The sequence below is a fragment of the Gracilibacillus suaedae genome, from assembly GCF_017599345.1.
Classification (GTDB): domain Bacteria; phylum Bacillota; class Bacilli; order Bacillales; family Amphibacillaceae; genus Gracilibacillus; species Gracilibacillus suaedae.
In genome coordinates, this window is the sequence record NZ_JAGFVL010000039.1 from 115,343 (window position 1) to 169,479 (window position 54,137).

Annotated in this window: 51 protein-coding genes and 2 pseudogenes (1 of these 53 cut by a window edge); 14 read left to right on the forward strand and 39 right to left on the reverse strand. The window is 35.2% G+C overall.

The genetic code is table 11. The features are described 5' to 3' along the window. The 3 genes from J5J03_RS11440 to J5J03_RS11450 form a co-directional block, all read left to right on the forward strand. On the forward strand, positions 1 to 602 hold the 3' portion of the coding sequence (locus J5J03_RS11440) for a response regulator (RefSeq protein WP_231710704.1). 28 nt of this gene lie to the left of the window's left edge; 602 of the gene's 630 nt are visible here — the last part of the coding sequence; the start codon falls outside the window, past its left edge; its stop codon occupies positions 600 to 602. A gap of 361 nt (positions 603 to 963) precedes the next feature. Continuing rightward, positions 964 to 1,581, forward strand: coding sequence for an FMN-dependent NADH-azoreductase (locus J5J03_RS11445; protein ID WP_208589657.1), 618 nt, complete (start codon positions 964 to 966; stop codon positions 1,579 to 1,581). A 36-nt stretch (positions 1,582 to 1,617) separates the two neighbouring features. Next, a complete protein-coding gene (locus J5J03_RS11450) occupies positions 1,618 to 3,144 on the forward strand; it encodes an MFS transporter (protein ID WP_208589659.1) in 1,527 nt (508 codons plus the stop codon). Positions 3,145 to 3,418: 274 nt separating this feature from the next. Here the strand turns inward: J5J03_RS11450 and J5J03_RS11455 are convergent, their stop codons facing one another. Beyond that, complete coding sequence (locus J5J03_RS11455) at positions 3,419 to 4,357, reverse strand: zinc-dependent alcohol dehydrogenase family protein (RefSeq protein WP_331460480.1); 939 nt, start codon at positions 4,355 to 4,357, stop codon at positions 3,419 to 3,421. Between the two features lie 279 nt (positions 4,358 to 4,636). Continuing rightward, the gene (locus J5J03_RS11460) at positions 4,637 to 5,440 is read right to left on the reverse strand and encodes a peptidoglycan-binding protein (RefSeq protein WP_208589661.1); all 804 of its coding nucleotides are present in this window, start codon (positions 5,438 to 5,440) and stop codon (positions 4,637 to 4,639) included. Positions 5,441 to 5,768: 328 nt separating this feature from the next. On the opposite strand from J5J03_RS11460, the gene J5J03_RS11465 reads away from it, so the two are divergent. Beyond that, a complete protein-coding gene (locus J5J03_RS11465; protein ID WP_208589662.1) occupies positions 5,769 to 6,500 on the forward strand; it encodes a GTP pyrophosphokinase in 732 nt (243 codons plus the stop codon). Positions 6,501 to 6,648: 148 nt separating this feature from the next. Here J5J03_RS11465 and J5J03_RS11470 read toward each other — a convergent pair whose 3' ends face one another. The 6 genes from J5J03_RS11470 to J5J03_RS11495 form a co-directional block, all read right to left on the reverse strand. Continuing rightward, positions 6,649 to 7,902, reverse strand: a complete 1,254-nt coding sequence (locus J5J03_RS11470; RefSeq protein WP_208589663.1) for an erythromycin esterase family protein — start codon at positions 7,900 to 7,902, stop codon at positions 6,649 to 6,651. A gap of 20 nt (positions 7,903 to 7,922) precedes the next feature. Further along, the gene (locus J5J03_RS11475) at positions 7,923 to 8,654 is read right to left on the reverse strand and encodes an ABC transporter permease (RefSeq protein WP_208589664.1); all 732 of its coding nucleotides are present in this window, start codon (positions 8,652 to 8,654) and stop codon (positions 7,923 to 7,925) included. Further along, positions 8,655 to 9,365: an ABC transporter permease gene (locus J5J03_RS11480; protein WP_208589665.1), complete on the reverse strand. Its 711-nt coding sequence runs from the start codon at positions 9,363 to 9,365 to the stop codon at positions 8,655 to 8,657. It lies immediately after the preceding gene. Continuing rightward, positions 9,362 to 10,273 carry an ABC transporter ATP-binding protein gene (locus J5J03_RS11485; RefSeq protein WP_208589667.1) on the reverse strand — a complete coding sequence of 304 codons (912 nt, stop codon included), beginning with the start codon at positions 10,271 to 10,273 and terminating at the stop codon, positions 9,362 to 9,364. The genes J5J03_RS11480 and J5J03_RS11485 overlap by 4 nt, the downstream gene beginning before the upstream one ends. A 127-nt stretch (positions 10,274 to 10,400) precedes the next feature. Beyond that, positions 10,401 to 11,771 (reverse strand): sensor histidine kinase, encoded by a 1,371-nt coding sequence (locus tag J5J03_RS11490; RefSeq protein ID WP_208589668.1) that lies wholly within the window; start codon positions 11,769 to 11,771, stop codon positions 10,401 to 10,403. Continuing rightward, the gene (locus J5J03_RS11495; protein ID WP_208589669.1) at positions 11,768 to 12,436 is read right to left on the reverse strand and encodes a response regulator transcription factor; all 669 of its coding nucleotides are present in this window, start codon (positions 12,434 to 12,436) and stop codon (positions 11,768 to 11,770) included. Before J5J03_RS11495 ends, J5J03_RS11490 begins: the two co-directional genes overlap by 4 nt. Positions 12,437 to 12,680: 244 nt before the next feature. Here J5J03_RS11495 and J5J03_RS11500 point away from each other — a divergent pair, with 244 nt between their 5' ends. Continuing rightward, a complete protein-coding gene (locus tag J5J03_RS11500) occupies positions 12,681 to 13,766 on the forward strand; it encodes a glycoside hydrolase family 11 protein (RefSeq protein WP_208589670.1) in 1,086 nt (361 codons plus the stop codon). 296 nt (positions 13,767 to 14,062) lie between these two features. Here J5J03_RS11500 and J5J03_RS11505 read toward each other — a convergent pair whose 3' ends face one another. The 6 genes from J5J03_RS11505 to J5J03_RS11530 form a co-directional block, all read right to left on the reverse strand. Further along, positions 14,063 to 14,989 carry a bifunctional helix-turn-helix transcriptional regulator/GNAT family N-acetyltransferase gene (locus J5J03_RS11505; RefSeq protein ID WP_208589671.1) on the reverse strand — a complete coding sequence of 309 codons (927 nt, stop codon included), beginning with the start codon at positions 14,987 to 14,989 and terminating at the stop codon, positions 14,063 to 14,065. Between the two features lie 403 nt (positions 14,990 to 15,392). Next, complete coding sequence (locus J5J03_RS11510; RefSeq protein ID WP_208589672.1) at positions 15,393 to 15,899, reverse strand: DNA-deoxyinosine glycosylase; 507 nt, start codon at positions 15,897 to 15,899, stop codon at positions 15,393 to 15,395. Positions 15,900 to 16,338: 439 nt separating this feature from the next. Beyond that, positions 16,339 to 17,184: a carbohydrate ABC transporter permease gene (locus J5J03_RS11515; protein WP_208589674.1), complete on the reverse strand. Its 846-nt coding sequence runs from the start codon at positions 17,182 to 17,184 to the stop codon at positions 16,339 to 16,341. 2 nt (positions 17,185 to 17,186) lie between these two features. After that, the gene (locus tag J5J03_RS11520; RefSeq protein WP_208589675.1) at positions 17,187 to 18,119 is read right to left on the reverse strand and encodes a carbohydrate ABC transporter permease; all 933 of its coding nucleotides are present in this window, start codon (positions 18,117 to 18,119) and stop codon (positions 17,187 to 17,189) included. A gap of 65 nt (positions 18,120 to 18,184) precedes the next feature. Beyond that, a complete protein-coding gene (locus J5J03_RS11525) occupies positions 18,185 to 19,498 on the reverse strand; it encodes an ABC transporter substrate-binding protein (RefSeq protein ID WP_208589676.1) in 1,314 nt (437 codons plus the stop codon). A 35-nt stretch (positions 19,499 to 19,533) separates the two neighbouring features. After that, a complete protein-coding gene (locus J5J03_RS11530) occupies positions 19,534 to 20,166 on the reverse strand; it encodes a YesL family protein (RefSeq protein ID WP_208589677.1) in 633 nt (210 codons plus the stop codon). A gap of 215 nt (positions 20,167 to 20,381) precedes the next feature. On the opposite strand from J5J03_RS11530, the gene J5J03_RS11535 reads away from it, so the two are divergent. Next, complete coding sequence (locus J5J03_RS11535; protein WP_208589678.1) at positions 20,382 to 21,131, forward strand: response regulator transcription factor; 750 nt, start codon at positions 20,382 to 20,384, stop codon at positions 21,129 to 21,131. Then, a complete protein-coding gene (locus J5J03_RS11540; protein WP_208589679.1) occupies positions 21,128 to 22,879 on the forward strand; it encodes a sensor histidine kinase in 1,752 nt (583 codons plus the stop codon). Before J5J03_RS11535 ends, J5J03_RS11540 begins: the two co-directional genes overlap by 4 nt. Positions 22,880 to 23,189: 310 nt before the next feature. Here the strand turns inward: J5J03_RS11540 and J5J03_RS11545 are convergent, their stop codons facing one another. The 4 genes from J5J03_RS11545 to J5J03_RS11560 form a co-directional block, all read right to left on the reverse strand. Further along, positions 23,190 to 23,651 (reverse strand): hypothetical protein, encoded by a 462-nt coding sequence (locus J5J03_RS11545; RefSeq protein ID WP_208589680.1) that lies wholly within the window; start codon positions 23,649 to 23,651, stop codon positions 23,190 to 23,192. Continuing rightward, complete coding sequence (locus J5J03_RS11550) at positions 23,635 to 23,838, reverse strand: SRPBCC family protein (RefSeq protein ID WP_231710706.1); 204 nt, start codon at positions 23,836 to 23,838, stop codon at positions 23,635 to 23,637. Before J5J03_RS11550 ends, J5J03_RS11545 begins: the two co-directional genes overlap by 17 nt. 86 nt (positions 23,839 to 23,924) lie before the next feature. Then, positions 23,925 to 24,518 (reverse strand): YdeI/OmpD-associated family protein, encoded by a 594-nt coding sequence (locus J5J03_RS11555; protein WP_208589681.1) that lies wholly within the window; start codon positions 24,516 to 24,518, stop codon positions 23,925 to 23,927. Positions 24,519 to 24,668: 150 nt separating this feature from the next. Continuing rightward, positions 24,669 to 24,989: an ArsR/SmtB family transcription factor gene (locus tag J5J03_RS11560; protein ID WP_208589683.1), complete on the reverse strand. Its 321-nt coding sequence runs from the start codon at positions 24,987 to 24,989 to the stop codon at positions 24,669 to 24,671. 227 nt (positions 24,990 to 25,216) lie between these two features. Here J5J03_RS11560 and J5J03_RS11565 point away from each other — a divergent pair, with 227 nt between their 5' ends. The 3 genes and pseudogenes from J5J03_RS11565 to J5J03_RS22250 form a co-directional block, all read left to right on the forward strand. Continuing rightward, the gene (locus J5J03_RS11565; RefSeq protein ID WP_208589685.1) at positions 25,217 to 26,521 is read left to right on the forward strand and encodes a voltage-gated chloride channel family protein; all 1,305 of its coding nucleotides are present in this window, start codon (positions 25,217 to 25,219) and stop codon (positions 26,519 to 26,521) included. A 204-nt stretch (positions 26,522 to 26,725) separates the two neighbouring features. Beyond that, positions 26,726 to 27,337, forward strand: a complete 612-nt coding sequence (locus J5J03_RS11570; protein WP_208589687.1) for a DUF421 domain-containing protein — start codon at positions 26,726 to 26,728, stop codon at positions 27,335 to 27,337. 73 nt (positions 27,338 to 27,410) lie between these two features. Beyond that, positions 27,411 to 27,530, forward strand: a pseudogene (locus J5J03_RS22250) (Lin0512 family protein); the annotation flags it as partial. A 68-nt stretch (positions 27,531 to 27,598) separates the two neighbouring features. Here J5J03_RS22250 and J5J03_RS11575 read toward each other — a convergent pair. The 8 genes from J5J03_RS11575 to J5J03_RS11610 form a co-directional block, all read right to left on the reverse strand. Next, the gene (locus J5J03_RS11575; RefSeq protein ID WP_208589688.1) at positions 27,599 to 28,156 is read right to left on the reverse strand and encodes a CBO0543 family protein; all 558 of its coding nucleotides are present in this window, start codon (positions 28,154 to 28,156) and stop codon (positions 27,599 to 27,601) included. A 373-nt stretch (positions 28,157 to 28,529) separates the two neighbouring features. Beyond that, positions 28,530 to 29,873, reverse strand: coding sequence for a NosD domain-containing protein (locus tag J5J03_RS11580; protein ID WP_208589689.1), 1,344 nt, complete (start codon positions 29,871 to 29,873; stop codon positions 28,530 to 28,532). A gap of 119 nt (positions 29,874 to 29,992) precedes the next feature. Then, positions 29,993 to 30,868, reverse strand: a complete 876-nt coding sequence (locus tag J5J03_RS11585; RefSeq protein ID WP_208589690.1) for an ROK family protein — start codon at positions 30,866 to 30,868, stop codon at positions 29,993 to 29,995. A 125-nt stretch (positions 30,869 to 30,993) separates the two neighbouring features. Further along, on the reverse strand, positions 30,994 to 32,466 hold the full coding sequence (locus J5J03_RS11590; protein ID WP_208589691.1) for a glycoside hydrolase family 32 protein: 1,473 nt from the start codon (positions 32,464 to 32,466) through the stop codon (positions 30,994 to 30,996). Between the two features lie 39 nt (positions 32,467 to 32,505). After that, a complete protein-coding gene (locus tag J5J03_RS11595; RefSeq protein WP_208589692.1) occupies positions 32,506 to 33,378 on the reverse strand; it encodes a carbohydrate ABC transporter permease in 873 nt (290 codons plus the stop codon). Between the two features lie 14 nt (positions 33,379 to 33,392). After that, a complete protein-coding gene (locus J5J03_RS11600) occupies positions 33,393 to 34,274 on the reverse strand; it encodes a carbohydrate ABC transporter permease (RefSeq protein WP_208589694.1) in 882 nt (293 codons plus the stop codon). A gap of 76 nt (positions 34,275 to 34,350) precedes the next feature. Next, a complete protein-coding gene (locus J5J03_RS11605) occupies positions 34,351 to 35,670 on the reverse strand; it encodes an extracellular solute-binding protein (protein ID WP_208589696.1) in 1,320 nt (439 codons plus the stop codon). Between the two features lie 192 nt (positions 35,671 to 35,862). Next, positions 35,863 to 36,885: a LacI family DNA-binding transcriptional regulator gene (locus J5J03_RS11610; RefSeq protein ID WP_208589699.1), complete on the reverse strand. Its 1,023-nt coding sequence runs from the start codon at positions 36,883 to 36,885 to the stop codon at positions 35,863 to 35,865. 116 nt (positions 36,886 to 37,001) lie between these two features. On the opposite strand from J5J03_RS11610, the gene J5J03_RS22370 reads away from it, so the two are divergent. Next, positions 37,002 to 37,271, forward strand: a complete 270-nt coding sequence (locus tag J5J03_RS22370) for a helix-turn-helix transcriptional regulator (RefSeq protein ID WP_208589701.1) — start codon at positions 37,002 to 37,004, stop codon at positions 37,269 to 37,271. Between the two features lie 459 nt (positions 37,272 to 37,730). Here J5J03_RS22370 and J5J03_RS11620 read toward each other — a convergent pair. From J5J03_RS11620 to J5J03_RS11660, 9 genes and pseudogenes are all read right to left on the reverse strand, one after another. Further along, a pseudogene (locus J5J03_RS11620) lies at positions 37,731 to 37,853 on the reverse strand (BCCT family transporter); the annotation flags it as partial. Positions 37,854 to 37,894: 41 nt separating this feature from the next. Further along, positions 37,895 to 38,887, reverse strand: coding sequence for a hydroxyacid dehydrogenase (locus J5J03_RS11625; RefSeq protein WP_331460481.1), 993 nt, complete (start codon positions 38,885 to 38,887; stop codon positions 37,895 to 37,897). Between the two features lie 16 nt (positions 38,888 to 38,903). Next, entirely contained in the window at positions 38,904 to 40,043 is a 1,140-nt protein-coding gene (locus J5J03_RS11630; protein WP_208589704.1) for a DUF2264 domain-containing protein, read from the reverse strand. Positions 40,044 to 40,063: 20 nt separating this feature from the next. Continuing rightward, on the reverse strand, positions 40,064 to 40,696 hold the full coding sequence (locus J5J03_RS11635) for a YesL family protein (RefSeq protein WP_208589705.1): 633 nt from the start codon (positions 40,694 to 40,696) through the stop codon (positions 40,064 to 40,066). A gap of 222 nt (positions 40,697 to 40,918) precedes the next feature. After that, complete coding sequence (locus J5J03_RS11640; RefSeq protein WP_208589706.1) at positions 40,919 to 42,340, reverse strand: extracellular solute-binding protein; 1,422 nt, start codon at positions 42,338 to 42,340, stop codon at positions 40,919 to 40,921. A gap of 54 nt (positions 42,341 to 42,394) precedes the next feature. Continuing rightward, positions 42,395 to 43,237 (reverse strand): carbohydrate ABC transporter permease, encoded by an 843-nt coding sequence (locus tag J5J03_RS11645; protein WP_208589707.1) that lies wholly within the window; start codon positions 43,235 to 43,237, stop codon positions 42,395 to 42,397. Positions 43,238 to 43,256: 19 nt separating this feature from the next. Further along, complete coding sequence (locus J5J03_RS11650; RefSeq protein WP_231710707.1) at positions 43,257 to 44,195, reverse strand: carbohydrate ABC transporter permease; 939 nt, start codon at positions 44,193 to 44,195, stop codon at positions 43,257 to 43,259. A gap of 121 nt (positions 44,196 to 44,316) precedes the next feature. After that, a complete protein-coding gene (locus J5J03_RS11655; RefSeq protein WP_208589708.1) occupies positions 44,317 to 45,261 on the reverse strand; it encodes a helix-turn-helix domain-containing protein in 945 nt (314 codons plus the stop codon). A gap of 149 nt (positions 45,262 to 45,410) precedes the next feature. Further along, complete coding sequence (locus J5J03_RS11660; protein WP_208589725.1) at positions 45,411 to 45,674, reverse strand: TIM barrel protein; 264 nt, start codon at positions 45,672 to 45,674, stop codon at positions 45,411 to 45,413. Positions 45,675 to 47,376: 1,702 nt separating this feature from the next. Here J5J03_RS11660 and J5J03_RS11665 point away from each other — a divergent pair. Further along, positions 47,377 to 47,907, forward strand: coding sequence for an SMI1/KNR4 family protein (locus J5J03_RS11665; RefSeq protein WP_208589710.1), 531 nt, complete (start codon positions 47,377 to 47,379; stop codon positions 47,905 to 47,907). Between the two features lie 44 nt (positions 47,908 to 47,951). On the opposite strand, the gene J5J03_RS11670 is transcribed toward J5J03_RS11665, so the two are convergent. Both J5J03_RS11670 and J5J03_RS11675 read right to left on the reverse strand, forming a co-directional pair. Continuing rightward, positions 47,952 to 48,701 (reverse strand): HNH endonuclease signature motif containing protein, encoded by a 750-nt coding sequence (locus tag J5J03_RS11670; protein ID WP_208589712.1) that lies wholly within the window; start codon positions 48,699 to 48,701, stop codon positions 47,952 to 47,954. An 82-nt stretch (positions 48,702 to 48,783) separates the two neighbouring features. After that, a complete protein-coding gene (locus tag J5J03_RS11675) occupies positions 48,784 to 49,107 on the reverse strand; it encodes a hypothetical protein (protein ID WP_208589714.1) in 324 nt (107 codons plus the stop codon). Position 49,108: 1 nt separating this feature from the next. Between J5J03_RS11675 and J5J03_RS11680 the strand changes: the two genes are divergently transcribed. After that, the gene (locus tag J5J03_RS11680; protein ID WP_331460482.1) at positions 49,109 to 49,708 is read left to right on the forward strand and encodes an MFS transporter; all 600 of its coding nucleotides are present in this window, start codon (positions 49,109 to 49,111) and stop codon (positions 49,706 to 49,708) included. A gap of 661 nt (positions 49,709 to 50,369) precedes the next feature. Here the strand turns inward: J5J03_RS11680 and J5J03_RS11685 are convergent. Both J5J03_RS11685 and J5J03_RS11690 read right to left on the reverse strand, forming a co-directional pair. Continuing rightward, the gene (locus J5J03_RS11685) at positions 50,370 to 51,002 is read right to left on the reverse strand and encodes a type 1 glutamine amidotransferase family protein (protein ID WP_208589715.1); all 633 of its coding nucleotides are present in this window, start codon (positions 51,000 to 51,002) and stop codon (positions 50,370 to 50,372) included. A 75-nt stretch (positions 51,003 to 51,077) separates the two neighbouring features. Next, on the reverse strand, positions 51,078 to 52,040 hold the full coding sequence (locus J5J03_RS11690) for a helix-turn-helix transcriptional regulator (RefSeq protein WP_208589716.1): 963 nt from the start codon (positions 52,038 to 52,040) through the stop codon (positions 51,078 to 51,080). Positions 52,041 to 53,332: 1,292 nt separating this feature from the next. Here J5J03_RS11690 and J5J03_RS11695 point away from each other — a divergent pair. Further along, positions 53,333 to 53,668, forward strand: a complete 336-nt coding sequence (locus tag J5J03_RS11695) for a DUF3221 domain-containing protein (RefSeq protein WP_208589717.1) — start codon at positions 53,333 to 53,335, stop codon at positions 53,666 to 53,668. Positions 53,669 to 54,137: the final 469 nt, after the last annotated feature.

Sequence of the window (54,137 nt, forward strand, 5' to 3'; positions counted from 1 at the left end):
ATCACCTAGTCGTGCTGAAAGGGTTACGCTTTTTCTTACAAACACAATCACACATCGAGCTAGTTGGGGAAGCTCAGAACGGAGAAGAAGCCTTACAAAAGATAGAACAAACGCATCCAGATGTCGTTCTTCTCGATGTAATGATGCCTAAAATGGATGGAATCGAGACAACAAAACATATCATTAATAATTCTCCTGAAATAAAAGTGATTATACTAACTAGTTTTTCCGATCAGGATTACGTTTTACCAGCAATTAAGGCCGGAGCACATGGCTATCAATTGAAAGATGTAGATCCTGATATTCTAGTAGAAACAATCGAGGCTGTTATGGACGGCCAAAAAAAACTACATCCAGACGTGACCAATCAACTAATGACGCATATAACAGAAGATGAAAAAAATATCGATATGCTTACGTCCAGAGAAGCAACCGTTTTGAAGCATATCACCTATGGTCAAAGTAACAAAGAAATTGCTGCAGAACTATCCATTACTGAAAAAACTGTCAAAACACACATCACTAACATTTTTGGCAAAATGGAAGTGCAGGATCGTACACAAGCTGCCTTATATGCCATCAAGCATAAATGGTTTAATTAATATGATAAGAAGAAGCTGTCTATTAGTTCTACTAAAGAGCTTAAGACAGCTTTTTCTATTGAAGTTAAGAATTATTGCTTATATATATTTATTAAATCATACATAGATCTTCCATTTGCAAGCCTTTCAATTCCAGTTAAATAAGCCCCATTCTCTTCACACTCCCTTATCATTAACTCCCACACACATAATTCGTTTTTTAACTTCCCAAAAAATCAATTCTATACTACTTATCTACGACTATTTATGTAGATATTTTTTAGACAGTAGCAGGATGTGCAAAGCGTTTGAAATCAATATAATGAACTCAACAAGTCACTAGTTGACTGTTTGATCACTATATTTGATTGGAGAGATAAAAATGACTACTTTATTTATCAAAGCGAATGATCGACCAGCAGAGAAGTCCATCAGTGTAAAAATGTATGAACAGTTTCTTAAAAGGTTCCGAGAATCCCATCCAGAAGAAGAAATACAGGAAGTTCACTTATATCATACACCACTTCCACTTATAGGTACTTCCTTAATTGATAACAACAATCAAGCACCTCTGGGACTGAACCTTGGCTCCAGTAACTTATCAGCAGCTGACATTCAACAACAGCATTTAGAACAATTTATTGCTGCAGACAAAATCGTTATAGCGTTTCCGTTATGGAATTTAACGGTTCCTGCTGCATTGCATATGTATCTCGATTGTTTGCACCATCCTAGAAAAACATTCACATATACAAAAGAGGGTGTTAAAGGGCTATTAACAGATAAAAAGGCCATCATACTAAATGCCAGAGGTGGGATATACAGAAAGGATGATCCATCTGAAATGTCAGTGAGATTTGTACGTAACCATTTGAATTTTTTCGGAATAACCGATATTACAGAATGTGTTATTGAAGGGCATCATCAATATCCAGATCGCAGCGAAAAAATTATTCAACAAGGGCTGGAACAAGTGACTCGAACAGCGGAAACAATTTAGTTATATAGGTTTAAGAGACAGAAAGGTAGGTTTAAAATGAAAAGGAAGGAAAGAAAAACAAATCATATATCGTCTCAAGCAACTTGGCGCGAATGGAGCGGGCTTATCGTATTAATGCTTCCACTGTTTATGTTGGCAACAGATATAAGTGTATTATACTTAGCTATGCCATCGATAAGTGCCGACCTTATCCCGTCCAGTTCCCAAATGCTATGGATTTTGCATATTGGTGAATTTCTATCGATCAGCTTTGTGCTCACAATGGGGCGTCTGGCAGACCGGATTGGACGGCGCAAGTTACTCATTTTCGGTGTAAGTATCTATGGTATTGGCTCCGCATTTGCTGCATTTGCATTAAACCCAGAAATGCTCATTGCTCTTAGGGCATTGTTAGGTATTGCTACGGCAACCGTCATGCCAGCTTCGATGGCGTTACTGCGAAATATGTTCGTTGACCAAAAGCAATTTTCTTTCGCTATCGCCCTCTACATCAGTACTTTTTCTGCCGGTTCAGCACTGGGCCCGCCTCTTGGAGGGTTTTTAGTAGAGTATTTCTGGTGGGGAGCTGCTTTTCTCGCTAATATACCTTTTGCAGCATTGTTCCTTATGTTTAGTTGGTTATTGCCAACATATCGGGATCGACAAGCTAAAAATCCTGACCATGTAAGTGTTGCCTTTTCACTGGTATCCATATTAGGCGTGATTTATGGTTTTCAACAAATTGCTGAAAATGGCATTGCTACCACTTATATCGTATCAATTGCTGTTGGAATGATTTTTGGTTGGCTTTTTATCAAACGACAACAACAACTTACTGATCCATTGCTCGACCTAAATTTATTTAAATTTAAGACGTTGTCTATCTCCCTCCTTGCCATGTTGCTTATAGTGCTCACTTTTACTGCGCCTGATATGCTTTTTGCCCAATACTTGCAAGGAGTTACCGGTTTTTCAACAGCGATAGCAGGACTGCTTTTAATTTTTCCTGCTCTCACTTCCGTAATCGGAACTATGATAGCACCTGTATTAACAAAGTTTTTTCAAGTTTATATAGCAATGACTCTCGGCGTATTAGTAGCTATTGGAGGTGCATGTATCGTGATCATTGGTTCATCGATTTCTAATGTTCCTCTCTTGTTAACCGGCGTTTCACTGATAGGGTTAGGTGGAGGTCCGATCATGACCTTAGGTAGCGACCTAATTGTTTCTTCAGCTCCAATGAAACGAACTAGTTCTGCCTCTGCTTTAACTGATGTTGCAACAGGGTTCGGTAGCGGCATTAGCATTGCATTGCTGGGTAGTATCGCCACTATCATCTACAGATTCTCACTAAACAGAGCAGAGACTGACGGAGTCCCTAGTGAAGCCATGAATATTGCCTCAGAAAATATCGGTTCAGCAATGGGAATTGCAGATAGTCTTCCAACTGAAACAGGAATGCATTTACTTCATTTGGCACAAAATTCTTTTACGCTGGGAATGCAAGTGGTCTATGCCATTACAATAGTTCTAATGATTTTGACAGCTTTCTTTATCTTACGTCCATTAAAAAACAACGCCTAAAATTATACCTTAATAGATTTCTTTTACCAGAGTGGAGACATCCATTATCCTCCACTCTTCCCTTAATCCACAATCAGTTCCAATACCCATTCATATGCATCATAAAGCTTATCCATTTCTTCCTGCTTATGAAACGCCTCCTTATATTAGATGCAAATCCATTTCATAAAGAGCTATAAGAACTTGAAATTTACCTAATCAAGAAGAGAACAAAGGATAAGGCACCTTGTAACTTCTAATAAATTCCTGTGTTTTCAATCATCTTACAAATACTTCAATTTGTTAAGAAAACCTTTCCTTTCTCTTTATTTCTAGATTCGGACATAGAAACAGCTTCTTTTATATCTAACAAATCGTATGGATCGCCACTCGTATTTAATGCAATTTTCTCTTCTGTAATAAGGGTAATCAATTTTTTAAACGTTTGTTGCCAAGTAAGAATAGATATTCGTTGAATCCAATGGCGTAAATGAAATAACTTAACTTTAATCTCCGACTTTTGCGAAATTAATTTCCAATCTACTGGTTTACCCGATAATAGTCCAATTGTTAAGAAAGTACCATTCGGTTGCACACAAAAGGCTAGTTCTGTCCCTTCCGTACCACCTACTGAATCGATAACTGAGGTGACCCCCAAACCATTCGTTAACTCCATAACTGATTTATTTAATGATCTCTCTGTCGTATTTATGACAGTATATGCACCCATCTCCATTAACTTATTGGTATATTTGTCACTTCTCGTTACTGCAATCATACGAAACCCAATTACTTTAGATAATTGAGCAAAAATCCGACCAATAGAAGATCCACTCGCGTTGACAATTAAAGTATCACTTGACTTTAGCTCTAAAACATCCGTACAAACTATCCATGCAGTAACTGGGTTTATATATAATTGAGCAGCCACATAATCATCTATAGAATCAGGGACAGGCACTGCAAAATCAGCAGATGTTTTAACATATTCCTGCCATGTCCCCTCACCTCGTAATGGTAGAACACGCTTACCAATTAGTTCTTTCGATACGCCAACTCCTACATCTTCGACAACCCCAATCCCTTCATAACCAGGGGTAGCCGGTAAAGTAATCCTATGGGAATATGCACCCTTAATAGGAATTAAATCAGATGGATTTATAGGCCGAAGTTTCATATGAACAAGGATTTCCCCATTTAATGGTGGATTGACATTTTTGGATTCGATCTTCAAAACGTTTTGGGGACTCCCAAATTCGTAAAACTTAACACAATTGGCTTCCAAAATAATAATTCTCCTTAATTAAAGTTATACTTATTTAAGTCTATCATTTTTCTGAAGATAGTAGTTCAATTAATATACATGTACAACATCGTAACCCTCTTCTTCAAGTAAAGACACCTAATTTCCAAAATAAAAGGCATCATCCCACAATCACCATGTAAACTTGCCCGAAATCTTCCTCAAGGATGTTGAATCTGAGCCCCGCTAGAACGGAGCAGTTTAAATAAATTATTCAACTATTTTCACTCGTACTTCTTTACGTCCCCATTGGAGAGCATCGTCACGATTCGGAATGAACACATCAATAGCATTGCCATTTATTCCACCGCCAATATCCGCTGCAATGGCAACTCCGTATCCTTCCACTTCTACAATTGATCCAAGTGGAATAACACTAGGATCAACAGCGATCACTTTTGCATCAGGATATTGCTTTAAATCGAGCCCCATCTTTGTTACACCTGAACACCCATCACAATCTGCCGTATATGCTGTACTTTCTACAGTCAATGTTTTTCCAACAGCTGAACTACGCTTACTCAAACTATCTAACGCTGATCTTGTATTCGGTCCTGCAATCCCATCAACGGCTAAACCTTGTTGTTTTTGAAAGTTCTTGACTGCGCTCACTGTGCCGGAACCATAAATTCCATCTATACTTGAATGGTAGTGACCAGTCTCCTTCAGCTGATATTGAATGTGAATAACTTGTTTACCGATATCACCATTTCGTAAAACCTGTATGGCATTGTTTGTTTGCGGACCAGCAATTCCATCAACTTTCAAGTTGCGTTTACGCTGAAAATCCTTGACGGCTTCTTCCGTAATATTACCGTAATATCCTGTTGAGGTATGATACGGGAAAACTCCTTTCGTCATCAAGTAGTCTTGTAATTCAGCTACATCCGCTCCTGATGATCCATTAGCGAGTATACGATCCCCAACCGCAGCTTCTGTAATGATTGGTGCTAAGATCATCATAAGGAAGCTAGCAACCATTCCAATAAGTAGGTTCCTACATCTTTTTATCATAAAAAATCCTCCCCGTTTTCTCTTTCATAAGAGAATTCGAGAAGAAAAAAGATTTCTTGTGTGTAAAAAACAGATTCACAACGTTAGACCCTTTATCATCCATTATTTTGTAATAATGCATCCTATATGGTCTGCCTAAGGATAAGTATATCTCTACTATATCCCTATCTATTACCACTGTATGCAATTCGCCCTTATTCGTTATAATTACCTAGATCCATAGTTTTTCCACACTTTTTTCTCAATCTTTTCTTTGACTTGGGCTCATTACTTTATGATAATAGAAATAGGTAAGTTGTTGAATCAGAAGGGAGATTTCACAACCAACATGGAACATACTTCAATAGAAATGAAAGATATTAAGCATTGGAAAACAGAACTGGTACGATTTATGATGGCATATAAGTTCGCTGTAGAAGAAGTTAGTACAAAAATAAGTATATTACAGCAGGAATTTCAACATATACATGATTACAATCCAATCGAACATGTGAAATCACGCGTTAAATCACCTGAAAGTATTTTTAAAAAAGTGCAAAAGAAAAAGTTGCCTTTAAATCTTCCTGTCATTCAGGAGAACATCCGTGATATTGCTGGAATTAGAATCAATTGTTCATTTGTAAGTGATATTTACCGAGTAGCAGATATGCTTACTGAACAAAAAGATATTACATTAATTGAAAAAAAAGACTATATACAAAATCCAAAGCCAAATGGGTACAAAAGTCTTCACTTAATAGTACAAATACCGATTTTCATGTCAGACCGGGTAGAAAATGTTTATGCTGAAATTCAAATTAGAACGATTGCAATGGATTTCTGGGCAAGTTTGGAACATAAAATCTACTATAAATATAATAAATCTATTCCAAAAGCATTACGAGATGATTTAAGAGATGCTGCAGTTTCTGCTAATGAACTAGATGAACGAATGGAGAGAATCCATAAGGAAGTAAATCAACTCAAAGAAGAAGACCACCTTAATGGTAATGGGGAAAAGCCGGTGATTCTTCCTCCTGAATTTCTATCATTTTTAACGGATGATAGAGAAAAGTCATAATATGATTCTGAGCCTATGATAAGTTATCATAGGCTTTTTCTGACCCCTTACATAAGAAATATACGAAAAGGAGTCGATTTTGCCTACGCTTAGTTTAGGTTGTTCGGATCCTCGTTCTACCTATTTAGTTATGTTCCAGTCTCATTTTTTATTCTTTGACCTCTGTTGGTACTGCCTCTTTAACGATAATAATACCATCATATGCTTCGATTGGCGTCATCTTAATCGTATAAAACCTACTAGCGAATTTATACCAAAAGCTAAATTGGTCACCAATGTTAGCCATTTGTTGCTCATTGGATAAAATAGACTGTAATGCTTCTGATTGACTTGCTTCTTCAAAATCAACATAAAACATGTTTTGATTTATATCACTGAACGCGTCTACTAACTCGTTGTGATTAGTTATCTTATATACGTCCCGCTCTTTAGAGTTACCTTTTTTAGACTGAAATTCACTGGTGATAAAGTCTGTTCCTATCGCATAATATTGTGACCCATACTTCTCATCAAGATAACTCCCCATCGACTCGTATCCTGCTGGTGAAGCAGATGTTTTTTCGATATGACCGTTATGTCCAGACACAAGCACTTTATCATGCCCACGAGCTTGTTCAAACTTAACAATCCACTCTAGATTTTCTGCTAAGTACTGATCACGAAGATCAGCATATTGGTCTTCGTTTAAAAATAATGCTGTTCGTTGCTTGATCACTTGTGCATATTGCAAAGTAAATGCATATTCTTCATCTGACGATAACTGAACATATTCTGACTGTTTTTCCTGTAAGTCCGCTATGATTTGGTCCATATGATTATTTATCTCCGTCAGTTCTTGCGCTGTTAACTCTAGCATTCTATCATTTGTAGCATCCTCTAGTAATGAGCTATACTCCTTTGCCAGATCCGAATCTACTACTTCATAATAGTCGAGTAAGCCTTTTTTGCTATAGTCATATCTTTGCATATCATTTCCGTAAAAATATATCTTCTCATCGTTACTTACAGATGCATTATAATCATGCATCCATTGGACAAGATCAATCATCTGGTTTGTTTTATAAATATCATAATCAAGGGCATAGACTGCTTCTTGTGCTGTGCCAATACTATGTAAGATAAATTGATTGATTTGCTGCCCACCACCAAAATCCGCTTCAAGTACAAAAACCCGAACATTATTATTTTGAATCAGTGTTTCAAACACATCCCGCTTCATTTCTTGAAATTCTATATTTCCATGTGTTGCCTCACCTAATCCAATTATTTGCACATCATTTGGTATGTTTATGTCATTCACAGACTCGACGTATTGTGATGCATTCTCTAATGGCTCACCATTGCTACAAGCTGATAAAGGAATGAGAACAAAGAAAAACAGTATATATTTACATAACTTCATTACTTAACCTCACTTCATGATTAAATCGGTTTTCTCTGAAAATAAATATACCCACAAAGGAAAAAGATGAGAAAACTTCCGCCTACTACCGTTAATAATTGATCCCACGGAATGAAAAAAACATCGTCGGTACTTCCACCAACATACATCATCGAAAATGGTTGTGCCCATGGATAATACGGCCCGAACCGTTCTGAATTAACCGCTAAAATGGTCGGCAAAGTAAAAATAACATTCACAGCAAACGGTGCGGCAAAACTCTTGAATAAAATAGATAGCCATAACTGCAATGCGACTAATGGCATTGTCGCTACCCAGCCACCTATGATACTCTTCCAAACAATTGTTAATGGAAATGGATCTGTAAAACCTTTGATCACCCCTACTGCATAAATCGCTCCTAAGTAGAGTATTTGAATAAACAAAACTAATAGAACAAGTAGTAGATATTTTGTGAGAAAAACTTTTCCTCTTGTCACAGGCAAGGCTAATAATTGCTTCCAACCACCTTCTTGATGCTCATAACGACAGATAACACTTGCTAATACACCACTTATTAAAGGTAAAAACAAGGTCGCATAGGTGAAATTCATCATAAACAAGGGTGAATACCACTGGTTCATTTGTTCTCCAACATCTATTAAATTGCCCGTTAATCCAATAAACAAGCCAATGAGTGGACCAACAAACAAAATCAAGATAATTTTCGATTTGCGTAATTTAAACCATTCTGATTGTAAAATGGCTAACATTTATCTCACATCCCTTCTTTTAAAATCAAACATACCAATAATATATAACATGCTTCCAACACCTAATCCTAACCATACATTGATAGTCGGATCATCCCATTCGTTCATTAATGATGGCCATTTCCAAATCATCCAGTCTGGTAAAGTGAAAGCGGAATAAGCAAAAATTACACCGACTACACCTACCGTAATGGAAATTCCTTGATTTTTGCTGACAGTAGCAACCCATAACTGTAATGCTAGTACTGGCAACGCTGCAAAAAAAGGGAAGAAACTATATTGGAATACTTCAAGAAATGGAATCTCCTGATTAAAGTCTAAGAATAATCCAAATCCCAATGTGAAGACCATCAGTAAACAAGATGAAAGAAAGAACATAATCGAAAGAACTGTAAATTTAGACAAATAAACAGACATTTTGGAGATCGGTAATGCCACTAGCTGTTTCCAAGCATTTGTTTCATTTTCAATACTTGCTATAAAAGACGTGAGTATTGCAATCCCTAATACAATGGCAAGTGGCGTAAAGGCACTAATATTTTTCAGGTAATATCCCCAATAATCACTATTTTGTTGAAGTAAATACTCTTTCCTAACACCATAGTTGACCATCTGTAAAGCAATCACACCGACAGGACCCAATATTGTTAAAAACCACATACCTTTTCGCTTCATTTTCAACATATCTACCTTTAACAACCGCATCATCATCCAGCAAGCTCCTCCTTCGTCATTTGTAGGAAGATATCTTCTAACGACTTTTTGTCCTCTTCCACACGATATATGGAAATGCCTTGTTGCACGAGCAATTGAACTGCTTCTGCTACATGCTGATCGGTTTGATCTGATAAAAGGATATGTCCATCCTCCAACTCTGCTTTCATTCCACTTGCTAATAACGTACGCCATGCATGCTCATGCTGACTTACTTTCAATTTAATATACTGTCGCGCGAACATACGCATTTCCTCGATGGAATCTTGAAAGATCATCTTTCCTTTTGTAATAATCCCTACCGTTGTAGCAATTTGATCGATTTCCGACAAAAGGTGACTAGAAATTAATATAGTCATGCCATATTTCTCTGGTAAACTTTTAATTAATTCTCGAATTTCAATGATTCCTGAAGGGTCTAACCCGTTTGTTGGTTCATCTAAAATCAACAGTTCTGGTTTATTTAACAAGGCAGTTGCAATACCTAACCGTTGCTTCATACCTAATGAAAAACCCTTTACTTTCTTATTTGCCGCATCCTGCAAACGAACAGTTTTTAGAACTTCATCAATTCTCGTTTTCGGAACGCCAACTATTTTCCTAATAGCTTCTAAGTTTTCTTTCGCAGTTAAATGAGGATAATAGGAAGGATTCTCCACTAATGATCCTACTTTTTTTAAAATATTGATTCGCTCGCTCTTCAAGTCTTTTCCGAATATTGCAACCTTACCCGAAGTCGGTTTCATTAACCCTAGCAACATTCGTATCGTTGTTGATTTACCTGCTCCATTCGGTCCAAGAAAACCGTATATCTCTCCTTTAGCGATTCGAATATCAACACCATTAACCGCAAGTTCTTTACCAAATTTCTTTGATAGATTTTTTGTTTGAATAATATATTCCATTCTGATCACCTCACCAACTATCTTAACGAATGAAGGTTAAAGGGAAGTATAGGTAAAGTTTAAATTTTGTTTAAATTGGACAGAAAAAGAGATGACCCCTTTCATTTAGAGATCACCTCTTAAACATTTATTGTTTATCCTGTATGTTTTTCTTAATTTTGATTGTCGTACCATCATTACTAGACTGAATCTCCCAATCTAGTTGCATCCCTTTGATCATCATATCAACAATTGATAAACCTATACCTGCTCCTTTTTGATTAGAGCTGTCTTTCATTCCACTGCCTCGATCTCTTACAACAATTGCATCATAGCTATTCCTCGATTCTATTTTCAATTCTACGTATCGTCCATTTTTTGCATGACGTAATACATTTTGTAATAGATTATCTAATACCCGTCCTAACCATACGGGATCGACATGCCACACATTTTCACGTAAAGGCTCTAGTTCCACATTTATTTCGAAGCCTTCTTTTTCAAACACTGGATACCAAGTCGCTATTCTCTCTCGGGAAAAGCGAACGATATCCACCTCTTGTATATCCAATTTATATTTACTAGCCATCAGCAATGTATAAGACATCAAATTCTCGATTAACTTATCAATATCTTCAACAGATGATTGTAAGGCATGTATCGCTTGTTTTGCATCATTTGACACATCCTGTTTCGCAATTTTATATGTCTGTGCATTTATTTTAGTAAGGGGAGTTCTTAAATCATGGGATAAATTAGCAATAAGTTCGCGTCTTAATTGCTCCTCCTCTTGTTCACGCTTCTTACTCTCTCTTAATTCGTGCACCATTTGATTAAAAGTTTGTTCTAATTGACCTATTTCATCTCGTTTCTTTACATCGATTTGAATCGGTAATTCATCAACATCGCGGATCTCCATCGCTTCTTGTAATTGTAATAAGCGTTTGCGAATCCCTCGGAAGAATAGAAAAGAAATAAAGATAAAAAAGACTACTAAAAAAAGAGTTCCCACAAATAACCAACTAGCATAATTATCAAATGCGATTTGGGTTGATGTTTGAAAAACGTCTCGATTAATTTCAAACACAACAAAGCCGTCTGTATCCTCTTCACCAACAAAAGCAATCACAGTAAAAGGATTTTCCCCATATCGATCTTTTATAAATCTTGCAGTAAAAGAAGATGTCCATTCAGTTGGTAGATCATCTCTCTTTTCAGTTGCATCACGTAATATTCCACTTTGATCAACCCAAAACATCGATGCATCAGGGTATTGATTCTTCCACTTATCAAAATTCCTTGAAATGTCCTCTTCTGTTTCTAAGCTGTTCGCATCTTTGTGCCAATCTTCCTCAATTTGTTCATAATCCATTTCATCTGATGTATAGTCGGTTTCGAAATTATCAGACACTCCCGTTAATAATATAGCAATCATTACATAAGCGATTTGAACAATGGAAAGTGCCAAAACAATAATAAGCATATATTTAGCCAATAAAGATCGAAAGAAGTTTTTCATGCTCTCACCCGATAGCCAATACCACGAATCGTTTCGATAATAGTCGGTTTTGCAGGATTAACTTCTAGTTTCTCACGTAAATAGCGAATATGAACCATTAATGTTTTATCTCCTTCAATATAAGCCTCTCCCCATATACCTTCATATAGTTGTTCTTTTGTTAAAATTTGATTAGCATGTTGAAGAAAATATTGAAACAAATAAAATTGCTTTCCTGTTAATTGAATCTCCTCATTCTTATGCTTATCCATAATCCTCATCTCTTTCGGATAAACCTCTAAATGCTGTATGTGTAATACTTTGTGGTTTTTTTGAAACCTACGAAGCATTACTTCGATACGTGCAACCAATTCTTCAGGATGGAATGGTTTCGTTACATAATCATCAGCAAAACTCAACCCTTCCAGTTTATCTTCAACCGCTGTTCGTGCAGACAGCATAATAACGGGTAGATCTGCATTTTCTCGTTTTATTCGTTTTCCAATCGAAAACCCATCTAAACCTGGTAACATAATATCTAAAATCGCGATGTCCACCGTCGACAAATATTGATTCAATTGATCACCGGAAGTAAGCCATACTACTTCATATCCTTTCTCTCGTAAAACATCTGAAACCCAGCTGCCTATTTCTGACTCATCTTCTATGTATAAGACTCGGAACATTGTTCTCCCCCTTCCTATTTTACTTTAACATATTTTAGAAATTAAATAGGAGAGAATTATGAACCTCTCATCACGAAAGTAACGAGTTTTCTGGCAAACATTCATAAAATTTGGTTACAAGTAAAAGATTAGAATCTTTAATTTCCTAACTTTCCTATATAGTTTTTATGGTTAAAATAATTTGAAATATTTGGTACTATCAAGATGCAACATAGAAAACGCTTACAAAAAAAGGAGGAATTCGATGAAACGAAAGAGTATGAAGCTTCTTTTCGTAATGTTGGTTGGTTTTGCACTTACCATTCCTGCAGTAAATGTAAATGCGGCGGTCACTAGCAATGAAACTGGCACCCATGACGGCTACGATTATGAATTCTGGAAAGATAGTGGCGGATCTGGAAGTATGACACTCAATAGTGGTGGTACATTCAGTGCCGAGTGGAATAATGTCAACAATATTTTATTCCGCAAAGGCAAGAAATTCGATGAAACACAGACACACCAGGAAATTGGAAATATTTCGATAAACTATGGAGCCGACTATCAGCCAAACGGCAATTCATATTTAACAGTCTATGGGTGGACAGTTGACCCGCTCGTCGAATATTACATTGTCGATAGCTGGGGCGACTGGCGTCCACCAGGAGGTACGGCCAAAGGCACCATTACCGTTGACGGTGGCACCTATGACATCTATGAAACTACTCGAACTAACCAGCCTTCGATTATAGGGACGGCAACATTCCAGCAATATTGGAGTGTTAGGAGATCGAAACGTACGAGCGGAACAATATCTGTTAGCGAACACTTTAAAGCATGGGAAAACTTAGGAATGGAAATGGGGAACATGTATGAAGTTGCACTGACGGTAGAAGGCTATCAAAGTAGTGGTTATGCTGATGTGTATAGTAATACACTGACTATCGGTGGAAACTCTGGTGACGATGGAGGATCCGGCGGTGATGGCAGCCCTACAAGAATGGAAGCGGAAGATATGACGAAAAGCGGTCAGTATACCGGCAATATTAGTTCACCATTCAACGGAGTTGCTTTATATGCCAACAATGATTCGGTTAAATATACACAGTATTTTGCCAACGGAAACCATAGTTTCTCACTCCGTGGTGCTTCCAATAATTCGAACATGGCTAGAGTCGATTTAAAAATAGGCGGGGAGACAAAGGGTACGTTCTACTTTGGTGGAAGCAACCCAGCTGTCTATACAATAGATAATGTCAGCCATGGAACTGGAAATCAAGAGATTGAGCTCGTTGTAACATCTGATGACGATACGTGGGATACTTATATTGATTATTTAGAGATACACTAAAACCACTAGGCGACAAACAAAGGTTAGATTAAAATCTGATCTTTTTGCTTATCAAATCCCGGCAGGAAAGTTTCCGCCGGGATTTTTTTCAACTAAGCAAGTATTAATAATTTTTCTATTAAAAGACCCAAAAAGAAAGATTTCAACAATTAAAGTGAGACTACCATCTAGACGGTAAGCTGCGTGACGACTAATACGACAAGAGTTTATGTTAATACTCTCCTTTTTTTCGTGATATATATCGTAAGTTTAATTGTCTAATTTTAAAAACTTATGCTTTTCTCTAAAAATATATATTAAGATTTAGTTTGTAGTTCTAAATCCCAACGTTCTTCTATTAATTGTCTTCCCCACATAAATACTTCTGCTTTTTCTTCCGTTATTTCAAATCCCATTTTTTTATACAGTGGTCTAGCAGTTTCCATATCACTAACTGTCCAAAGAAAAATGCGTTCATAATTAGAGTGTTTACAGTATTGAATTAAAGACTTAATTAGTTGCGTACCCAATCCCTTGTTCTGAAATGATGGATTGACAAAAAACCACCTTAACTGCCCTACCTTTTCAGCGGCATTTACCAATCCAATACTACCCGCAAACTGACCATTACTTTCAGCTATCCAAATCCTCTCGATTTCAGCCTCAAATGTTTCATGGAGATATGCTAAAAAACTTTCATCCCATTTATGTACTCGGTTATAAAATTCCCATTGCTGCTCAATCATGTTCTTTAAATCCTCCGAAGTATAATAACTTCTAACAGAAATGGATTCCTCTGTTCGTTTTAAAGAGCTAAAAAGAATGTCTTGTATTGTATTCATTGAAGCGACAAGTTTTTGTTGCTGTTCTTGACCTAAGTTCTCCATAATATTATCTACTTGCTGGTTAGCCTTCTTCTCTAGTTCTTTGTAAATTTTTTCTCCGTGGCTGGTGACAAACAAATAATGATTACGTGCATCTTCTTTACTTTTTTGCTTGTAAATCATTTTTTCTTTTTCGAATTTTTTGATAATTCTACTTACATATCCACCATCTAAATTTAAGTTTTGCTGAATGTCTTTAGCCATACAACCGGAGGTATTATAAATTTCAAAAAGAATCCGAGTTTCTGTTAGAGAAAAAGGACTGTCGTAAATATGTTCATTTAAAAATCCAAGAACATCTGTATAGAACCTGTTAAATTTACGGAATGCAAGTCTACAATCATTTTCAACGTTTATCAAATTCACACACCTCTTTAATATCCCAATTTTCCTATATGTTATTGATTATTTATTCTACAACCAAATACTTGCCTAAGTCAACTATTTAATTTTGGTATATTTCTAAAAATTTTAAAAACTAAAATGAATATAATTTTAAACCATGTTACATTCACTTTGTACCAAATATGAAGAATAAGGAAAAGAAAGGACGAATGAATTTATGAAACCTGGATTGCCAATCTTTTTGTATATATGTACTGCTATAAATTTATTTTCTAATATAACTAAGCAAACTCAGCCAGATGCTCATAAAATTAGATATGGTTATTCAATTTCATGTTATTTTTTTTAATCCTTCACTCTCCAAACTCCCCCTTCTGTAATATGGAAAAACATAAATCAGACTTTATCACCTGCTCTATCAACCATTAATTTTAAATAGTTCCTGCCATATGTCTAGTTTTTCTTCAAACGTTTTATTATAACGACCAGGGATTGGGCTTGTTGAAGGTAATTTAGTCACTTTAATCTGCTCTTTCAAATCGGAAAAGTATTTACAAAACACTTGATAGGATTTCGTACCATTACAACCGATTCTTTGGATATTAGGGTATGTATCTAGCAATTCTTTTATTGGATTGGGTTGCGATTCTGTTATTTTTGAATCCAAACTACCTTCTCGATAGCAGGAGCCAATAGTATCCCACAGAGCGATTTGTTTATTACGCAAAAATTCAATTCTTTCTTCATAGTCATTAATCCACCCTTGCTCATAAATTTTAAATAATATCGGCCAGAAATGATTTCGTGAATTGCCATAATACTGCCGTTTCATCAAGGACTGCTTCCCAGGAATAGAGCCAAGAATAAGAATATGTGATCGTTGATCAACAATTGGATCTAAAGAATATATTTTCTCATTGGCCATAGTATCCCACCTTCTCTTAAAATTCACACTCTATATGTATATTTTTACGCCAACAATAAGCGCTAAGTTACAATAAACTTCTACCATATTTAACAAGTCTTATGATATCATTACCATAAAAAGACCCTATAGACAACGAAAAGCCAAAGGGTCATGTTCAATCATTTAAATTTTAAAAATCCGTTTAATAACCACGGGACATCATTTCTTGTTTGCGTTTCTCCAAAGTGGAGCCGGATTCTTTCCGATGCCATTCTGCGTAATATTCTTGGAACGATCAGAAAGCCTGCAATCGTCCAAATACCTAACACTCTTCGGGTGGACAAATAACCATGCCGTCTGCTTTATCTAACAACAACCTAAAAGATTGGACTTCTTCAGGATGAGCCTCCTCCTCTAAGCTTAATCTATGCTCCTTCTACAGTTAATCTTCTTACCTTTATCCCTTGACACCACCAGCAGTAATTCCTTCGACTAAATATTTTTGAAAGAATAAAAAGACTAGTAACTGCGGAATAATCGATGCCACAGACATCGCAAACATTGGTCCCCAAGCAGATAAAGATGAAGGATCAGAAAACATCTGCAAACCTAACGCAACAGTATATAGCTTCGTATCATTCAAATAAACTAGAGGTGTCATAAAATCATCCCAAGTCCAGTAGAAAGAAAAGATCGCAACCGTCGCTAAAGCAGGCATCGTTAGAGGTAAGATCACACGCCAAAATATCCCGAATGTACTACAACCATCCATATATGCCGCTTCATCCAATTCACGAGGGATACCACGGATAAACTGAACCATTAAAAAGATAAAAAATGGAATCCCACCAATAAATGCCGGCACAATTAACGGTAAATAAGTATTTACCCAACCAAGTTTATGAAATAAAATATATTGAGGGATTAACGTTACTTGTTGAGGTAACATTAACGTAATAATCATACATACAAATAATGGCATTCGAAATCGGAAGTTCACTCTTGCAAATCCAAAAGCAACTAGTGTCGATGAGAATAAAGTCCCGATCACAACCATTGTAGTTACAAATGTCGAATTAATAAAAAATGTGGCAAAGCTAAGATCACCGAACCCTTCCCACCCTTTTAAAAAATTGCCCCATCTAATTTCTGAAGGAATTAAGGATGCTGCATTGCGAAATATCTCATTTTCAGGTTTTAAAGAACTCGCAATTGTCCACAGTATTGGATAAATCATAAACAGGCCTAATATCCAAATTGATCCGTGATAAATAAGTGTTTTGAGATTTTTTTGTCTTTTCATCCTTATTTACCTCCTTCCGATTCGTAATAGACCCAGCTTTTAGCTGTACGAAAGATAAATGCCGTAAAGATACCACAGATTAATAATAATATCCATGCTAATGCGGATGCATACCCCATATCAAAATGGGCAAAAGCTTTCTCATATAAATACACAGCATAGAATAATGTACGATCCATTGGTCCACCTTCCGTAATCAAGAAGCTTTGCGTAAATGCCATAAACCCTTGAATCGTTTGCATCACTAAATTAAAGAAGATAACTGGTGATAACATAGGAATTGTTATTTTGATAAATTGGTGAAGCGGACTAGCTCCATCTACAGCTGCTGCTTCATACAATTCTGCCGGTATCGCTTTCAAACCAGCTAAAAAAATAAGCATTGGTGAGCCAAATTGCCAAACAACTAATATGATCAGTGTGGAAAGCGCAAAGTCAGGGCTCGTTACCCAACTAACCGAAGGAATCCCAAACAACGATAAAATATCATTAATCGCACCTTCTCGACCAAACAGTTGCTTCCACACTACCGCTATCGCTACACTTCCTCCAAGAATAGAGGGCACATAGTATAACGTTCGATACAACCCTACGCCTCGTCGTTTTGTATTAAATAACATCGCCACAAATAAGGCAAAAGCTAATTTAAGAGGAACACTACCAAAGACAAAGATAAATGTTACTTTTATTGCTTGCCAAAACCTACTATCATTAGTAAACATATTTATGTAATTATCTAATCCAATCCAAGTAGGGGGAGATAATAAATCATAATTAGTAAAAGAAAAATACAAGGATGCGATCATAGGTCCTATAATAAAACCTAAAAAGCCAATTAACCATGGTGCAATAAACGCAAACCCAATCAAATCGACCTTCCATTGTTTTTGCAGCTTACCACTGTTATATTTCGCTACATCAGCCTGCTCTGACATGTTCATACCTCCAACAATTAGGGTAGAAGCCATCTCATAATAAGATGACTTCTTGTTATACTTACCTATTGGTCTTTAGCTAATATTTCAGATGCTTTCGTTCTGAAATTCTCAGCTGCTTCTTCTGGAGTTACTTCACCATAATAAATCGGATCTTGTACTTCATTTGCAAATAATGATTCAATTTCTGTAGAACCTTGTGGATCTGGTGGGTCAATTTCCCGGCTGTACTCTTGTACTAACTCTACGTACTCAAACATTTTCCTACCTGCTTCAGATGCATTTTCCTTTAAGTGTTTACGAACCGCTCCTGCGATTGGCACTCCTCGTTCTGCATTCAATATTTCATTTGCTTCAATACTATTAGTAAAGAAACTAATAAATTTAGCAGCTTCTTCTTGTTGTTCTGAGCTGTCCGCTACAGAAAAGAATTGACCAGGCTTAATATAATGACCAAGTTCGCCACCTTCTAAACTAGGCTGAAGCATTAAATCTAATGGTCTTCCGGCTCCTGACTCAATGGCGGTGATTTGATTACTGTGAATATCCATGACGATAGCTGTTTCTTCATTTACAATCGGAAATTGTTCCACATTTGTACCGGCTGTCATAAACACATCAGGTGGAGCTGCTGCTCCCGATTCCAACATATCTACGGTAATCTGTAAGTAATCTACTAATAATTGATCATCATCATAACCAAGTTCTGTTCCATCTTCACTATATAACCATTGATCATGTTGTCTTAAGTAATGTTTAAATCCCATCACGCCTGCACCTGGATGTACACCATACACATTATCACCTAAGTTATCAGAAAGCTTTTTTGCCTTTTCTTTCAATTCTTCCCATGTATAGCCTGGCTCTAGTGAATCTATGCCTGCTTCTTCAAACATCGCATTATCTACTACAATCGCATGTGCGTTGGCACCAATATTCACTGCGTATAACTTATCATCTATGATTCCACCATCGCTATAAGTATCTTCCACATCACTTAAATCGAGATCAGCACTATCTACGTATGTGTTTAAATTTGCTAGCAGGCCTTTCCCAGCATATTCCGCTAAATATTTATAATCCATTTGGACAATATCTGGTAAGTTGCCACCAGCAGCTTGTGTTGCCATCTTCTCCCAATAACCATCCCACCCAGTAAATTCTGCAGTAATCGTTACATGTGGATTTTCTTCCATATATAAATCAATTACTTCTAATGTGCGATCATGCCTATCTTGTGATCCCCACCAGAGCATTCGTAATTTTACTTTATTACTACTATCTCCATCTGTTTCAGACGCAGAGTCACTCGAACTACATGCGACTAATAAACCACTCATAACCAAAACAAAAAATAGATAATACCCTTTTTTTGTCACGTGAATTCTCCCCTTTTTCATAAATTTTTTATAGTTTAATTACTGAAACCCTCTTTCAATACATGAATATTATTGATAGCATGATTCCCGATAATCATGACAATAAAGAATGTTAAACTTATTCCTATTGAGAATAATAGCTGTGGGAATGCTAAAGACAGATATAACACACCGAAAATCGCTATTGAAAAGCCAATTGTTTTGATAGGATTTAACATACCTACAATAAATGAATATTTAATATAACCGAAAAGACTTAGTTGATAATGTAAATAAGTTGGGAATATATACAATAACGTAATCATGAACCAAACAGAAATAATATAAAAACCTACACTCACTACGTGACTTCCAAAACCTTCTTGATCCATAAAAAACTGTATATCAAAATAAATAATGAAACCAATCGATCCTAGTACAATTGCTAATTGATTTACCTTCAAGAAATGCGATCTGTACGTCTCCCAAAATAGTTTACCTATCGATGGGACATGTTTTTCTGTTAATAGATGATGTTGTACTTTACAAACCGCCAATGTTGCAGGTATTACCCCAAATAGGATCATGCCGAAAATTGTAAAAAGGAACCATAACATATTTAAATAAACTAGTTGCAAGAGGTGAATACAGAAAATCCTTACAATATTCGTTACCTTTTCCATACTCATGGGCTAACCTCCTTTCGACAGTTGTTATTTTTTCTGTTATCTTTTAAAATGAATGAATAATAAATCGTTACGTTAATTATATTATGGCTTCACATATAAAAAAGGGGTTACAATTAATATTTCCACTAAAAAGTTAAGCGTTTACATTAAAGGGTGTCTCTATTTAAGAATTTCGTAGAAATAGATACTTTGAGATCGGGAAGGAGATGGAAAAAGTGTATAAAGTTTTACTAGTGGATGATGAGAAAGAAATTCGTTACGGTCTTAAAAACTATTTTCCATGGAGTCATCTAGGCTTTGAAATTGTTCATGATTGTGAAGATGGTAAAAAAGCGCTTGAATATATAGCCGATAACCCAATTGATGTTTTATTAACAGATATCCGAATGCCTGTGATAGACGGCCTTGGGCTTGCGAAACAGATTTATCAAAAACATAATCAGATTCATACCGTTATCTTAAGTGGTTATCGAGATTTTCAATATGCAAAGGAAGCCATGAAATTTGGGGTGGTCGACTATATTGTTAAACCAGGTAAATATGAGGAGATGCAAGAGGTATTCTCCCATTTGAAGAAGAAATTAGATACGTGCTTAACCATCCACTCGGCAAAAGCGACTGGTAATTATTCGGATAATATTATTGATACCATAAAGAAATATGTAGAGAATAACTATGCTGACATATCACTAGGAGATCTTGCTAATCTATGCAAAATGTCACCAAATTATTTAAGTACTTTTTTCAAAGAAAAGACAGGTACCAATTTTTCCTCTTATTTAACAGAAATCAGAATGAAAAAAGCGTTACAAATGCTAAATGACTTTGACTATAAGACGTATGAAATCAGTAATTTTGTCGGCTATAGTAATCCAAAAAATTTCACCAGAACATTCAAAAAATATTATGGCATAACACCGAGAGAATACCGACAAACAAGCAACCACCAAGCTGAAATACGATGAATAAAATATTAATTAAAAATATAATCCTCTTTTTATTTCCTGTTTTAATACCGGTATTCATACTCGGATCATTTGCTATTATTATTACCGACAAATATATGAAAGAATCAATTACAACCAATAACCTAAATCTACTACAGCAATTAGACCAACAAACAAGTCTCGTTCTAAACGACATGCACTTATTACACTTAGACTACAATTGGAATCCAGAAATAATTCTATCACTTCAAAATATACTAGATTCTGAGTATTTAACACTTCAACAAAAGCGAAACTTAGAATACGGTGAAGGCACATTAAGAAGAAAAGAAATTGCAACCCCTTATATTCATTCCATATATATTTATTATAAGAATGATAAAGATCGTGTACTCACATCTAGAGCTGGTGTTACCTCTATCAGCTCCATGCATGATACGGAATGGTTGGAAGAGTTTGATAGTTCCTCTAAGCGGGAAAAGTTATGGATGAAGACACGAAGCATTTCTGAGTTTTCATTTGAATCACCTGAGCCGGTTATATCGATTTACAAAAATATTTTCAAAACGAGCGCGCAACATGTGGAAGGTATTATTGTATTAAATATATACCAAAGCTATTTTAAAGATTTAATAAATGAATTAAATCATTATCAAGATCAAAATATCTTCGTCTTAGACGAAAACCAGCAGAAACTATATGAGAATACAACAAGCAATAGCATAGATCCAGCTGAATTAGATTTAACTAATCAACAGGATTCCTATTCAATAAAGTTAGATGGAAACACATATATTGTCCATCAACTATTCTCTGAGGAATATCAGCTTCGGTACATATCGGTAATTGAAGACAATATTATCTATTATATCCCTAATCAATTAAGATGGTTTACATTATTATTTGTTCTATTATCATTGATATTAGGAGCAACAACCATTTATTATTTATCACAAAAAAATGCAAAACACGTTCACAAAATTATCTCCACTTTAAATACCACTAGTGAACATGGAGAGTGGACGAAGAAATTGTCCTTTAAAGACAACGAATATCAACTTATTGTTCAAAGGATTTTAAAAAATTATGTAACCCAAAGCAATTTAGAAAAGGAACTGAAAGAAAACAAGTACCAGCTACAATCTGCTGAATTGTTAGCACTTCAAAATCAAATTAATCCGCACTTTTTGTCTAATACATTAACTATCATCTATTGGCGAGCAATGGCATTAACAGGTCAACCAAACAAAGTGACAAAGATGGTAGAAACATTAACAGATATTCTTCACTTTTCTTTACGAATCAAGCAACATACAGTGACATTAGCAGAGGAAATACATCACACACAGAATTATATTGACATTATTAAAATACGTTCAGACCATCCTATTTCTATTATTTGGGATTATGACGAACAGCTTTTGAATAAACAAGTACTAAAATTCATGTTACAACCGATTATTGAAAATAGCTTGTCACATGGGGTAGACAAATCGAATCAAGAACTAACTATTAAAATAAAAATTCGAGCTCTAGAGGAGAATATCCAAGTTACAGTTATTGATAGTGGAAAGGGCATTTCGAAAGAGAATCTGCATGCATTGCGAGAAGGTATTCCATCCGAATCATTGTCTACAAAGCATATCGGCTTAGCGAATATTAATAAGCGACTTGATCTAATATTTAATGGTCACTATACATTTATCATCCGTAGTAAGGAAGGATGGGGAACTTCTATTACTATCATTCATCCTATAAAGGATTGATCGTGTTTCAGAATGGTACTCCCTGAGCGTAAAATTCTCCTCTGGAGGGGCGATTCATCCCCCACTTATCACTGCGCACCTTAAAGTGATGGAAGAGGGGAATGAATCACCTGAAAAAAATGGATATGAAATAAAGTGGATAATAAACCTATTTTAGAAGGATACTTTGGTAATGTGATTTACAAGCCCTACTGTGAGATATGTGTACCTATTCAATAAGTTGGGAGTAAGTTAATCTAATAATTGAGCCAGGAGAACGAATTGCTTGTTTTAGTTAGAATAACTTCTTATTCTTCTTTTATGAATAATGTTAGTTGCATAAGGAATTAACTAAATTTCCAAAATCTTTAATATCTCTTAAATAATCATATCCAGTTGGATTGCCAATCTTATTGTACATACGTACTGCTACAGCTTTATATTCTGGTATAACTAAGCAAGCACAACCAGATGCTCCTAAAATTTGATAAGATTCTGCTGGCAGATTCTCGCCTAATTCGCTTTTAAGATAAGTATTTTCATTCTTAAACCAAAAAAATCCGTTTTGAGGTGTATGAAACATATCTTTTGGTGTTTGTATGGAAGTGGTGAATTCAAATAAATTTTTTGGCAAAACTTGCTTACCATGAATATTACCCTTGTTCAAATGTAAGTAGCCCCAGTGAGCAAACTCTCTCGCACTCACATACAAATTTCTTTCAAATCCAGTATCATTATCTAATCGAACTTTCGGTTCTTCTGATAATTCGAAAACATCAGCAACAAGGTTCATCTACTACTAACACTTCACAATCCACTTCTAAATCAATTTCTTTATTCCAAAACTGACACTTATGTCCCTCGATTGGTTTAAAGTTATTTTCCATTACCCATTGTCCAAGTGTATCGGAATTAGTTATTGCTTTCCAAACTTTGTTAATGGGGCTTTTAAATTGAAAATCTAATGATAAATCTGCCATCCGTTATTCCTCCCCTAATATTTTCTTTAAAGATTCCTTTATTTTTTAGTTTCAGATTAAGTTGATCAACGGCATAGGGATAATCACTAATCGTTTAACCCTTTCCCATCTAGAATTTTCTCTATATATTTTTCAATCCTCTCCACTCGTGTTTGAGATTTTTTTGCTTTAGAAAAGTAAAGCATATAGGCTCTTTGTCTTCCTGGTGTCAATGATTCAAATGCATTTTTCAATGCAGGCATTTCATCAAACTTCTTTTGTAATTCTTCAGGAACTGTCATTTCGGGCTTCTTTACAAAATTTACTTCCACGCCTGCTTTCTCCACTTCAATCGCTTTCTGAAGATATACTTTTAACGTAGATTCCATTGCATGAATATCTTGAATGTTGGTGAATCGAAGCTGTCGTTGTACTTGTGAGTTTTCACCAGGTTTGACCAGAATACCTTTAGGGTCATTTAACAAAACACCTTTGAAAAACATAAGTGCACAGTAATCTTTAAACCCTTGTATGATCACTACATTACTTTTCTCAAACGTGTAACACGGTTTGTTCCACTTTATTTCTTCTTTCAGATCACATTCAAGAATTATTTTCCTTAAAATCTCATATTCCTCTTTCCACTTTTTAGATTTACCTATGTATTCATCAACCTGAGGATTCAGGTTACTACCTTCCATAAAGAACACCCCTCTCAAAAATGTGTTTTGTACAATAAACAAATCAGACCTTTGTTAGCCATTGCTTTTTCTACTAGTAGGTTTTTTCCGTATCTATAAAGCATGCTACACTTTTTCAATTGAACTTTCATACTAAAAATCTAATATCCATTATTCCTCTAAAATATCTTTGAGTATCGCTGCTCGTTCACTCCAGAACTTTTCATAAAAGGACAACCAATCTTTTACCTCTTGTAAAGGTTCTGCATTCAGTCGATACTTTGTTTCCCTGCCTGCTTTACGGTTTGTTACTAAATTAGCTTCTCTGAGAATCATCAAATGTTTTGATACTGCGGTACGCCCCATTTGAAAGTGAGGAGTTAATTCATGCAAAGGTAACTCATCTGAATCTGCCAATAAACGTATTATCTTACGCCTTGTTGGATCAGCAATGGCTACAAAAACATCACGCTTTTCATCTACTTTTTTCAAAACGGTCCCTCCCAATACGATACCATATGGTGTCTTTTTTATTTTACGACACCCAAATAGTGTCATGTCAATTGTTTCTCTATATTTACTTATTTAATTCCTTTTTATCTTTAATCTATCTCTCAATTCTTCGTTCTTATAGCTAAACAACGGGACCTTCCGAGAATATTTTTAAAGTTTCTTAGCAATATAAATATTGATCCTTGGAAAGTGAGGTTAACTTATATATGGTTATAAATCGAAAGTACAAAAACTTTTTTTCAATTCTCGGCAAATGGGTAATTTCAGGCCTTATAATTGGTATAGTTGTCGGTTCTGCAACTACTTTTCTTTTAGAAATAAATGATTACCTAGGGAGTGTGCGAGAAAAAAGTGGATGGCTTATAGGTCTTCTTCCTCTTGGAGGAATTATCTTAGGATATATATATATGAATTATGGCAAGGTATATTTTAACAATACTTTAAATGACACTGCTGAACTAAATAATTTAGTGATAGACAGCGTTCATGGCAACAAGAAGATTCCAATCAGATTGGGTCCTATTGTTTACTTTGGAACGTTTCTAACAGTCTTTTTGGGCGGTTCAACAGGAAGAGAAGGTGCAGCTGTCCAAATGGGGGGAAGTGTAGCTGAAGCAGTCAACAGACTCTTTAAGGTCAACTTACTCGATACAAAAATTTATATCATGAGCGGCATAAGTGCTGGATTTGGGGCTGCCTTTGGGGCACCTATAACAGGTGCTGTTTTTGGAATGGAAATGACTGCTTTAGGGAAAATAAAATTGGAGGCATTCGTCCCTTGTCTTGTGGCTAGCTTTGTTGGTCACTTTATGACAACAGCAGTTTGGGGACATAAACACGAAGAATTCATTATACAAAATGTACCAGAGTTGTCTTTTATTACATTCATAAAAGTTATTATTTTGGCTGTTATTTTTAGTTTACTAAGTGTTTTATACTGCCAGTTGAGGCATGGTATACAAACGTTATCTGAGAAACTCTTTAAGAAAAATCATATGAAAAGGGCCTTTGTTGGAGGAATTATCATAGTTGTATTTACATTAATCATCGGTTCACAAGATTACAATGGCCGAGGCTTACAGATGCTAGAACAATCATTCACAGGAGACGTTCCTCCCTTTGCTTTCCTGGCAAAGCTAGTATTTACGGCAGTAACTCTTGGAACGGGCTTTGTTGGTGGAGAAGCAATACCTTTATTTTTTATGGGAGCAACATTAGGTAATACCTTACACATCTTCTTCGATCTACCTATATCATTTCTGGCTGCCTTAGGATTAATCGCTGTTTTTTGTGGCGGTGCTAATACCCCTATAACAGCGTTCCTATTAGCAATGGAGATGTTTGATGGAAAAGGACTAGAGTACTTTTTTATTGCTTGTTTAGTGAGTTATATCTTTTCAGGTCACCACGGATTATGGCCTTCACAACAAATATATGAACCTAAGAGCAGGTTATATAGCATTACAAATGCTGCAACTATTGAAAACATTGAAAAGAAGAAAAAGCTTTAAAAAATCAAATTATAAAATTTTGAAGTATTCTCCCCATTTTATTTTCAGGTAATCGTTCCTAACCTAGATAATGACTATTTTCAATTATGGAGAATAAGAGGGCGGATATCATTCACCATAATAAATAAGCATTCCATCTACAGAGAAACTGAAAAATTTTGTTAGATAAATACATTATAATTGCTTTTAAAAGGGGGATTTTTGTTGGATTTAAACTTTATATGGAAATCAATTGTGATTGTCATTGGTGGAGTACTTATTTTGCGGTTAGCCGGAAGAAAATCAATCTCACAGCTTACAGTTGCACAGACTGTGATGATGATAGCAGTTGGTTCATTAATCATTCAACCTGTCAGCGACAGGAACATTTGGATTACTATGTTGATTACTTTTTTAATGGTAATTACACTTCTTTTTATTGAGTATATCGTTTTAAAATCCAATGCTCTTGAAACTATTATTTATGGAAAATCACTAATTGTAGTCGAAAATGGCCAAATTAACGAAAGTAATTTAAAAAAGCTACGATTAACAGTTGATATGCTTGAGGTGCGATTAAGACAACAAAATATTAGAAGTATTAGTGATTTACAATGGGCTACAATCGAAGCAAACGGTCAGTTAGGCTATATGCTAAAATCGGATAAACAATATGCTACTAAAGAGGATATTAATATGCTGAAATCACTAATTATATCAAATCAATCTAATCCACCTAATGGGACCACACTAAATGAAGCAAGTAAGTCAGATGATATTTTTAATGAGGTGAAAAATAGAAAACATGTAGAAAAACCTAAAAAGAATTTGGATTAGAAATAAAGTGAGACTATGATCAGCGGGGGTTTTGTTCCCCACTGATCATAAGGAGTGTTAGGCGTCTGTTCGAGCCGTAGAGGATGCGATTCATTCTAATTCGATGCCAGGAATAGAAAATATTCCATCAGAAATGGAAGCACAAGTTAAATCGATAGTACCACTCGACCGTAACCAGATACAAACAGTGTGATAAGAAAGGTATCCCTTTAGTTCGAGTAAAAGAATATATCCTGTTTTTCCACATGGATAACATCTTCTTCATTTTAACTCCTCAAAACTTTTGCTTTTAACAAGTGAGTAGCCAATGAGAAATATTATAAATTGTATCGGGAATGAAAAAAGAGAATTCCAATCAATTGGCCTATATAATCCTAGCCATTGAAAAAATAGTTCGCCAATAAATGAGCTTAAAAAGGCATAAAAGATAGCTTTTAAGATAGGTGATATATTTGGCTTTATTTGTACAAGCACAAGGAAAATAACAGGAAGAAGACTTAAATCCCAAGGGAAGAAAGAAGGTAAAAACGGTATAAGTTCATACCTGTAATCCCAATAACCCAATTCCGCTCCAAAAGAATCCAGGAACATCGAGATAATTATGGTAAAAAAAGCGCCAAGTAATAAACGGTTCGTGGAATCCTTTTTTCTAAATTTCCACCATAACAGCCAAGGAATAATAGATAGTATCAAAAAAAGCCACCATTGCCAAGATAGAAGCACATACTCTATCCAAACTTCATGATCCTTTTGATTAACTACAACTAGACTTCTATAAACATCATCAATTTTTTTTGCAACGTCATCTGGAATAATCATTTTATCATTCCTTTAATGAAATTCTTAAATCATTCAATATTATAAGTTTAAACAAGGGGCTAGATTTTATTCCAATTCTCTCCAACCATTAAAAGATTCTCACCTTCGCATTTGTACTTGCTCACTCTCAATATAAATACGTACTCATAAGAAGTGTAGAAATAATTTCCTACATGAGTATAATGGGAATTAGCTCTAAATTTTTCTCTATACTACCAACGTGAAATCATCTCAATGATTTATTTAACTCCTTAAACATGGAAACAAGGCACTTCCATCGCTAGGAAGCACCTAAAAAATTAAATGATAAACGAAATAATTCAAGTGTACGACTTGCAATTGAAACTTTCGAACAAAAACCACAAAAAATTATTTATGCTCCTGGCGTTGGAGTGGCTCTGAATGCATTTACATGCTTGTCCATCACAACCTGTCCATCACTTCCCGAATCAAGAATCGTATTTTGAATCGATTCTTTTTCTATCAATACGGTTGTTACGGTAAGCCGCTCTGATGCTTCGGTAGTCAACAAAGCGTCTACTTGCGCAGAGAAACAAGAATCACTTATCTTGGCATGAACCTCCGTAGCAACAACATGATTATTAGAAATATAATTTCCATTACCCGAAACAATACGTATGATTACAGGTGTAGCACCTATTGGCTTGATGTTCTGAGTATTAACTACTTTAGAAAAGTGATTAGCAATTACAGAATTATTATTGCCACTGATATAGAGAAGACCATACAAATCATCTAAACCATTGTCTATTCCAAGAAAAGGTGTCCAAGGTTCATGGTCACGTAAAAAGTGATTTGAAGAAACCAAGTTTTCCGAACAATTCCCCTTGAATACCACCATTCCTGGATAAAATGAATGAAGTCTATTATTTGTGATACTGGAACGTGTCACACCATCAAAATAGATACTGCTCGCACCTCGTGGAAAAACATTATTCGCTGTAATTAAAAGCCCACCAAAATTTTGAGCGTAAATTGAATATCCTTTAAAACCGGCTCCTATCAAGTTATCGGTTATTTTTGAAGCCTGTCCCCAACCTCGTAGTTCAATACAGTTACCACATTCCGCTATGAAATTATCATGTATAGTCAGTGCATCTGCATGATAAATAGTAATTCCATGTTCTAAATACACAAACCCCATGCCTGTAATTCGAAATGAGTCACAAGCACTTGCAACATAAATACCCGTTTTCCCATTAGTGTACGTGTTTTCCGGAGTTGTTTTTCCTAAACCATCTTCAATAAAATGCAAACCATCAATACAAAAGTCGGCAAACTCTACCGAACTTATTCGGGGATTTCCACTTCGTTCAATATAAAATGCAGCTCCTTTATATTCCTCGTCATTTATTTCTAGGGGAATATCTACGAGTATGCGACTTCCTCCCGGCCATAATTCATGCAAATCCTCCCATTCATTCTCAGAAGTATTAAAACGGATACTCGAAGATGTAAACCCGTGTCCAGAACCCATAATTTTAAGATAACTGATGTCTATAACTACTTGACTGACAAGATGATAATCTCCCGGTGGAATATAGATAACCGCACCTGGCTTTCCGCCTTTATTCACATCAGTATCCGTTTGCCTGCTTTTAATATCTGCTATAATGCTGTTGATTACCTCACCAATATCCTCATAAGGATTACCGACAGGCCACTCTGTTACGTCGTAATAATTTTTACTAGCCATAAATAAATTCTCCTATCCATTTAGTGTGTTTGTTCATAAACTACTTTTTCCTTGATATAGCTGGAAGTAAAGCCTTACGAATTAGTGAAAAAGCCATTCGGAAGGGAGTCACTATCTTCTTATTCTTTTAACACCTTCAAGGCCAATCCAAAGTTGCCGATGGTTGCGGAACCGTTGTTTTCGATGCTTGGACGAACGATGAGTTCTTCTAAATCTGGCGTGGCAACGTAGTCATTGTTAAATTGTTTGAAATACTCGCGAACCGTTGGCATATCTGATTCTTGGAGGACAGAACCTCCAAAGACAATTTTCTCTGGTGCCATGTTCACGAAGGTATTGAAGGCAATTTGTCCTGCATAATAGGAGATAAAATCGAAGACCTTGTGATCTCGAGGGAGTTTTTCTCCTTTAATCCCCGTGCGACCTTCTAGCGTTGGACCAGCAGCAAGTCCTTCAAAGCAATGATTGCTGTGAAAAGGACAACCTCCCACATACGAATCTTCAGGGTGTGCGATAACCGTCGCATGTCCCATTTCAGCATGGGCAATTCCGCTGATAAACTGCCCATCTTGGAGAGCGCCACCACCGACACCCGTACCAAGCGTGAAATAAACCACCGAATTAGCACCACGCGCAGAACCCTTCGTATACTCTCCGTAAGCCGAAGAATTTACATCCGTGGTGAAATACATCGGGATATCAAAGGCCACTTTCAAGGTTCCTAAGAAATCAAATCCAGACCAATCCGCTTTAGGGGTATTCAGCACATGTCCATAAGTTTTCGATTCTACTTTCACATCGATCGGTCCAAAGGAACCAATGCCAATAGACGCTACCTCAAATTGTTTAAAGAAATTGATCACGTTTGCCAACGTTTCTTCCGGTGTTGTCGTTGGAAACTTTGTTATTTCCTTCACATTGAAATCGAAATCCGCCACGGCAACAACAAACTTCGTCCCTCCTGCCTCAATCGAGCCTAATAATTTCTCGGTCATTTCAACTTTGCTCCTTTTCTTTCACTCATTACTATGAAACGCCTCTAAGAGCATTACTTTTTTCATGGCCGACAGCGAATACAAATTTTGTACCACCAGACCACAATACATTCCATTCTCCTCTATTATTTCCATACTGATCTTAAAGACCATTTATCTGCTTTTAATACTTTTGCTTTCCCTTTTTCAGCAAATAAATCTACTTCGATACTAGAAGTGTGAGGATAAATCCTATTTGTTATAACTTGCTCACCATGATTCACAAATAACTCTATGGATGTAGTATCAAGAAATACTCTTAAGTTCAACTTTCCGTTAGTTTTAGGACTATAAGGCGCCTTATAAATTCCACTTTCTCCTTTACCAGCTGATGTTAGATCCACAATAATCTCCTCATTATTCGTATCTACTTTAATAATTGTTTTTTCTGATCTATCTGTAGAGCATCTTAAATGAAGACCAAAAACAGGTGAATCTGAATTAACTATATCAAAATCAATGCATAACTCAGTTGCAATTCCATCTAACTTAGGAAAGCTGTGCACTCCATTTATTACAATATTCTCAATGTGATGATGATTATGTCTCAAGGCTTTTAATTCTTCAATTGGTTGCTGTATAAAAATCCCGTTATGATTATAGGTTAATTCTCTAGGAATGGTCATAGCTCCAACCCAACCGTCTCCCTCAGATGGTCGTTTTGAAAACCACATGTCCATCCACCCAATCATAATTCGTCTTCCTTTTTCATCTATTAATGTCTGGGGGGCATAGAAATCATGACCATAATCCAAGAGTATACTTCTTTCTTGGGAGAATTTTGCGGTATTGTAATCCATCTCACCAAAAATAATAATAGGTTTTTCATTTTTCTCCCCATACATCGGTGACAATATAAGAACATGTTCTTTTTCTAATGGAAACAGATCTGGACATTCCCACATATCTCCTTGTTTACCATTACTTTCGGCCACTACTCCCCTATATGTCCAATTTATTAAATTGGATGATTGATAAAAGAGAGCCTTTCCTTTCCCGTCTTTTTTAGAACCTACTACCATATAATATTGATTATCATATTGCCAAACCTTAGGATCACGAAAATCTTTTGAACCATCTTTTGGAAAATGATCAATTACAGGATTTTGATTTTCCTTTGTGAAATTTATACCATCCTCACTTTTAGCTATACACTGAACTTGCATAGGATCACGTTCAATAGAATGCCCCGTATAAAATAAGTACAATTCATTATCTTTTTCGATAGCACTTCCTGAGAAACAGCCATGATCATCCATTGTACCAATATCATAATATTCAGAAGGTGCTAATGCCACGGGAAGATGTTCCCAATTGACTAAATCTCTACTTTTTGCATGCCCCCAATGCATCGGCCCCCATTTTGGAGCATAAGGGTAGTGTTGATAAAACAAATGATATTCACCATTATATTGGACAAATCCATTCGGATCGTTCATCCAACCTACAGGTGGCATCATGTGATAGTTTAATCGATATTTAGAGTTTTTTACCTTTTCTTGTTGTTGATTTATATAAATATTTGCTTTAATAGCTTGTTCACTATGATTATATGTCATAAATTTGTCCCCTCTACTTTGAAGTAATAATTAATCTTTCTATCCTTTAACAGATCCTAAGGTCATTCCACTTACAATATATCTTTGAACTAGTATTGAAAATATCATTACAGGTAAGCTAAAACTAACTGCAGCAGCTGTCATAGGACCAAGATCTAAGTTATATGCAGTTAAAAATTCAGAAATTCCGACTGTAGCTGTTTTAGCATTTGTACTAGTTAATAATAAAGCAAATAAAAAATCGTTCCATGCTAGCATAAAACAAAATATTGATGTAGTGGCCAAACCAGGTAATGACACTGGTAATATTACTTTTAAAAAAGATGTAAAGATATTACATCCATCTATTCTTGCCGCTTCATCAAATTCTTTCGGAATATTATTAAAAAACCCCATCATTAGCCATATTGCAAAAGGAACATTTATGCTTGTATAGGTTATAATTAAGGCCGCATGAGTATCAATTAATCCCATTGAATTAATAATGATATACATAGGAATAGCAATGCTTATCATAGGAATCATGCGAATACATAATGTGATTAAAAGAAATACATTTCCTAACTTCGATGAAAATCTCGCTAACCCATATGCTGCCAATGCGCCTAAGAAAACAGACAAAGCCGTACTAATAAAGGCTGTAATAAAACTATTAAAAAAGTAACTTAAGAATGGCATCTGATTAAACATAGAAATGTAATTCTCTATAGAAAATTCTCTTGGAAAAAAAGTTGGAGCATTACTTATTGCTTCTGAAGACGGTTTAATAGATGTAAAAATAATATATATATACGGACTTATAAATAACAGTGCTAGTATGGTTGTGATTAAACCTATAAACTGTTTATTATATTTCCTAATCAACTGAAACAGTGATTTTTTTTCTTGAGTTGTATTACTTAAAGATTCCATTTTACATCTCCTCTCTATTTTTTGTTTGCTTTAAACATACTTATAAGGAAGTAAGAGCTAAGTAATAATAGAAGAATGATAAATAGCACTGCCATTGCGCTAGATTCACCAACCTCACCATACCTAGTTAATGTTTTATACATATAGGTACTCAACACTTCTGAAGAATTAGCAGGTCCACCTTGTGTTAAAACCCAAACAATGTCAAATGTTCTTGCTGCATCTACCGTTCTTATTAAAATCGCTACAACCATTACTGGAAGTAAAGATGGTAATGTAATATAAAAAAATGTTTTGATTTTATTTGCGCCATCAATTCTTGCTGACTCATACAATGTAACTGGAATTCCTTGTAAACCAGCAAGCAATACCAGCATCATAAAAGGTGTAGTCAACCAAATATCAGCAATAATGGTCGATAATAGTGCTGTCCTATCATCTGATAACCATTGAATAGCATGCCTACTCGAAGTGATGTTAAAGTCATACAATAATTGATTCACAATACCAAATTGACTGTTCAACATAAATTTCCATATTAAACCAGACACTAATGGCGCAATCATTAACGGACTCAGTAAAATTGTTCTAACTAATCCATGCCCTTTAAAACCTGTATTTAATAGCATAGCGAAAAATAACCCCAAAAGTAGTTCAGCACTAACTGCAACAACAACATAAATCAGCGTGTTAGTTGTTGCTCCCAAGAAACGATCTGATTTAATAGATTCTATATAATTATTTATACCTACAAATGTTCCTGAATCTTGTGAGATCATATCTACTTGAAAGAAACTATCTTTTATCAAAAGCATCACAGGAAAAAGTAGAAATATAAGCATAAAAATCCCTGCTGGTGCGAAAAATAAAAAGGATATTTTCGATTCTTTTGTCATATAATCATTCTCCTTCTAAAATGATTTGATTGAGAAAAGGATAGGAAGTTAACCTACCCTTTTTTCACCTTTATGCTTAATTTACAATACCTTCGATTATTTCTTTTGCTTCATCTAAGGCCTCTTGAGCCGTGACCTCTCCACCAAGTACTTCTTGTACTGCCGGAATTAACGCTTCACTTTCAATTTCTTGCCATTGATCAGTTGAGGGGCGATTTTGAGTTTGTTCAGCGTTCAATGTGGTAGCCAATGGTGTTAAATGAGAATATGTTTCTTCTTGTCCATACTCTTCAAACACAGATTGTCTTGCTGCTACGCCTAAAGCATCTGCATATAATTCATTTTTATCATACATAAACTCTAAATACTTTTTAGCCGTATCCTTTTTGTTAGATGAAGATGGAATTACTTGATACCAAGGTCCCGGTACAACACCAATTCCTCCTTCACCCGCAATCATTGGAGCAGCTCCGACTTTTCCAGCTACATCAGACGTATTGGGATCATTTGCTGGTACATAGAAATGTCCCCACGCTAACATCATTGCTAAGTTTCCGTTATAAAATAATTCTGCTGTTTCAGCTGAAGCCGTTTCCAAAGTATTTTCTGGAACAAGACCCTCTGTTGAAACTAAATCATTCAACATATTTAATGCTGCTACATGATATTGATCATTAACAACCACTTCTCCATTATCATTCAATATCAAATTATCTGCTCCAGCCTGTGTTACGTGGTCTAACCAACTTGCTACTGAATCACCTGAACTCGCACCAAAAACAGTTGTTCCGTAAAGCTCTGGAAAATCTTCATTATTGCCAAAAAAGCTTGCTATATCTTTGTATTGTTCCCAGTCATCTGGTGGTGCTAATTCATACCCAAACTCATCTTCAAATGTACTTTTATTGTTTTCGTCTGCAAATAGATCTTTCCTATATAATAAGATTTTTGAATTTGTCCATGTCGGTAATCCGTAAACATTGTCTTCAATCGTTGCACCATCAATTAAACCTGGAAATAGATCTTCACTTATTTCCTCCGTTACGATGTCTTGAATAGGTTCTAATCCTTCATAAAGTGCTGGAAGCCAAATTGTATCAATGGTTGCAACATCAAAAGCGCCTGCACCTGTTGTTAATTCTGTTCTCATTCGATCATACACACCTGTATATGGTACAGATTCGATTACCACTTCATAACCAGTCTCTTCTTTAAAAGAATCACGTGTTTCTTCGGCAACTGTCTCTGCAGGACTTCCACCTTCAACTAGTACTGTCAATGTATTATCTTCGTTATTTTCCTCTACAACTTCATTATCGTCGTTATCATCTCCACATGCGGATAAAAATAATCCAACAAATAATAGAGTTATTAAAAATAATAATTTCTTATTCATATAATAAACCTCCCGCAAAATATTTTTAGACTTCCTATCTTTTATTTATCCCAAAGCACATGTACAGGCCGTTCCATTCCATTTCCTCCTAAAATTTTAATATAATATTTATATAAAAAAGCAAAAAGCTTTTTATGCTCGGTCATTTAATCGATTACGTAATCGATTAAATAATTAAAGTAAAAAAATCTTTTAAATAGATTTCCTTACTTTAAGTTGAGCTTTCAATTTGATATGATTCGCTTTTTTTTGATTTTTATTATTGATACGATTTAAAATACATTCAGCAGCCTTAAATCCGATATCAAAGGCTGGTTGGTTTACCACTGATAATGGTGGTGTAGTTATTTTAGTCCAATCATAATTATCATATCCAACCACTGCAATATCTTCTGGCATTTGCAAACCATTATCTTGTATACATTTAACTGCCCCCATCGTCATAATGTTATTTGCAATAAATAATGAGTCAATATTGTTACCAATAAGCTTGTCTGTTAATTCATAACCAGATTGAAAAGAAGAAAGTCCTAATTCAATAAACTTGTCGTTAAACTGGATATGATTATCTTTCAGTGCTTGTTTGTATCCTTCAAATCTTTCATTAGTTGTTGTAATACCTAATTCAGAACTGATAAAACCGATTTTCTTATACCCTGAAGTCACTAATTTCGTCACACCGTCATATGTTCCTTGGAAATTATCAACCAATACATAATCACCTTTATAATTAATCGGTAACCTATCTATCATTACTATTGGGAAGTGATTGTCCAATACTTCCTGGATATGGACAAAATCATCATTTGTTGGTGCTAATATTAATCCATCTACTAATTGGGTGTTAAACATTTTTATTCTATTTATTTCTTCTTGCATATCTTCTTTAGAGTTACTTAATATCAAGTTATATCCTTTTCTGTTTAAATTTGCTTCAATCCCTTCAGCAATTGACATAAAAAATGATTTAGATGTATCATCTTTTTTTACAGGAATTAAAAAACCTATTGTATTGGTCTTCGTACTTCTTAAGCTTCTAGCAGCAGAATTAGGACGATAATCTAGTTCCTCCATTACATGTACAACTCTTTCGGTAACTTCTGGAGAAACATATCTTGTTCCATTAATCACATGTGATACCGTTGCTGTAGAAACATTTGCTCTTTCAGCGACATCCTTAATTCTAATGTTTTTCTTTGAGTTATTGCCTGCCATTTCCCTCACCAATCCAACATCTTATATTGTAATCGTTTACGTAATCGATTAACCAAATTGTAATATTTCTTGATTTATAAGTCAATACTTTTTTCAAAATAATCCATCATTCTTTAATGTTTCTATATCCAGTAGCAGGTAATAGTATTGCAGAAGAAATAAATCTCAATGCATCGTATATTGGTTCAATTTTCAAAAGAGCGACCAACACAAACATTCCAAAATATATTACGAAAATCAGAATGGAGCGAGCAAAAGAATTACTAGAAAATCCACAACTTAAAATAAAAGATATTAGTGAACTAGTGGGTTATGCTAATCAATATTACTTTAGTGCAAGTTTTAAAAAATATTATGGTAAAACTCCCTCAGAATTTCGATCATAAATTTTATAATATACTGGTGCAGATAGTGGGTCAAAGCGGAGCAAAACTGACCTCTTTTAATAATCAATAGAATGATAATATATTGCCGAGGTTATGCAAAGTTCCTTTTTATTAATATTGTATAAGATGCATTAAACTTTTTATCATCTGCACAATTAAGGAAAATTTAAGTATCGCGGACTTTTGAGCAACTGAATAAGGATGTAAACCTGAGGATAGTTCCTCTAGAAATCTCGTCAGCAATTCCTTCCTCTAGACCATCCAAATAACAATTACCCAAAACCACTCTCCTAGGTATGTAGGAACGCTATCCACATAGATGAAGGTGAGGAAAGTGTGCCAATAAACAAAAATGATAGAAGGATAGTTACAGATAGGAGTCCCAAAATGATGATCCTTTTCCTTTATACACGGACTATTTAAAGTTCATAAAACAAATATCAGAACAGATAACCGGTGTTCACCCTTTCGGAATTTATAATATGCTAAGGCTAAGGCAACGATAGCGTATATAGCCCATACATGAATTCCTCCGTAAAAAAATACATATCTCATTGCTTCCTTCTGAGCAGCATTTGTGCCCCTTCAGCAAGAGGAGACTGGTCCCGAACCGTCCCCCTGTTTCACGCTAAGGTTGAAAAGCGTTCTTGGTCAATCTGCCATTTGAGAGGTTTTTGCTTTAAAAATCTTCTGAGTTCTTCCAACATATATTGTCCCATCCGGCCACATTCTGCTCCTTCGCTTCCTGCCAGGTGTGGGGTTAGCACAACATTTTTCATTGCGTATAAAACAGAGTTTGCCGGAGGTGGTTCTGGATTGGTTACATCCAATACGGCTGTTAAGTCTGGCCGGTTATGGAGGACTTCGATCATTTCTTGCTGATTAACGATGGCACCGCGTGCAGTATTAATGAAACTGGCATTCTCCTTCATCCTTCGAAAATGTTTACCTTCGATAAGATTTCTTGTCTCTTCTAACAACGGGGCATGGAGAGAAACAATATCACAATGTTCAAATATAGTGTCTATCGTAGTCGGTGTTACTTGATAATGTTCTGCCTCCTCCTTCGTCATAAAAGGATCATAAGCATAGACATCAAGATCAAAGTGCTTTAATAATTCGCACACACCCCTTCCAACCGTACTCATCGATATAATCCCGACCTTACTGCGAAAACCTCCACTTAAGTGATATGGTTTTGAAGGATAAGCACGATTCTCCTCGATCATCCTTACAAAATGCCAGCCACGTTTCAGGCAAAATAATATTTGCGATAATGTAAATTCTACTACAGGAACAGAATTCGCATAAACAGCGTTTGTGATCGTTATATTTCTTTTCCAAACAGCATCTGTGATAATCGCCTTTAAGGAACCTGCCGCATAAAAGAAAGCTTGAAGATTTGGCGCTGCCCTAAGAAAAGTCTCATCTAATTTTGGACCTCCCCATCCAGAAAAAATAACATCTACGTCTTTTAAAACAGAAAGATCTGACTCCACCTCCTCAGCACTCATCACGTCACGATCTATGTCAACAAGCTGACGAATTTCACTTCTGATCGAATCAGAATAAACAAGTGGAAAAGATTCTTTATTCATAATATAGATACCTTTCACACGATCCCCACCTTTTTTATTTAATAGATTGATAAATTGGAAAGTCTTGATCATTCCAAGCTTTTTTGCCTGTCCAGTCTTCTGCAGGCGCTTTCCAAAATGATGCATTTACATCAAGACCCAATGGCAAATATATAAAAGTAGCTAAATACAGACTGCCTGTCGATATGTAATGCTCTCCGATTGTCTTCTGATGTCCAGTCAAACCGATTGTCAACCAGCCGTTTTCATCAAACATATGGTGTGACTGAAACGTACGCCTAATGACAGCTGTTAACCCTTCTCTCACCTGAGCCTCATGAAGAGAAGGTGGTAATTTACAGAGAAGAGCCTGGTTGGCTAAATGATGAAAGGCTCCAAAACGATAGGCAAGTGACCGTCCAATTGGCGGGAACGTTCCTTCTGGAGAAATCAATCGTTCCTGATACAACGCATATTGCTTTGCTCTTTCAATCAAAATTTCTCGTTTCTCCTGCCATTCAGAATATTCTTCACCAACCACATCGACAATATCAACCAGAAACGGCTGAATCACATAACTATTATAATAATCGGCATGATAAGCAGGTCCATCACTGTAATGCCCATCACCTACATACCATTGTTCAAATTGTTTTAAGGCATAATCAATCCGCATTGGATCCCAATCTTTTTCCCCTATTCGGTATAAGCATGCTTCAATCATCGCTGAAAACAATAACCAATTTGAAAAGTGTGGTTTGTAAGCACGTGTCTGCTTTAAGGCAGTAATAACCTTTTTTTGGGTCGAGGGATCTAATTTCTCCCATAGTTGAGTTGGCGCACGCAGTATTGCTTGCGCAAAGAAGGCGGTATCAACTAGCGGCTGACCTTGATCCGAAAAATTCATATAATCAGGGGAAATCGGATCTACCGCATGAGCAATTCCCTGGCGAACTTTCTCAGCAAAACTTGCTTGTAATTTCGCCTCTTCCGGATCACCACACTCATGTTCCAGCCACAGACTGATTCCATTAATGGTACGGGCAAACGCCTCTAATTGCGAATAGTGCTCACGACCTGCCCCTTCGACTTCCTCGACAGGCATTCGCTTTTTCAATTCCCCAACACTTGCGGCGTCTATGACTGGTTTTACTATCTGTTGCATCGTTGTTATCCAATATTTTCGAGTATCCATGTTTCTGACTCCTTTTGCCATTATTTTTCATGTCGGACAATTAACTCTTTTCGATTTTTAATTTGTATCATCGCTCTGTAGGCAAACCACATAATAATTAAGCTTGAGGCACTTCCAACAAATAAAAAGAAGACGCCGGGTAAATAAAGTGTAATAATTAAAAATCCTATCAAATTTATCATTATTAGGAAAGTTTGCATTGGTGCAGATAAAGCAATTATAAAAGAGAATATTAACGATTCGATCAATCGCACATCATAATGAATATACGTTGGGAATACGTACAAAAAGATAATAATAACCAAAAAAGATACTACAAATAAAAAAAATAACAAAATACTCCCAAGAAATTGACCTAATACTTGTGTGAATTGCAGATTGAGATAAATTAACGAAAATAATAAAATAAATGGAATACCCAATATATTTGATGACTTAAAATTATTTTTATACACATTCCAAAAGTACGGCAATATAGCAAATGACGTATTGCCTCTTATCCATTTTCGCTCCACCGCAAACATAGCCGTTAATGCAGGAAAGAATCCACCAATAACTAACCCCAGTAGGCTAAAAAAGATCCATAATAAATTTAAGTAAGTTAGTCTTGTTAACCATACCATTGACCGATAAATAAAACCATCTGGATGCATAGCGATCATTCCTCTTAAAAAAGATTTAATTATAGTACAAAAAGGGAGGAATTACCTCCCTTTTTGTTTACCTTCATTTATCATGATGCTAAGCGTTTGTAAGCCTATTACATACTTTAAGTAAACTAAGGTGGTTGGAACAATTAACCCGTTGACAAGTTTTGTTAACAATCCATTGGAATCAATAATTCCCAAAGATTAAAGAGTATAGTATTACTTTACTCATTTGCGATTTTCTAACCATTCCATACTTTCTTCTTGCGCCTTTTCTAGTGCTTCTTGTGCCGACCTTTCACCTGTTAGAGCAGCTTCCACTTCAGAAGTTAGGATGAAACGAGGTTGAGAAGATGCCCAATGATATCGAGGAGTCGTATACGGTGTACTCATTGCCTCAATTGTTGGAGCCATTAGATTTTCAACTTCAGCATAGCTATCCCAGTTTTCTACAGCTTTTATGGAAGGATTTGCATCAGATTCTTCAAATATATATTGCTGTACAGTCTCACTCGTTGCAAATTTCATCCATTCCCAAGCTAATTCCTTGTTTTCACTGTCGGCAGCCATAGTGATAGGAGACCCAGCAAACATACCACCTATGCCGTCATCATTCTTGAATTCCTGAACAATACCAATTCTGTCAGTTAAGCCTTGTGCTTTGGCTTGAATAATTAATCCGGGTCCTTGATTTAACATAATGCCAATATTATTGTCATGTGTTAACCATTTTTCTGAACCTTGATTACTCACTAAACCTTCTGGTGCGTATTCTTGCATTTCAAGTAACCACTCAAGACCAGAGACCATTTCAGGACTATCGAATTCAAACTCAACTTCATCCCATGCAAAGCCTGTTCCCCATCGTCCATTTTGTCCTTCAGCAAGGTTAACTAATGTAAAAGCAGAAGACCAGTCACCTCGGAACCAGATTCCGTGGTTTTCCTCACCAGTTTCAGGATTTGTACCCGTCAATTGCTTTGCCTTTTCGGCAACTTCATCCATAGTAGGATAATCCGACAAATATTCTACTCCCCACTCATCAAATAGCTGTTTATCATAAGCAATAAAACGAGCATCACCTAAAAATGGTAAACCATATACATCCAATTCATCACTATCAGGTCCTAATGCCATCCAACCTTCCATCTGATTATCAATGAAAATATCGGTTGTGAACTCATCATCTTCATCTATCCAAGGTTGTAGCGGTTCAAGCAATCCTTGTGCTGCAAAGTCTGCGATACCAGGCATTTGATACACATCTGCGTCACCAGAAGTTAACATTGCTTGTGTTTTTTCCGTATACCCTTCCCACGGCATCAGTGTAAATTCGACAGTAGCACCAGGATGCTCAGATTCGAATTGATCTTTAATATCCTGTAAACCTTTTCTACTTTCACCAGTAGTTGGATCTGTTGAATCTTCCAGATCAAAGTCCCCGATCAATTGAACATTGATCGATTGACCTTCCCAATTCTCTCCACCTTCAGAACTTGCTTCTTCTCCATTACCATTACTTTCTTCATTCATATCAGAACCTGCATCAGACTCTCCACCTGTTTCATCATCAGAACTACAAGCTGTCATAATAACCATTGAAAATAACAACGCAATCACTAACCATAATGACCATTTGATTTTTTTCACTTTTTTACCCCCTGTTAATTTGTAGGTTGAATAGTTGACTGAAAGCTGAGTTATCTATTCCCCCTTTACTCCACTTAAAGCGATACTTTGAATAATGTATCTTTGTAAGAAAAGATACAATACTACGATTGGTATTATACTAACAGTGGCTAATGCCATCGTTAAACCACCTAAACTAGTACCATTCTCGAGTGAAAAACTTGCGAGATATAGTGGTACAGTGTGAAGCTCTTGATCGTTAAGAACTACTAATGGCCACATAAAATCATTCCAACTCCAAATAAAAGAAAGAATAACCATTGTTGCCGCAATCGGTCCAGCTAACGGTAAATAAACAGTAAAGAAAATACGAAATTCACCAGCTCCATCTATTTGTGCGGCCTCTCTAAGTGTGGTCGGCAATTGATCAAAGAATTGCTTACATAAAAAGATAAGCATCCCATTGATTACCGTTGGCAAGATTAATGGCCAAAAAGAGTTTAATAAACCAAAAGAGTTAAATAATGTGTATAATGGAATCAATCTTGGTTCCATTGGAATCATCAAAGTACACAATACTAAAATGAAAAGTAATCTTTTGTATTTAAATCTTCCTTTCGAAAAGGCATAACCTGCTAATAAGGAAGCACCTACCTGAAGAGCAACAGAACTTGTCGTTACTATTCCAGAATTAATATATGATTGAATCAAACGACCATTTTCGAATACAATTCCGAAGTTAAATGATGAGATTTCCTCTGGAATCAGTCGTGGTGGAAAAGGCATCGTAATATTTGCAGTTCGATCAAATCCTACACTCACCATCCATATAAAAGGCATCATTAACAGCACACCGAATATTAACAGGATTACGAACTTTACTGTTCCAGTTAGTTTGTCCATCGACTTTTGATTCATTTTCTTACCTCCCTTACCTCTACAGGTTCATTTTAGATACTTTTAAATTAATAAAAGTAAAGATTAAAATAATGATAAACATAATATATGTTGCTGCCGAGGCGATACCAAATTCAAATCCTGTAAAACCTCGTTCATAAATGAAGGCCCCCATGGTTTGAATTGACCGAGCAGGACTACCGTTCGGTCCACCAAGCACATACACTTCATTAAAACGTTGCAAACCACCGATCCAACCTGTGATCAATAAGAAAGCGAAAGTACCTGACATATTAGGAATTGTGATAAATAGCCATTGTTGTATCCGACTGGCACCATCAATTCTTGCAGCTTCATACATTTCAGGTGAGATCGCTTGCAAATTAGCTAAACAAATAATGATGACAAAACCAATCCAATGCCATACTGCTAATAGAATTACACCCCATTTGGAGGTAGACGGATCTGAGAACCATGAAGATGTTGGCAAACCGATAGCATCTAAAGCATAGTTTGCAACTCCCATCTCTGGGTGTAATACAAATTGAAAAATCATCGCAGCTGCTACAATTGATGTTACATTCGGTAAAAAATAAACAACTTTAAAAAAGTTCTGACCTCTTCGAACCGAATTAATCATAGAAGCAAAAATGAATCCTAATGGAATAGTTATTGCAATTTGGCAGAATGCAATAAAGAAAGTGTTCCAGACAGTATTCCAAAATGTTTTAGATGTTAAAACGAGTTGGAAGTTTTTTAATCCTATGAAATTTTCAATCGTACCATTCGATTGGAAAAAGCTTAATCGAAATGATTCTAATATTGGATAAACCATAAATAATAAAATACCTACAAAACTTGGCAACAAAAATAGATACCATGAAAAAGCGGATTTTCTCTTTTTCTTTTTAATAGTTTCTACATTTTCGTTAGACAACACGGATACATTCGTTCCCATTTCTGCTCTGTCTTTATTCAAGACTTTCCCTCCCATTCTAAATCAGCTTTTTCTAATACAACTAATTGTCCTACTGAACATTCTGATTTTATATAATACAAGGATATCGTGATTGAGAATGTATTACTTGACACTAGTTGCACTATTTATTAAAGCGGTTGCATAAAATTGCTCCCTTAACCAGTCGTGTTTTCGGCATTGACCTTTCTCTCATTTTATTACGATAAGCAGAGGGTGAAATTAAATAGCATTCTCGAAACTTTCGACTAAAATGTGAGGAGCTATCAAATCCAGCCTCTATTGCTATCTCTAATATCGATTTATTTGATTGCATTTCTAATAAATATTTTGCTCGTGCTAAGCGACGATGCACTAAATGCTGCATAATGGTCATACCTGTGATATCTTTGAATATTCTTGACATATAGTACTTACTTATATGAAGGGAACTAGCGATGTCATCCAATGAAATATCATCTTGAAAATGCTGGTCAATCCATGAAATAATACGATTAACATGACAACTCTTTTCATTATTGTCTGACGGAACACTATTTAATTTTCCTTTGCTTAATTCATATATTATAAATAATAATTCAATCAATAATGTCGAAATTTCCGCTTCCAATAAACGCTTTTGAATCTCCGTTTTATGATGATCTCTTTGCTGGATTTGTTTAATTTGCATTTTTTTAACCAGTTGCATTATTTTTTCATATACCACCCTATCCACATTTCGTAATAATGAATTCGATAATTCATCGAAAGGTGATAAGAGCTCTGGTGCATTCATTTTATCGAGAATCGGCCGAATCCACTCATCAGAAAATTCAATAACACTTCGTTCATATGGACAATTAGGTTCTGGTGAAGGTCCATGTAAACTCGAGCCATTCATAATAAATATGTCATTTTTCTGCAAATCAATAATGTCATCATTAATCAATAATTTGCAATCCCCATTGTGATAAAAATAAATTTCATAAAAATTATGAGAATGGACAAAAAAATCTTGTTTTTGAAAATCAACATCAACCATTCGATAGACAATATTAAACTTCTCAATTGACTCATATATGTTTTCCATGACCTAATCCCCCTCGTTTTATGCGTGCTTATAGATCACGAAAATATGATCTAAACATGTATTTGCTCGTGCTAACCCATTCAGAAAATCATTCCTCTGGCATTCAATAGAAATTCTTTTGTGGTAGCCAATTTTATCTAGCTGATTTTTCAAAGCACATACGGGTAATCACCTGTTCCTGGTGCCATTCTTCCACTATCAGCTACGTGCACATGCTGTAAATAAGACCTTGCTGTTTCGATATTTTCAAGGGGTTCATTTTCTTCCATCATATGATATAAATTTGCTAGAACTTGAATAGGTGGACGGTTCATTTTTCCTGCGAGAACAACTGCTTCTGACACACTAGTAATAACATTGCTTTCTTTTTTGTTTAATGGTTCGATAACGATTGTTATCCCTATTGGCTCTATCGAGGCTACTGAAAAACCCCACTAATTTTTAAACATTGAAAATGCAATCGCTGTTACTGTATGCATTTTCTTTATCGCTTATTAAAATAGTATCAATTTTAAAGATTCAATGTTTAAATCTTATTGCTCTTCATTTGACTGAAATTGCTCAACCTTCTGATTAAATACATCAACAATTTGTCTGAACTCTACTTTTCCCAACAATGCAACATCATTCTCATATTGCTCTAAAATGATTTTTACGTTATTATATACGATAATATTTTACTCTCATAAGATTTACATAACATAGTGGAAGTTTAAAAACACCTCTCAATCCAACCTTACTATCAGTTAATTCCACATATATGAATACTCTTTGGAAAACTTGTCTTCTTATAATAAGAGGTTTATCTCATAATTGGAATTAATGAAATTTTCGTGCTAAATAATGACACAATGATAAGACACAAGAAATCATTTGGTAGGAAAAATCGCATTCAAATTAATTTACACAAATTATTTAACAGTGTTGGCAATTTCTTTCTTAGCTCCTCTAACTCTACTGTTGTGTCGCTCTGCAATAAAATTCTCGTTAGATTTAACTAAGCTTCTATCATATTCCTTCAAAATCATAGCTAAAAGCAAAAATAGAATCTAATAAACTAGCTGTAAAAAATCATCAATCTTACAACCGGAATACTGAGTATCTGGCATTCTGCATGAAGTTTTTTGAAGATGCTTATTCACACTGGCGCGACTTCGGGTTCGCAAGGAGTAAGAGTAGGTAGGGCTTACGTTGCTTAAGTTAGAAAATTCCAGTGGAACATGTACCACGGTTAAGCGAAATTCCAATTTTGAATTTCCCACCCAAGTTTATCGGGATTAAAAATAATAAATCCTATGCGTTACTTTATCAATCACTGGAAGTAATGATTCCAGCAGATGATTCGGTCCGACTCCATTGCCTCTTATGTGAAAGGATGGATTACAGAGAACTACTACAGGCATACTCTAAAAGGGCGAAAACCGATTAGATGGAATTCAATTTAGAGATTATAAAACAATCATATAGTGTTTTAAAAGTAGATTACCGCCAAGACGAAGGAAAAAAGATGGATATCAGCATGATGAGGAAGAATGGGATTTTGATAATGGAGACCTTTTAATTGTATTGGATGAGAAAGAACAGATAAATGAGCTTAAAAGAGATTTTACAGTTTTCTATAAAAATCAATAGCTTTGTAAAAATTGTTTTAAACATAAAAAGGTAGAAAGTTTAAAAGAAAAAAGAACAAAACACTGGGGATGGACAGCTTGGGAAGGTTTACCAGATAACTCGATGAAGAAATTGCAAAATAAAATTCTTGTAGGAGTACCTGAACTATCCATCTCCTTTGTTTTCCATATTTTGCTAATCAAACTTATACTTCCATTATACGGCAATTCGCCTGAACAGCAAGTGTTTCTATGTAACAATGACCGTTTGTTGTTAAACAAACTGGCAGTTTTGTGTATTAAAATTTTTGGAAGGATTTATACAAAAGTAACATACAAAAAAATAATACTTTAACCTAATTAGACAAATTACAACACTTTTCTTTATATTCATATGTTAAGATTTACTAGTATCATAAAATAAAGTAGACCGGAATAAAAACTATCAATTACAAAAGAAAATATCATAGAATTCATGCTGACAACTAAAAGGAGTGTGTGTTAAATGGAAGAAGGTCAAATTATTAGAAAAACTTTGCACGGATTAAAACAAAGATTAAATAGTGATGGAACTATTACTATACAGCAAGAAGTTGGGGGTATTTTTGAACTTCCTTGTTCTTTTCAAAACCCAGCTACAAAAGAACAAATTGAAAACTTCCAATCCGAGCATGATTGGATTTTGCCAAAAGATTATCAGAATTTCCTGTTAGAACACAATGGAGCAAGAATTTTTGAGGACTTAGATTTATATAGTTTAGAGGAATTGATTACTTTTAAAGACCCCAACTTACCCGAAGGGTGCTTTTGCATAGCCAGTTTCTTAGATAATCGTATCATAATAGATACTAGAGTTTATAAAAAAGGAATTAATGATTATTTGTTTTGTTTGGATTCAGTAGATGGCTTTGAAGATGCAATAAAATTGAATGCTAATTTTGAATTATGGTTGGATCGTTTAATTATTGCACAAGGAGTAAAATACTGGGAATGGAAAGATTCTGATACTTTCTATTACCGTTGGAGTATTTCATGATTGTTATCACAAATACCCCCTCTTAAATTAAGAGGGGGTATTCTTTAATAATTTGTCCACCAAGGGGTTACTGTACCTCGATGAAAAGATTTAGGAAGCGGTATTAAATTGGCTGGGTCATTACTACCACCATAGGCTCGGGGAATAATATGATGAATTTCAATATTATCCCAACTTCTAATTCCATATTGAGCTTCATACCAAGTTTTATAGATTTTTCTTTCAGTAGGTCCCCACTTCACTCTTTGATCCACAGGTACTTTTTTGTACTCCGCTGAAGCCGGAGCTAATAACGTTTTACCAGATTGCTCATCTACATATGAAGGGTACCATACACCTTTACTGTTAGTTAAAAATGTACCTTCAACCCAAGTAGTTGTCTTAACTGTAGGTGGATTACCAGCCCATGTAGCAACTCCATTTCCATTATATTCCCAAAACAAAGTCTGATTTACATCATAATATGCCATTACATTTTGTCCAACATAAATTTGGGCTGTTGTCCATGTTTTACTCATTCTTTTATCGCAAGTGAAATCTTCTCTTACGTCACGGCTAGAACATAAATTTTGAGAAACTGATAATGTAGCGGGTTTGGTCCCAACTACTTCTGTCACCTCAACTCCTTGAGCGACTTGTCCATTACCTGCAAACATTGCAGCAGAAATTGTTACTAAACTTGTAGATTGGGTCTCTATTCTATCAAGTTGTTCTTGGGACTTAATTTCACCACTTTTAATATTTCCTTGCTTGTCGATAGATATATATTCTTCGGTTGTGTGAACTTTCTCCATACCGTCTTTTACTTTGTCTTCTAATGAAGACTTACCTATAGAAGAGTCATCGGTTTTCTCAACGGGTGCTAATTCAATTGTGTTATCTGATATACATATCTCCCATCGTTACCTGAAGACCTTTAAAATCTATATAAGAGAGTGGGCCATCATTTGTGTCGATTTTTGTATCAGGAGGGAGATACGTTTCCGTAAACGAATTATCTTCCCCAAGTGACTCGATGTATTGGTCTCGAACCTTATCGTAATCTTCAGCGGACTTCCAATTGAATGCAGGTTCGAAAAAGGACTTCGCCGATTCGGTATCCGTTTCAATCATCAACGGATCAAGCCCTGTTGCCTGTTTAACCGAAGCGTTTTTTTGCTCATTCAGTTCTGCTTGATGTTTCGCAATATTATTTTCCACGGTGTTAAGCTCACTTATCAACGACGCGTGTTTTTCTTCCAATTCTTTTTTTACGATCCTCTGGTTCCACAGGGAAATTCCAACAAATAGAAGAAGGGTAAACCCGCCTATCCCCATTTTAGTGGAAACTTATGGAGGGACACCCATTAATCTTAGTTACATTGAGGCTGCTTTAGGGGTTGGGATGCTCATAAGCACAGCAATTATCGGTATGATCAAAATACGCCGTAGGGGATTAACATCGATTGCAGGATTAATTGCGACATTAATAGTAGCTGTAGCTTTTAGTCAAATTCCTAATTTGTATATTTTAACAGCGTTAGCGTTCTTAATTGGATTTACCATGACATTTGTATCCATCCCATTTTTCGCCTCAGCACAAGAAGATACTGATCCCCGTATTATGGGAAGGGTCATGAGTATAGTCTTTTTAGCCATGAACGGGTTTGATCCGCTTGCCTATGCAACTGTAACTCTACTCGTTTCTAGAGGATTTGATATTCAATTAGTCATTCTGTCCTTTTCTATTGTTGGATTAATAATTGCTCTTTTCATTTTATGGAGAGGGCATACATTTAGAAGTTACAAGTCTAACTATTAATTTACTTTCAGGAAAAGGCCACTTTAGATAGAAGTGGCCTTTTTTAGGTTTTATAGATAAAATAAATACACTTGTTGCATAGTAATGGTCTACTACGTAATAAAAAAGACTTGTTCCACAGCCTGGCTGATTGTGGAACAACTTTATTGTAAAAGAAATATCTTTATTGCTACGGATCTATGACAAATTATGTTCGAAGTTGTGACATTTTATATTAGAATTCACAACTGTGTAATGACAATAAAGTTGTTTGTTTTTAAATCTGAAAATACGCATTACACCGTCCGAAAATGTGGACGGTGTAAAAATAAAGTTATTTAATTTTTGGTGTAATTGCTGAATAACAGCCCATAGTTTTACAATAAAGTCGTTTAAGTTGATGGGTTGTTCAACAATCGCGCCCCTTTTGCGGAAGATAATTTCACGGTTTACTTGGTTAAATTAAAGGACTTTATTTGCCCAATTCCTGAAGATCGTTCCATCATTATTATCAAAGAAAAAAGCCTAACGTTGTTCAATAAGATTAAAAAGTCTAGATGTTGTGCTTTCTAAGTTTTTACTTCCCAAACATTTTTAGCTAATATACAAAAACCATGCTTTGACATCGTCTAAAGCATGGAAATCTTTTAAACTAATATAATCTGCTAAGTTGATTTTTAGCTCATCCGTTTATTGAATTCATTAACCGAAAGAAGTATTCAGATTTATGAGTTTTATTTAGATTATACCATGAATACAATGTATCTGGTGCAAATACATCTAATTTTTCCAGTACTTCCTTCGTAAATTCCAGAGGAGCTACTCCTGATGCAGTAACCAAATTCTCACCAGATACTGCAGGTCTCATTTCATAAAATTTTTCTCCTTTATAATTAGGACAGACCATTTTAAGATAATCTAAGTCATTGCTTGTATGCTTTCTAGAATCTAGGTACCCAAAATTCGCTAGTCCCTCAGTTGCACCACAAATTGCAGCAACAATAGTCCCAAGCTTTAAAGCATCGCCAATTTTTTTCAAGATAGGTTGATGAAAATCTTCTCCCCAAGTATTCCCTCCAGGTAAAACTAAAAGATCTTTACTCTCAAGAGTACACTCATTTAGGGAAATATCTGGTTTTATGTTCAGTCCTCCCATCGTAGTAATGATTTCTTTATTAGCACCTACTGTAATTACTTTGAAAGGTGCTAAATCCCTTTTGAAATATCTTCCTGAGTTTAGTTCAGCAATTAAATATCCATATTCCCAGTCTGACATTGTATCAAATACATAAAGATAAACTTTTTTTGCTTGCATCCAATAACACTCCCATCACAATTGATATAGCATATTATAATATAACTTCCCTGACAGCTAACGTCAGGGAAGTTATCATATTTGATGAAATTTTATTAGATCTGACAGAACTTCAATAAGTCTTTTCTTAAGACTTATTGGCTCAACAATTTGAATTGATTTACCATACGGCAAAAGTAAATAAGGTACATATGTATACATCATATCTTTTTCAAGCAGAAATACTGCTTGATTTGAAGTCCGTTTTTGTAAATAATGTCCTAAAAACCAATGTTGGCAAATATCACCTAACGTCCTTGTATTTCCATTAATAACTATAGAAATAATCCCCTCCTTATCTTCTATAGTTGGAAGGAGGTTTTTCATAAAAAAGTCCCGTGCTGAAAAATTTTCTGGGCGGTTAAACTTATTTTCTGTTAGCATTAGACTTTCAATTCGATCTACTCTAAAGCTACGGATGTCATTCCTAAGATGACAAAATCCAATCACATACCACTTATTATTCCAATATATAATTCTGTACGGATCAACCAATCTATACTTTGATTGCTCTTCGCCACTTTTATGGTATAAAATTTTTACAGAGTATCCGTTAGCTACGGCCTGCTCCAACTCCTTTAAGAAAGGTTCCATAGAGAGGGAAGTTAATTGCCTTATTACTTCAAGGCTGGTTAAATGTTGGTTTATCTTTGTTTCCTGCTCTTGATTTGAATATTTGCTTAGCTTTGAAGTAGCCCTATTTAGCGCTTCACCTCCATAATATCCGGCTTCTTCTGCAAAAACAGCAGCGTGAAATAGGGAGGTTTGCTCCTCAAAATCAAAAAAAAGTGGGGCTTCAATAAAATTATTCAATAAAGTGTATCCACCGTAATGCCCTGTGTCTGAAATTATAGGTACACCACTTGTTGAAAGTGTATCAATATAACGATACACAGTTCTTATATTCATCTCTAACTTTTCCGAAATTTGTTTTGCAGTAACTTTTTCACCTGAACTAAGCATCCATAGAATTGCTAGCATATTGTCAATTTTAGGCATACAACTCCACCTCTACACGGAATTTATTTCCATTATATATGTTTAACTGCGATATTCTATAATCGGCCCGTTAATGGAATATCGTTATGTTATTGTTACCATAAAATCACCCTTTGGACAATGTATATCCAAAGGGGTAGAACGGTGCAACTTTTTTATAAACGGTTACCACGGCACTTAACATCATTTCTAAAAGTCAGCAATATTAATATATATAATTTCTTATCCTTTGAGCCCAATTCCCTGTAGTCTCATTAGAATGTCTTACCTTGTTATGTTGTTGATTTTTCAAAAAAGAATGACTCCAACTGCCACTATTAAAGACCAGGTTGGTCAATAATTCTTGAATATGTATTTCATTTCTATAGACCGACCCCGAATAATAGAAAAACTCACGTTTGATTACTATAATTGTAATCGATAACGTGTGTTTTTTAAACAACTTTATTTGTAATTAAAAGACTTTATTGTCACTCAACACATGTGAACTCTAATATAGAATGTCATTTATCGTATAATATCTAACTTAATATGTCATATGTTGTAAAAGCTCTAATGTAATATGACATTTGTTGTTTTCGGGAGATTTTAGCTAGTCTAATGAATTTTGGTAAAGGGATTTATAATAGCTTATCTTTTTGTTTTTAAACACACCAAAAAGTTGTAGCTTTGTAAAAAAGATTGATCAAAACAAGAAAGGGTGATCCGATTGAAAAAAATCAAAAACCATTTGCACTTTCTGCAAGAAAGAGATTGATACTAAAGAAATAAGCATAATAGTTGATAAAACAGGACTATTACTTGTAGCACTTGCTTATTTACTGATGACTTGCTTAATGAAGAAATTGATTAGAGTTATCAGGCTTTATAAAAAAGATTGGTTAAAACCTATGTTATCACTTATTGAATCAGCCTGTTTTTTATAAAAAAGTTTGATCAAAAGGAAATTTAAACATTGAAAAATCAATGTTTCACTATCGATTCAGCAGTAATTTTGATCAATCTTTTTTGAATACGGTACAACTTTTTTATAAACGATCAAACTTTATTACAAACCAACAGTAATACATGGTTATTAATTATTATTACTACAAACGCAGCAAGGGCATGGTAAAACACAAGTAGTATTATATCGGTATATAAAGAAATAAGGATTAAATAGTACCAGTGAAAATAGTTACTCATGGTTCATCTATTTAATTTTTTCAATTATGAATGGTGATTAAACAATTAAATAACGAAACCCATATAATGCTAAATTCGTCTTATTATATAAAGGGGGAGTGTATCTAATGAAAAAAAAAGTATTCATTACTTTTACTGCTATATTGTTAAGTATTTCAATAGCAGGGTGTGGCAATTCTGATATGGAAGGTATTATTTTAGAAGTAACAGAAAATGAGATATTACTTTCAAAGAATCTTTCTCAAGACAAGTATGAAGATATAAAAAATAAATCAATTTCAGAGATACAGGAAGAGGAAAAGGGTATTTCTTTAATTTCTTTAGCATATGACAATACAGAGGAATGGTCAAAAGGTGATGAAGTAAAAGTATGGATTGATGGAGATATACTTGCATCCTATCCTGAGCAAGCTAAGGCTAAGAAAATCCAATTTAAAAAATAAGTTTCTCAACAATTTACCCTTTTTTCCAAAACTTAAAACTTTGTTAAATTAACGATGTATAAAAAATGAACAAGAGCCAAATCCTATAGTATAAAGGGCTTGGCTCTTTGTCTTACTTCGTATAGTTGATGTTATATTAACTGAATTTGTATTTAATATTCATATCAAATTGATTACAAAAGTAATATCCAAAAAATCTAATCAAATAGCATATTTGTAAATCCATCACTTAACGGTGTAGCTAATAGTCTATATACTCCTGAAGTTGTTCTCCTTGATGTTGCTGCAAAAATATATCCCCGATTCTCACTCGTCATTCGATCAAACCATGAACCGGTTACACTAGATTGGACAAGTTAGTTAAGGTCAGATAAACTTGGTTCAAATAAAAGCCGAGGAGTTTTAAAATGACCAGAAGAATGAGAAGAAGCTTTTCCAAAGAATTTAAGGAACAAATGGTACAACTGCA

Coding starts and splice junctions, on each gene's coding strand:
- J5J03_RS11445 (WP_208589657.1), top strand. CDS start 964: ATGACTACTTTATTTATCAAAGCGAATGATCGACCAGCAGAGAAGTCC.
- J5J03_RS11450 (WP_208589659.1), top strand. CDS start 1,618: ATGAAAAGGAAGGAAAGAAAAACAAATCATATATCGTCTCAAGCAACT.
- J5J03_RS11460 (WP_208589661.1), bottom strand. CDS start 5,440: ATGATAAAAAGATGTAGGAACCTACTTATTGGAATGGTTGCTAGCTTC.
- J5J03_RS11465 (WP_208589662.1), top strand. CDS start 5,769: ATGGAACATACTTCAATAGAAATGAAAGATATTAAGCATTGGAAAACA.
- J5J03_RS11470 (WP_208589663.1), bottom strand. CDS start 7,902: ATGAAGTTATGTAAATATATACTGTTTTTCTTTGTTCTCATTCCTTTA.
- J5J03_RS11475 (WP_208589664.1), bottom strand. CDS start 8,654: ATGTTAGCCATTTTACAATCAGAATGGTTTAAATTACGCAAATCGAAA.
- J5J03_RS11480 (WP_208589665.1), bottom strand. CDS start 9,365: ATGATGATGCGGTTGTTAAAGGTAGATATGTTGAAAATGAAGCGAAAA.
- J5J03_RS11485 (WP_208589667.1), bottom strand. CDS start 10,273: ATGGAATATATTATTCAAACAAAAAATCTATCAAAGAAATTTGGTAAA.
- J5J03_RS11490 (WP_208589668.1), bottom strand. CDS start 11,771: ATGAAAAACTTCTTTCGATCTTTATTGGCTAAATATATGCTTATTATT.
- J5J03_RS11495 (WP_208589669.1), bottom strand. CDS start 12,436: ATGTTCCGAGTCTTATACATAGAAGATGAGTCAGAAATAGGCAGCTGG.
- J5J03_RS11500 (WP_208589670.1), top strand. CDS start 12,681: ATGAAACGAAAGAGTATGAAGCTTCTTTTCGTAATGTTGGTTGGTTTT.
- J5J03_RS11510 (WP_208589672.1), bottom strand. CDS start 15,899: ATGGCCAATGAGAAAATATATTCTTTAGATCCAATTGTTGATCAACGA.
- J5J03_RS11515 (WP_208589674.1), bottom strand. CDS start 17,184: ATGAAAAGACAAAAAAATCTCAAAACACTTATTTATCACGGATCAATT.
- J5J03_RS11520 (WP_208589675.1), bottom strand. CDS start 18,119: ATGTCAGAGCAGGCTGATGTAGCGAAATATAACAGTGGTAAGCTGCAA.
- J5J03_RS11530 (WP_208589677.1), bottom strand. CDS start 20,166: ATGAGTATGGAAAAGGTAACGAATATTGTAAGGATTTTCTGTATTCAC.
- J5J03_RS11540 (WP_208589679.1), top strand. CDS start 21,128: ATGAATAAAATATTAATTAAAAATATAATCCTCTTTTTATTTCCTGTT.
- J5J03_RS11545 (WP_208589680.1), bottom strand. CDS start 23,651: ATGAACCTTGTTGCTGATGTTTTCGAATTATCAGAAGAACCGAAAGTT.
- J5J03_RS11550 (WP_231710706.1), bottom strand. CDS start 23,838: ATGGCAGATTTATCATTAGATTTTCAATTTAAAAGCCCCATTAACAAA.
- J5J03_RS11555 (WP_208589681.1), bottom strand. CDS start 24,518: ATGGAAGGTAGTAACCTGAATCCTCAGGTTGATGAATACATAGGTAAA.
- J5J03_RS11565 (WP_208589685.1), top strand. CDS start 25,217: ATGGTTATAAATCGAAAGTACAAAAACTTTTTTTCAATTCTCGGCAAA.
- J5J03_RS11575 (WP_208589688.1), bottom strand. CDS start 28,156: ATGATTATTCCAGATGACGTTGCAAAAAAAATTGATGATGTTTATAGA.
- J5J03_RS11580 (WP_208589689.1), bottom strand. CDS start 29,873: ATGGCTAGTAAAAATTATTACGACGTAACAGAGTGGCCTGTCGGTAAT.
- J5J03_RS11585 (WP_208589690.1), bottom strand. CDS start 30,868: ATGACCGAGAAATTATTAGGCTCGATTGAGGCAGGAGGGACGAAGTTT.
- J5J03_RS11590 (WP_208589691.1), bottom strand. CDS start 32,466: ATGACATATAATCATAGTGAACAAGCTATTAAAGCAAATATTTATATA.
- J5J03_RS11595 (WP_208589692.1), bottom strand. CDS start 33,378: ATGGAATCTTTAAGTAATACAACTCAAGAAAAAAAATCACTGTTTCAG.
- J5J03_RS11600 (WP_208589694.1), bottom strand. CDS start 34,274: ATGACAAAAGAATCGAAAATATCCTTTTTATTTTTCGCACCAGCAGGG.
- J5J03_RS11605 (WP_208589696.1), bottom strand. CDS start 35,670: ATGAATAAGAAATTATTATTTTTAATAACTCTATTATTTGTTGGATTA.
- J5J03_RS11610 (WP_208589699.1), bottom strand. CDS start 36,885: ATGGCAGGCAATAACTCAAAGAAAAACATTAGAATTAAGGATGTCGCT.
- J5J03_RS22370 (WP_208589701.1), top strand. CDS start 37,002: ATGTTTCTATATCCAGTAGCAGGTAATAGTATTGCAGAAGAAATAAAT.
- J5J03_RS11630 (WP_208589704.1), bottom strand. CDS start 40,043: ATGGATACTCGAAAATATTGGATAACAACGATGCAACAGATAGTAAAA.
- J5J03_RS11635 (WP_208589705.1), bottom strand. CDS start 40,696: ATGCATCCAGATGGTTTTATTTATCGGTCAATGGTATGGTTAACAAGA.
- J5J03_RS11645 (WP_208589707.1), bottom strand. CDS start 43,237: ATGAATCAAAAGTCGATGGACAAACTAACTGGAACAGTAAAGTTCGTA.
- J5J03_RS11655 (WP_208589708.1), bottom strand. CDS start 45,261: ATGGAAAACATATATGAGTCAATTGAGAAGTTTAATATTGTCTATCGA.
- J5J03_RS11665 (WP_208589710.1), top strand. CDS start 47,377: ATGGAAGAAGGTCAAATTATTAGAAAAACTTTGCACGGATTAAAACAA.
- J5J03_RS11670 (WP_208589712.1), bottom strand. CDS start 48,701: ATGGAGAAAGTTCACACAACCGAAGAATATATATCTATCGACAAGCAA.
- J5J03_RS11685 (WP_208589715.1), bottom strand. CDS start 51,002: ATGCAAGCAAAAAAAGTTTATCTTTATGTATTTGATACAATGTCAGAC.
- J5J03_RS11690 (WP_208589716.1), bottom strand. CDS start 52,040: ATGCCTAAAATTGACAATATGCTAGCAATTCTATGGATGCTTAGTTCA.
- J5J03_RS11695 (WP_208589717.1), top strand. CDS start 53,333: ATGAAAAAAAAAGTATTCATTACTTTTACTGCTATATTGTTAAGTATT.